The 55,471-nt window shown below is 67.3% G+C and carries 57 protein-coding genes and 1 tRNA gene (1 of these 58 cut by a window edge); 43 read left to right on the top strand and 15 right to left on the bottom strand.

The genetic code is table 11. The features are described 5' to 3' along the window. Window positions 1–377: the start of a leucyl aminopeptidase gene (locus ACFWZ4_RS13595; RefSeq protein WP_439705216.1), read on the bottom strand. Its footprint begins 1,117 nt before the window's first position; the window shows 377 of its 1,494 coding nt (coding positions 1–377); its start codon is at window positions 375–377; its stop codon lies off the left edge, out of view. Between the two features lie 91 nt (window positions 378–468). Here ACFWZ4_RS13595 and lptF point away from each other — a divergent pair, with 91 nt between their 5' ends. Genes lptF through ACFWZ4_RS13575 form a run of 4 tightly spaced genes read left to right on the top strand, consistent with a single transcriptional unit; the run spans window position 469 to window position 3,867 of the window. Then, on the top strand, window positions 469–1,581 hold the full coding sequence (gene lptF / locus ACFWZ4_RS13590; RefSeq protein WP_439705215.1) for an LPS export ABC transporter permease LptF: 1,113 nt from the start codon (window positions 469–471) through the stop codon (window positions 1,579–1,581). Beyond that, the gene (gene lptG, locus ACFWZ4_RS13585; RefSeq protein ID WP_439705214.1) at window positions 1,581–2,678 is read left to right on the top strand and encodes an LPS export ABC transporter permease LptG; all 1,098 of its coding nucleotides are present in this window, start codon (window positions 1,581–1,583) and stop codon (window positions 2,676–2,678) included. The genes lptF and lptG overlap by 1 nt, the downstream gene beginning before the upstream one ends. A gap of 56 nt (window positions 2,679–2,734) precedes the next feature. Next, a complete protein-coding gene (locus ACFWZ4_RS13580) occupies window positions 2,735–3,202 on the top strand; it encodes an OsmC family protein (RefSeq protein ID WP_439705213.1) in 468 nt (155 codons plus the stop codon). Then, window positions 3,199–3,867, top strand: a complete 669-nt coding sequence (locus ACFWZ4_RS13575) for an HAD family hydrolase (RefSeq protein ID WP_439705212.1) — start codon at window positions 3,199–3,201, stop codon at window positions 3,865–3,867. The genes ACFWZ4_RS13580 and ACFWZ4_RS13575 overlap by 4 nt, the downstream gene beginning before the upstream one ends. Window positions 3,868–3,910: 43 nt before the next feature. Here the strand turns inward: ACFWZ4_RS13575 and ACFWZ4_RS13570 are convergent, their stop codons facing one another. From ACFWZ4_RS13570 to ACFWZ4_RS13560, 3 genes are read right to left on the bottom strand one after another with little or no spacing between them, the layout of a single operon-like run. Next, window positions 3,911–4,618, bottom strand: coding sequence for a TVP38/TMEM64 family protein (locus ACFWZ4_RS13570; RefSeq protein ID WP_439705211.1), 708 nt, complete (start codon window positions 4,616–4,618; stop codon window positions 3,911–3,913). Further along, window positions 4,615–5,175: a nucleoside deaminase gene (locus ACFWZ4_RS13565; RefSeq protein WP_439705354.1), complete on the bottom strand. Its 561-nt coding sequence runs from the start codon at window positions 5,173–5,175 to the stop codon at window positions 4,615–4,617. The genes ACFWZ4_RS13570 and ACFWZ4_RS13565 overlap by 4 nt, the downstream gene beginning before the upstream one ends. 4 nt (window positions 5,176–5,179) lie before the next feature. After that, on the bottom strand, window positions 5,180–6,946 hold the full coding sequence (locus ACFWZ4_RS13560; RefSeq protein WP_439705210.1) for a glutamine--tRNA ligase/YqeY domain fusion protein: 1,767 nt from the start codon (window positions 6,944–6,946) through the stop codon (window positions 5,180–5,182). Between the two features lie 138 nt (window positions 6,947–7,084). Here ACFWZ4_RS13560 and ACFWZ4_RS13555 point away from each other — a divergent pair, with 138 nt between their 5' ends. From ACFWZ4_RS13555 to ACFWZ4_RS13540, 4 genes are read left to right on the top strand one after another with little or no spacing between them, the layout of a single operon-like run. After that, complete coding sequence (locus tag ACFWZ4_RS13555) at window positions 7,085–8,008, top strand: 2OG-Fe(II) oxygenase (protein WP_439705209.1); 924 nt, start codon at window positions 7,085–7,087, stop codon at window positions 8,006–8,008. Between the two features lie 53 nt (window positions 8,009–8,061). Continuing rightward, on the top strand, window positions 8,062–8,337 hold the full coding sequence (locus ACFWZ4_RS13550) for a putative signal transducing protein (RefSeq protein WP_439705208.1): 276 nt from the start codon (window positions 8,062–8,064) through the stop codon (window positions 8,335–8,337). Beyond that, window positions 8,334–9,245, top strand: a complete 912-nt coding sequence (locus tag ACFWZ4_RS13545) for a DMT family transporter (RefSeq protein ID WP_439705207.1) — start codon at window positions 8,334–8,336, stop codon at window positions 9,243–9,245. Before ACFWZ4_RS13550 ends, ACFWZ4_RS13545 begins: the two co-directional genes overlap by 4 nt. 22 nt (window positions 9,246–9,267) lie before the next feature. Then, window positions 9,268–9,786 carry an adenine phosphoribosyltransferase gene (locus ACFWZ4_RS13540; RefSeq protein ID WP_439705206.1) on the top strand — a complete coding sequence of 173 codons (519 nt, stop codon included), beginning with the start codon at window positions 9,268–9,270 and terminating at the stop codon, window positions 9,784–9,786. Here the strand turns inward: ACFWZ4_RS13540 and ACFWZ4_RS13535 are convergent. Beyond that, window positions 9,755–10,510: a lysophospholipid acyltransferase family protein gene (locus ACFWZ4_RS13535; RefSeq protein WP_439705205.1), complete on the bottom strand. Its 756-nt coding sequence runs from the start codon at window positions 10,508–10,510 to the stop codon at window positions 9,755–9,757. The genes ACFWZ4_RS13540 and ACFWZ4_RS13535 overlap by 32 nt on opposite strands. Window positions 10,511–10,685: 175 nt before the next feature. Here ACFWZ4_RS13535 and clpB point away from each other — a divergent pair, with 175 nt between their 5' ends. Further along, entirely contained in the window at window positions 10,686–13,277 is a 2,592-nt protein-coding gene (gene clpB, locus ACFWZ4_RS13530; protein ID WP_439705204.1) for an ATP-dependent chaperone ClpB, read from the top strand. Between the two features lie 194 nt (window positions 13,278–13,471). Here the strand turns inward: clpB and ACFWZ4_RS13525 are convergent, their stop codons facing one another. After that, complete coding sequence (locus ACFWZ4_RS13525) at window positions 13,472–15,892, bottom strand: TonB-dependent receptor plug domain-containing protein (RefSeq protein ID WP_439705203.1); 2,421 nt, start codon at window positions 15,890–15,892, stop codon at window positions 13,472–13,474. 245 nt (window positions 15,893–16,137) lie between these two features. Between ACFWZ4_RS13525 and ACFWZ4_RS13520 the strand changes: the two genes are divergently transcribed. From ACFWZ4_RS13520 to ACFWZ4_RS13425, 20 genes are all read left to right on the top strand, one after another. Beyond that, window positions 16,138–16,422 carry an FmdB family zinc ribbon protein gene (locus tag ACFWZ4_RS13520; RefSeq protein ID WP_439705202.1) on the top strand — a complete coding sequence of 95 codons (285 nt, stop codon included), beginning with the start codon at window positions 16,138–16,140 and terminating at the stop codon, window positions 16,420–16,422. A gap of 152 nt (window positions 16,423–16,574) precedes the next feature. Further along, on the top strand, window positions 16,575–18,329 hold the full coding sequence (gene aspS, locus ACFWZ4_RS13515) for an aspartate--tRNA ligase (protein WP_439705201.1): 1,755 nt from the start codon (window positions 16,575–16,577) through the stop codon (window positions 18,327–18,329). A 90-nt stretch (window positions 18,330–18,419) separates the two neighbouring features. Further along, the gene (locus tag ACFWZ4_RS13510; RefSeq protein WP_439705200.1) at window positions 18,420–19,046 is read left to right on the top strand and encodes an esterase/lipase family protein; all 627 of its coding nucleotides are present in this window, start codon (window positions 18,420–18,422) and stop codon (window positions 19,044–19,046) included. A gap of 109 nt (window positions 19,047–19,155) precedes the next feature. After that, window positions 19,156–19,878: a YebC/PmpR family DNA-binding transcriptional regulator gene (locus ACFWZ4_RS13505; protein ID WP_439705199.1), complete on the top strand. Its 723-nt coding sequence runs from the start codon at window positions 19,156–19,158 to the stop codon at window positions 19,876–19,878. 60 nt (window positions 19,879–19,938) lie between these two features. Then, entirely contained in the window at window positions 19,939–20,481 is a 543-nt protein-coding gene (gene ruvC, locus ACFWZ4_RS13500; RefSeq protein WP_439705198.1) for a crossover junction endodeoxyribonuclease RuvC, read from the top strand. Further along, window positions 20,478–21,077, top strand: coding sequence for a Holliday junction branch migration protein RuvA (ruvA, locus tag ACFWZ4_RS13495; RefSeq protein ID WP_439705197.1), 600 nt, complete (start codon window positions 20,478–20,480; stop codon window positions 21,075–21,077). Before ruvC ends, ruvA begins: the two co-directional genes overlap by 4 nt. A 24-nt stretch (window positions 21,078–21,101) precedes the next feature. Further along, a complete protein-coding gene (locus tag ACFWZ4_RS13490; RefSeq protein ID WP_439705196.1) occupies window positions 21,102–23,024 on the top strand; it encodes a potassium transporter Kup in 1,923 nt (640 codons plus the stop codon). 106 nt (window positions 23,025–23,130) lie between these two features. Continuing rightward, window positions 23,131–24,174 (top strand): Holliday junction branch migration DNA helicase RuvB, encoded by a 1,044-nt coding sequence (gene ruvB / locus ACFWZ4_RS13485; RefSeq protein ID WP_439705195.1) that lies wholly within the window; start codon window positions 23,131–23,133, stop codon window positions 24,172–24,174. A 93-nt stretch (window positions 24,175–24,267) separates the two neighbouring features. Next, the gene (ybgC, locus tag ACFWZ4_RS13480) at window positions 24,268–24,678 is read left to right on the top strand and encodes a tol-pal system-associated acyl-CoA thioesterase (RefSeq protein WP_439705353.1); all 411 of its coding nucleotides are present in this window, start codon (window positions 24,268–24,270) and stop codon (window positions 24,676–24,678) included. Between the two features lie 46 nt (window positions 24,679–24,724). Then, complete coding sequence (tolQ, locus tag ACFWZ4_RS13475) at window positions 24,725–25,411, top strand: protein TolQ (protein ID WP_231323741.1); 687 nt, start codon at window positions 24,725–24,727, stop codon at window positions 25,409–25,411. 19 nt (window positions 25,412–25,430) lie between these two features. Then, window positions 25,431–25,880 carry a protein TolR gene (gene tolR / locus ACFWZ4_RS13470; protein ID WP_231325863.1) on the top strand — a complete coding sequence of 150 codons (450 nt, stop codon included), beginning with the start codon at window positions 25,431–25,433 and terminating at the stop codon, window positions 25,878–25,880. Continuing rightward, the gene (gene tolA / locus ACFWZ4_RS13465; RefSeq protein ID WP_439705194.1) at window positions 25,867–26,808 is read left to right on the top strand and encodes a cell envelope integrity protein TolA; all 942 of its coding nucleotides are present in this window, start codon (window positions 25,867–25,869) and stop codon (window positions 26,806–26,808) included. Before tolR ends, tolA begins: the two co-directional genes overlap by 14 nt. A 16-nt stretch (window positions 26,809–26,824) precedes the next feature. Next, window positions 26,825–28,132 carry a Tol-Pal system beta propeller repeat protein TolB gene (gene tolB, locus ACFWZ4_RS13460; RefSeq protein ID WP_439705352.1) on the top strand — a complete coding sequence of 436 codons (1,308 nt, stop codon included), beginning with the start codon at window positions 26,825–26,827 and terminating at the stop codon, window positions 28,130–28,132. Between the two features lie 257 nt (window positions 28,133–28,389). Then, window positions 28,390–28,896 carry a peptidoglycan-associated lipoprotein Pal gene (gene pal, locus ACFWZ4_RS13455; protein ID WP_439665467.1) on the top strand — a complete coding sequence of 169 codons (507 nt, stop codon included), beginning with the start codon at window positions 28,390–28,392 and terminating at the stop codon, window positions 28,894–28,896. Next, on the top strand, window positions 28,896–29,756 hold the full coding sequence (gene ybgF, locus ACFWZ4_RS13450; RefSeq protein WP_439705193.1) for a tol-pal system protein YbgF: 861 nt from the start codon (window positions 28,896–28,898) through the stop codon (window positions 29,754–29,756). Before pal ends, ybgF begins: the two co-directional genes overlap by 1 nt. Window positions 29,757–29,766: 10 nt before the next feature. Further along, on the top strand, window positions 29,767–30,450 hold the full coding sequence (queE, locus tag ACFWZ4_RS13445) for a 7-carboxy-7-deazaguanine synthase QueE (RefSeq protein ID WP_439705192.1): 684 nt from the start codon (window positions 29,767–29,769) through the stop codon (window positions 30,448–30,450). Window positions 30,451–30,555: 105 nt separating this feature from the next. After that, window positions 30,556–31,236, top strand: a complete 681-nt coding sequence (gene queC / locus ACFWZ4_RS13440; RefSeq protein ID WP_439705191.1) for a 7-cyano-7-deazaguanine synthase QueC — start codon at window positions 30,556–30,558, stop codon at window positions 31,234–31,236. A gap of 137 nt (window positions 31,237–31,373) precedes the next feature. Continuing rightward, window positions 31,374–31,449 (top strand) — tRNA-Lys (locus ACFWZ4_RS13435). Between the two features lie 97 nt (window positions 31,450–31,546). Further along, window positions 31,547–32,575, top strand: coding sequence for a low-specificity L-threonine aldolase (ltaE, locus tag ACFWZ4_RS13430; protein ID WP_439705190.1), 1,029 nt, complete (start codon window positions 31,547–31,549; stop codon window positions 32,573–32,575). A gap of 5 nt (window positions 32,576–32,580) precedes the next feature. Then, window positions 32,581–33,591 carry a glycoside hydrolase family 43 protein gene (locus ACFWZ4_RS13425; protein ID WP_439705351.1) on the top strand — a complete coding sequence of 337 codons (1,011 nt, stop codon included), beginning with the start codon at window positions 32,581–32,583 and terminating at the stop codon, window positions 33,589–33,591. On the opposite strand, the gene ACFWZ4_RS13420 is transcribed toward ACFWZ4_RS13425, so the two are convergent. The 3 genes from ACFWZ4_RS13420 to ACFWZ4_RS13410 form a co-directional block, all read right to left on the bottom strand. Beyond that, on the bottom strand, window positions 33,576–34,853 hold the full coding sequence (locus ACFWZ4_RS13420; RefSeq protein WP_439705189.1) for a polyhydroxyalkanoate depolymerase: 1,278 nt from the start codon (window positions 34,851–34,853) through the stop codon (window positions 33,576–33,578). The genes ACFWZ4_RS13425 and ACFWZ4_RS13420 overlap by 16 nt on opposite strands. Before the next feature lie 165 nt (window positions 34,854–35,018). Next, the gene (locus tag ACFWZ4_RS13415; protein WP_439705188.1) at window positions 35,019–35,765 is read right to left on the bottom strand and encodes a class I SAM-dependent methyltransferase; all 747 of its coding nucleotides are present in this window, start codon (window positions 35,763–35,765) and stop codon (window positions 35,019–35,021) included. A 70-nt stretch (window positions 35,766–35,835) separates the two neighbouring features. Continuing rightward, on the bottom strand, window positions 35,836–36,336 hold the full coding sequence (locus ACFWZ4_RS13410) for an RDD family protein (protein WP_439705187.1): 501 nt from the start codon (window positions 36,334–36,336) through the stop codon (window positions 35,836–35,838). A gap of 46 nt (window positions 36,337–36,382) precedes the next feature. Between ACFWZ4_RS13410 and xerD the strand changes: the two genes are divergently transcribed. The 13 genes from xerD (at window position 36,383) to ACFWZ4_RS13345 (ending at window position 50,132) form a co-directional block, all read left to right on the top strand. Further along, window positions 36,383–37,294, top strand: a complete 912-nt coding sequence (xerD, locus tag ACFWZ4_RS13405) for a site-specific tyrosine recombinase XerD (protein WP_439705186.1) — start codon at window positions 36,383–36,385, stop codon at window positions 37,292–37,294. Between the two features lie 180 nt (window positions 37,295–37,474). Further along, on the top strand, window positions 37,475–38,248 hold the full coding sequence (locus ACFWZ4_RS13400) for a DsbC family protein (protein WP_439705185.1): 774 nt from the start codon (window positions 37,475–37,477) through the stop codon (window positions 38,246–38,248). 137 nt (window positions 38,249–38,385) lie between these two features. Further along, window positions 38,386–42,246, top strand: a complete 3,861-nt coding sequence (gene purL, locus ACFWZ4_RS13395) for a phosphoribosylformylglycinamidine synthase (RefSeq protein WP_439705184.1) — start codon at window positions 38,386–38,388, stop codon at window positions 42,244–42,246. A gap of 25 nt (window positions 42,247–42,271) precedes the next feature. Then, window positions 42,272–42,958: a hypothetical protein gene (locus ACFWZ4_RS13390; RefSeq protein ID WP_439705183.1), complete on the top strand. Its 687-nt coding sequence runs from the start codon at window positions 42,272–42,274 to the stop codon at window positions 42,956–42,958. Window positions 42,959–43,479: 521 nt separating this feature from the next. Next, on the top strand, window positions 43,480–44,343 hold the full coding sequence (locus ACFWZ4_RS13385) for a glycosyltransferase family 2 protein (protein ID WP_439705350.1): 864 nt from the start codon (window positions 43,480–43,482) through the stop codon (window positions 44,341–44,343). An 86-nt stretch (window positions 44,344–44,429) separates the two neighbouring features. Beyond that, window positions 44,430–45,326, top strand: a complete 897-nt coding sequence (locus ACFWZ4_RS13380) for a DMT family transporter (RefSeq protein ID WP_439705182.1) — start codon at window positions 44,430–44,432, stop codon at window positions 45,324–45,326. A 144-nt stretch (window positions 45,327–45,470) separates the two neighbouring features. Next, window positions 45,471–46,235 carry a DUF4197 domain-containing protein gene (locus tag ACFWZ4_RS13375; protein ID WP_439705181.1) on the top strand — a complete coding sequence of 255 codons (765 nt, stop codon included), beginning with the start codon at window positions 45,471–45,473 and terminating at the stop codon, window positions 46,233–46,235. Between the two features lie 78 nt (window positions 46,236–46,313). Beyond that, a complete protein-coding gene (gene def, locus ACFWZ4_RS13370; protein ID WP_439705180.1) occupies window positions 46,314–46,850 on the top strand; it encodes a peptide deformylase in 537 nt (178 codons plus the stop codon). A gap of 3 nt (window positions 46,851–46,853) precedes the next feature. After that, the gene (locus ACFWZ4_RS13365; RefSeq protein WP_439705179.1) at window positions 46,854–47,135 is read left to right on the top strand and encodes a DUF427 domain-containing protein; all 282 of its coding nucleotides are present in this window, start codon (window positions 46,854–46,856) and stop codon (window positions 47,133–47,135) included. Window positions 47,136–47,187: 52 nt separating this feature from the next. After that, window positions 47,188–47,940: a queuosine precursor transporter gene (locus ACFWZ4_RS13360; protein ID WP_439705178.1), complete on the top strand. Its 753-nt coding sequence runs from the start codon at window positions 47,188–47,190 to the stop codon at window positions 47,938–47,940. Next, window positions 47,933–49,096, top strand: a complete 1,164-nt coding sequence (locus ACFWZ4_RS13355; RefSeq protein ID WP_439705177.1) for an acyltransferase family protein — start codon at window positions 47,933–47,935, stop codon at window positions 49,094–49,096. Before ACFWZ4_RS13360 ends, ACFWZ4_RS13355 begins: the two co-directional genes overlap by 8 nt. A gap of 68 nt (window positions 49,097–49,164) precedes the next feature. Beyond that, window positions 49,165–49,446: a hypothetical protein gene (locus ACFWZ4_RS13350; protein ID WP_439705176.1), complete on the top strand. Its 282-nt coding sequence runs from the start codon at window positions 49,165–49,167 to the stop codon at window positions 49,444–49,446. An 80-nt stretch (window positions 49,447–49,526) separates the two neighbouring features. Further along, complete coding sequence (locus ACFWZ4_RS13345; protein ID WP_439705175.1) at window positions 49,527–50,132, top strand: flavodoxin family protein; 606 nt, start codon at window positions 49,527–49,529, stop codon at window positions 50,130–50,132. Between the two features lie 250 nt (window positions 50,133–50,382). Here the strand turns inward: ACFWZ4_RS13345 and ACFWZ4_RS13340 are convergent, their stop codons facing one another. From ACFWZ4_RS13340 to ACFWZ4_RS13325, 4 genes are all read right to left on the bottom strand, one after another. Continuing rightward, window positions 50,383–50,814 (bottom strand): hypothetical protein, encoded by a 432-nt coding sequence (locus ACFWZ4_RS13340; RefSeq protein WP_439705174.1) that lies wholly within the window; start codon window positions 50,812–50,814, stop codon window positions 50,383–50,385. 187 nt (window positions 50,815–51,001) lie between these two features. Next, window positions 51,002–51,364, bottom strand: a complete 363-nt coding sequence (locus ACFWZ4_RS13335) for a hypothetical protein (RefSeq protein WP_439705173.1) — start codon at window positions 51,362–51,364, stop codon at window positions 51,002–51,004. Between the two features lie 63 nt (window positions 51,365–51,427). Further along, window positions 51,428–51,730, bottom strand: coding sequence for a hypothetical protein (locus ACFWZ4_RS13330; RefSeq protein ID WP_439705172.1), 303 nt, complete (start codon window positions 51,728–51,730; stop codon window positions 51,428–51,430). Window positions 51,731–52,148: 418 nt separating this feature from the next. After that, window positions 52,149–52,742: a hypothetical protein gene (locus tag ACFWZ4_RS13325; RefSeq protein ID WP_439705171.1), complete on the bottom strand. Its 594-nt coding sequence runs from the start codon at window positions 52,740–52,742 to the stop codon at window positions 52,149–52,151. 202 nt (window positions 52,743–52,944) lie between these two features. Here ACFWZ4_RS13325 and ACFWZ4_RS13320 point away from each other — a divergent pair, with 202 nt between their 5' ends. Beyond that, window positions 52,945–53,088 (top strand): hypothetical protein, encoded by a 144-nt coding sequence (locus ACFWZ4_RS13320; protein WP_439705170.1) that lies wholly within the window; start codon window positions 52,945–52,947, stop codon window positions 53,086–53,088. 961 nt (window positions 53,089–54,049) lie between these two features. Here the strand turns inward: ACFWZ4_RS13320 and ACFWZ4_RS13315 are convergent. Continuing rightward, complete coding sequence (locus ACFWZ4_RS13315) at window positions 54,050–54,352, bottom strand: DUF6869 domain-containing protein (protein WP_439705169.1); 303 nt, start codon at window positions 54,350–54,352, stop codon at window positions 54,050–54,052. A gap of 557 nt (window positions 54,353–54,909) precedes the next feature. Then, complete coding sequence (locus ACFWZ4_RS13310; protein ID WP_439705168.1) at window positions 54,910–55,329, bottom strand: hypothetical protein; 420 nt, start codon at window positions 55,327–55,329, stop codon at window positions 54,910–54,912. Window positions 55,330–55,471 lie beyond the last annotated feature (142 nt).

The raw sequence follows: 55,471 nt of genomic DNA, 5'->3' as shown, positions 1-55,471 counted from the left end.
GCGTCGCAGCCGGGCACGTCGACCTCGGTCAGGAACGACACGGCCGAATCGACCGGGAGTTTGCCCAGCGCGCGGATCGCTTCGAGGTTCACCTTCTGGAAGCGCGCGGCGTCGAAACTCTTCTGCGCGCCCAGGCCCACCACCAGCACGCGACGGGCGGCCACGCCGGCGGGCGCGAACAGCACGCTGACGCTGCCGGCCTTGCCGTTGACGTCGCCGCTCTCGACCTGGCGCTTGATCGCGCCCTCGGCGGCACCGTCCACGCGGGCGGCGGCGCTGGTCAGCAAACCGTTCTCGTACACGCCCACCACCAGGCAGGGCGTATCGACGGTTTCGGGCGAGGTGCTGGCGGCGACCAGACTGAACTGAAGCGTCATGAAGTGGGTCCTGCAAGTCGGGAAAGGTACTAACCGGCTAGACTTGGCGCTTTAGCGCCGGCCTGCGGTGCGAGACATTCAATCCTATCGCATGCTGAGCATCCTCGACCGCTACTTCCTCCGCGAGCTGGCCCAGACGGTGGCGGCCACGGCCATCGTGCTGGTCGCCATCATCACCGGCACCACCTTCGCCAAGGTCCTGCAACAGGTGGCGGGCGGCAGCTTTCCCGCCAGCGTGATGTTCCCGGTGCTCGGCCTGCGCACGCTGGACGGCCTGACCAACCTCCTGCCGCTGGCCGGCTTCCTCGGCGTGATGATGGCGCTGGGCCGCATGTACCGCGAAAGCGAGATGCACGTGCTCGCTTCCTCCGGCATGGGTCCACGCGGGCTGCTCAAACCGGTGGCGATCCTGGCCGGCATCATCGTGCTGATCACCGGCGTGGTGTCGCTGTGGCTCGGGCCCTGGGCCGTGCGCACCGCCGACACGCTGGTGGCCGAGGCCAATCGTTCGGTGATCGCCGCCGGCCTGGACGCCGGCCGCTTCACCGAGCTGCCGGGCAAGGGCGGCATCATCTTCGTCGACCGCCTGAGCCGCGACGGCAGCGTGCTGGGCAAGACCTTCGTCGCCACCGAGAGCGAAGACAGCGATGGGGTCCGCCAGCTCAAGGTGGTCACCGCCGCGGGTGGGCAGCTGTACCAGGAGAGCAGCGGCGAAGGCCGCTTCATGGCGTTGCGCAACGGCTGGCAATACAAGATCCCGCTCGGTCGCGACGACTGGTGGCGCATGCAATACGCGCGCAACGACGTGGCGCTGTCCGACGTGAAGGCCGACGACGAGGAGGATCCCGCGCACTCGCAGGGAACCTGGGCGCTGGCCACCTCGCCTTCGCCTGACGCGCGCGCCGAGTTCGCCTGGCGCATCCATGCGCCGCCGATGGCGTTCGTGCTGCTGATGCTCGCCCTGCCGCTGTCGCGGCAGAGCCCGCGCGAGCCGCGATACGGGCGCATCCTGCTGGCGCTGCTGGGCTTCTACTTCTACTACCTGCTGCTGGCGTTGGGGCGCGCGCAGATCGGCAAGGGGCATTGGGCCAATTCGATGCCGTTGCTGCTGGTGCACCTGCTGGCGCTGGGGCTGGCGGGGTGGCTGTTCTGGAAGCAGCACGCTCCCGGCAAGCCGCGCGGCCCGCGCAAGGCGGTGGCGTGATGGGCTTGACGATCAAGCGGGTCGACCGGCTGGTCGGCCTTACGGTCCTTGGGTCGCTGCTGACCACCTGGCTGGTGTTGACCGGCTTCGACGTGGTGACCCAGTTGCTGCGCCAGCTCGGATTCGTGGGGCGCAACGGCTTCACCACGTTCGACGCGATCAGCTACGTGCTGGTCACCGTGCCGCGGCGCCTGTACGAGTACTTCATCTTCGCCGCGGTGATCGGCGGCCTGATGGGGCTGGGCAGCCTGGCCGGCAACGGCGAGCTGACCGCGCTGCGCGCCGCCGGCATGTCGCGACTGCGTATCGCCGCCTCGGCGGCGGGCGTGGTGGCCGTGCTGATCGTGGGCGTGACCATCCTGGGCGAGACCGCAGCGCCATGGGGCGACCAGAAGGCGCAGGCCATCCAGCTGCGCATGAAGGCCAACCACCTGGGCCTGTCCGGCAGCACCGGGCTGTGGGCCCGCGACGGCAAGCGCATCGTCAACGCCAAGGCCACGCTGATCAAGCAGGTGGAGGGTCACAACGTGGTGCAGCTGGCGGACGTGCGTGTCTTCACGCTGACGCCGGATGGCCAGATCGACCGTTTCGACTGGGCGCAATCGGCTGAGAACGACGGTCGGCAGTGGATCCTCAAGGGAGTGCGCACCACGACCCTCGGCGCGAACGGCACGCACACCACCGCCCGCGCCAGCGAGGGCTGGGACTCGCAACTCAACCCGCGCGTGCTGGAGCAGTCGGTGACCCAGCCGCAGTACCTGCCCATGCGCGACCTCTACCGCAACATGAGTTACCTCGAGCGCAACGGGCAGAGCCCGGGCGTCTATGCGGTGACTTTCTGGGGTCGCGTGCTGTACCCGTTCAACGTGCTGGTACTGGTGCTGTGCGCGATGCCGTTCGCCTTCGGCGCGCTGCGTTCGGGGGGCTTGGGCAAGCGCATCTTCGTGGGCATCCTGCTGGCGATCGGCTGGTACTTCCTGCAGAAGGCACTGGTGAACTTCGCCACCATCTACGGCGTACCGCCGCTGCCGGCCAACCTGCTGCCCGCGGGAGTGCTGGCGCTCGGGGCGTGGCTGTATTTCCGCAAGCGCAGCTGATGTCCCTTCAGGCGTGTTCCTGCAGGGTCCGGCCAGTCGAACCAGAGGGGCATGACATGAGCAAGCACACCGCCGAGCTGACCTGGACCCGCGAGGACCAGGGCTTCATCGACAACCGCTACAGCCGCAGGCACATGGCGCGCTTCGATGGCGGGGAGCAGTTGCTCATGTCTTCCTCGCCGGACGTGGTGCCGGCGCCGATGTCCGACCCGTCCGCGGTGGACCCGGAAGAGGCGTTCGTCGCCTCGCTGGCGAGCTGCCACATGTTGTGGTTTCTCAGCCTGGCGGCGCGCCAGGGCTTCCGCGTGGACAGCTACCGCGACGCGGCGACCGGCACCATGGGGCGTGACGATCACGGACGCACGGTCATGCGCGACGTGCTCTTGCGACCACGCGTGGATTTTTCCGGCAACGTCCTGCCCACCCGCGAACAGGTCGGGCAGCTGCACCACCAGGCGCACGACACCTGCTACCTGGCCCATTCCGTGCGCTGCGACGTGCGCTGCGAACCGGTCTTCGAGTGAGAGGCGTTCCGCCCGGCCTGGTGATTTTCGACTGCGACGGCGTGCTGGTCGACAGCGAGGCGATCGCCAACCGCGTGTTCGCGCGGATGCTGGCCGAGCAAGGGCTGGATATCGACGACCGACAAATGGACGAGCTGTTCCTCGGCCGCACGATGGCGCATTGCCTCGCGCTCGTCGTCGAGCGGCTGGGACGGCCCTTGCCGGACGATTTCGAGACCGAACACGACCGGCACCTGTTCGATGCGTTGGCGGCGGAACTCGCGCCAATTCCTGGAGTGGCGAAGGTGCTCGACGGACTCGCGCTGCCGTCCTGCGTCGCCTCCAACGGTAGTCCCGACAAGATGCGCTTAAGCCTGGACCGGGTCGGCTTGCTGCGGCGCTTCGAAGGCCGCCTGTTCAGCGCGGCCCACGTGGCGCGCGGCAAGCCGGCGCCGGACCTGTTCCTGCATGCCGCCGGCCGCATGGGCGTGGCGACTGCGGCCTGCGTGGTGGTCGAGGATTCGCCGGCCGGCGTCGCCGCGGGCGTGGCGGCGGGCATGCGCGTGCTCGGATTCGCCGCCCGGACACCGGCCATGCGCCTGCGCGAAGCCGGCGCGCATCGCGTGTTCACTTCGATGGACGCGTTGCCTGCCCTGCTGGAGGAGAGCGTCGCCAGCCCCGTGTAGCGGCGCCCTCGGGCGCGACCGCCATCGCTGATCGCGCTGGCGCTCAGCCTTCCGGCTGGCGCCAGTGGCGCGTGAGGCGGCCGATCAGCAACGGCACCAGTGCGAGCAGGGCGATCGCGCCCAGCGGCAGCAGCACGTCGCGATGCATGAACAGCCCGAAGCCGATCCGGTCGCTTTGCCTGAGCGCGTGGCCCAGGCCGGCGCCGATCGAGGTTTCGAAGATGAGCGCGACGGTTCCGCCCAGCCACGTGGCGCCGAGGAACAGCCACATCGGGCAGCGCAGCCACGCCAGGCAGACGGTGATCAGGCCGAACGGTGCGACCGGCACGAAGCGCAGGAACAAGGTGTAGCTCACGGGGTGCTGCTCGAAGCCACGGTGCAATCGCGCGACCAGCGCCGGCGGATGGCGGCTGCCCGCGCCGAAGGCGTAGCGGCTGGCCAGGAACAGGATCAGCGAACCGAGCGTCAGCCCGATCGACGACCAGGTAGTGCCCTCGACCACGCCAAAGGCGAAGCCGCCGGCGAAGATGATGATCACCGTGCCGGGAATGCCCGTCGCCATGGCCAGCGTCAGCAGGCCGATGTAGGCCAGCCGGCTGAGCCAGGGGTGGCTCGCGATCTGTACGTGCAGTTCACCCTGGTGCGCGACCAGTTGCTCGGGATTGAGCCGGTCCAGCGCCCCGGAAGCGAACAGCACCACGCCGGCGACCACCAGCAGCAGCAACGGCAACGCGGCGCGCAGCCGGCTCAATAGTGCGCTCCGCCCTGGCCGTACTCGGCGAGCACCGCGCGGGCCTGTTCGCGCAGGATGTCGCGGCGCACGGCGATGCCGCGGCGCTCGAGCTGGCTGATCCAGTCGGCCGGGAGCGGGCCTTCGTCGAAGGTGGTGAGCGACTCGACGTCCTCGCCGCGCGCGCCGATCAGCAGCTCGTCGATGCCCGCCCACACGGTGGCGCCATAGCACTGGCAGCAGGGCTGCGCGCTGGTGGCCAGGATGTAGCGGCCGTTGTCGCCCGCGTTGAGGCGGAAGCTCGACAGGCGCTGCTGGGCCAGCATGTAGGCCATCATCTCCGCGTGCGCCACCGAGCAGGTTTGCGGCACGACGCGATTGATGCCGGCGGAAACCAGGCGGCCGTCCTCGTGGAACACCGCCGCGCCGAAGGGACCCCCGTGGCTGCGCTTGATGTTCTGGCGCGCCAATTCGATCGCCAGGCCCACGCGCTCCTCGTCGGTGAGATAGCGCCGGCCCGTATCCGCGACTTCGCCGACCCAGGGCGGCAGGGTGAGGTGCAGTTGCAGCGGCAGCAGCACGTCAGGCCTGCTTGGCCCAGGTGTCGCGCAGCGTCACCGTGCGGTTGAACACCGGCGCCTCCGGGCGGTGGTCGATGCGGTCGGCGACGAAGTAGCCCAGCCGTTCGAACTGGAAGCGCTGTTCCGGTTCGGCGTTCGCCGCCGCCGGCTCGAGCCAGCCGCGACCGATGCGCTTGGCGTCCGGATTGATGTGCTCGATCCAGCTCTTGCCGTCGCTCTCGTCGTCCGGCGCGGGCGCGTCGAACAGGCGGTCGTACATGCGCACCTCGGCGGCGACCGCGTGGCGCGCGCTGACCCAGTGGATGGTGCCCTTGACCTTGCGGTCGGCGCCCGGCAGGCCGGCGCGCGACTCCGGATCGAGCGTGCAGCGCAGCTCGATCACGTCGCCGGCAGCGTCCTTGACGACCTCCTCGCACTTGACGATACCCACGCCGCGCAGGCGCACCTCGCCACCAGGGACGAGGCGCTTGAAACCCTTCGGCGGGACTTCGGCGAAGTCCTCGCGCTCGATCCACACGGTGCTGCCGAACGGCACCTCGCGCGTGCCGAAGCTCTCGTCCTTCGGATGGTTGGCGAACCGCAAGGTTTCCTCGTGGTTGCCCGGCAGGTTGGTGATGGTCAGTTTGAGCGGGTCGAGCACGGCCATGCGCCGGGGCGCGGTCGCGTCCAGGTCCTCGCGCACGCAGTTCTCGAGGATCGCGTAGTCGATCACGCTGTTCTGCTTGCTGATGCCGAGGCGCTCGATCAGCAGGCGCAGGCCGGCCGGCGTGAAACCGCGCCGGCGCAGGCCGCGCAGGGTGTTCATGCGCGGGTCGTCCCAGCCGTCGACCAGGCCCTCGTTCACCAACTGCGCGAGCTTGCGCTTGCTGGTGATGCAGTAGGACAGGTTCAGGCGCGAGAACTCGATCTGGCGCGGCTTGGCGGGCTTCGCCTCGAGCCCGGCATCGACGACCGACTGCCACAGCGCCGGATGCGCGGTCAGGTCGACGTTGTCCACGCACCAGTCATAGAGCGGGCGGTGGTCCTCGAACTCCAGCGTGCACAGCGAGTGGGTGATGCCTTCCATCGCGTCGGACAGCGCGTGCGCGAAGTCGTACATCGGATAGATCGGCCAGGCGTCGCCGGTGTTCTGGTGCGCGACCTTGCGGATGCGGTAGAGCGCCGGATCGCGCAGGTTGATGTTGCCCGAGGCCATGTCGATCTTCGCGCGCAGCGTCTTGCTGCCGTCGGCGAATTCGCCCGCGCGCATGCGCCGGAACAGATCGAGGTTTTCCTCGATCGAACGCTCGCGATACGGCGAGTTGCGGCCCGGCTCGGTCAAGGTGCCGCGGTACTCGCGCACCTCGTCGGCGGACAGGTCGTCGACATAGGCCTTGCCGTCCTCGATCAGCTTGAGCGCGGCGCGGTAGAACACGTCGAAATAGTCAGAGGCGTGGCGCAGGTCGTGCCACTCGTAGCCCAGCCAGCGCACGTCGTCCTTGATCCCGGCGACGAACTCGGGGTCTTCCTTGCCGGGGTTGGTGTCGTCCAGGCGCAGGTTGCACCAGCCGCCGAACTCGCGCGCGATGCCGAAGTTCAGGCAGATCGCCTTGGCGTGGCCGATGTGCAGGTAGCCGTTGGGTTCCGGCGGGAAGCGCGTGCGGATCGCGGTGTGCTTGCCGGTGGCGAGGTCCTCGCGAATGATCTGGCGCACGAAATCCCGCTGCACGTCGGCGCGCGGCATGTTCTCGTGGCTGGCGGCTTCGGCGGCGGTGTTCTCGCTGGACATCGGTGCGGCTCGGGCGGGTGCGGGCGGAAACAGGGGAGTTTACCCTGAGTTGCGCATCTGCCCGCGGATGGTGCGGCAGGGCGTCACGGCCGGGCCCGCCCGCTACAATCGGCCGATTCCCTTCCATCGAAACGCCCGATGCCTGCAGCCGGCCTGTCCATCCTCGATCCGCGCGTCCTCGAAACCGCGGCGGACCACCGTGCCAACTTCACCTCGGCGGTGCCCTTCCCGCACGTGGTGATCGAGAATTTCCTGGACCCGACCTTCGCCAGGGAACTGCTGGCATCGTTCCCCGCCTTCGAGCGCGGCAACAGCGTCGGCGACGACGGCACGCCCGGCGGCAAGTCGACACTCGATCGCATCCGCGGCGCCGGACCGGCCTACCAGCGCCTGGACGACGCGATCAAGAGCCCGGAATTCTTGAAGGCGGTCGGCGAAATCACGGGTATCCAGGGGCTGATCTATGACCCGTGGTACCTCGGCGGCGGCACCCACGAGAATCGCAACGGGATGGCGCTCGATCCGCACGTGGACTTCAACTTCCATCCCAGCGAGCGCTGGCACCGGCGGCTCAACCTGATCGTCTACCTCAACCCGGAATGGGAAGCGGAGTGGGGCGGTTGCCTGGAGCTGTTCCGCGATCCCCACGCCGATGCCAGGCCGACACGCTCGGTGGCGCCGCTGTTCAACCGCTGCGTGATTTTCGAAACCTCCGAGCGTTCCTGGCATGCGTTCGATCCGATCCGGCTGCCGCCGCAGCGAGCGGACCTGACGCGTCGCTCGATCGCGCTCTACTTCTACACGAAGGACCGGCCCGCGGAGGAAACCGCGCCGCGGCATACCACCTATTACGTCAACCGCCAGCTTCCCGGCCACATCGACGAAGGCCGCACGCTCTCGCGTGGCGACGTGGCCGAGATCAGGCAGTTGCTGGAGCTGCGCGACGCCCACATCCGCATGCTCTATGCGGAAAACACCGCGTTGCGCCAGGCGCAGGACCGCGGCTTGACCGGTCACCTGCTCTACCTGGCCAAGCGCGCCTACGTGCGGTTCCGCCGATAGCCCCGCAGGCAGCGGGGCTTGCCGCCCCACGGGGCGCGCAGTAGCGTGGCTGCATGCGCATCGCCTACCGAGCCGAAAGCCTGATCGACGCCCATCTGGTGAAGGATGCGCTGGAACGCGAGGAGATTCCCGCGTTCATTTCCGGCGAATACCTGACCGGCGCGGTGGGCCAGTTGCCGGCGCTCGACTATGTCGCGGTGATGGTGCCCGAGTCCTCCTCCGAGGCCGCCGACGTGGTGGTGCGCCGGATCGAAGCGCAACTGGCCGAGGCGCGCGCGTCGATCGACGATTGGGACGGCGACGCGCAGCTGGCGACCGACACGCCGTGACCGCACGGGCTCCCGCGATCGCGGCGCCAGCGGCGCCGCCGGCAGCGGTCGGCCGCATGGCGCTCGGCGCAATGCTGCTGTCCACCACCAGCATCTTCGTGGTGCTGGCGCAGGTGCCCCCGACCGTTTCGGCCTTCTACCGCATGCTGTTCGGTGGCGCGATGCTGCTGGGCTGGGTGGTGCTGACGCGGCGCTGGGTGCGCATCGGATGGCACGATCTCGGGCTGGCCCTGCTGCCGGCGCTGGGGTTTTCGCTGGACCTAATCTTCTGGCACCGCTCGATCCTCTGGGTGGGGCCCGGCGTAGCCACGTTGCTGACCAATTTCCAGGTGTTCCTGATGGCATTGGCCGGCTGGTGGGTCTACCGCGAGCGGCTGGGAACGTGGTTCGCGCCGGGCCTGGTGGTGGCGCTCGCGGGGCTGTGGTTGCTGGTCGGCGCGCATTGGGCGCTGTTCGACGCGCGGCACCGGCTCGGCGTGTGGTTCGGGCTGGCCAGCGGCGTGGCCTACACGCTGTACCTGCTCAGCTTCCGGCGGGCGTTGTCGGGGCACACGGCGCTGTCTGCGGCGCAATTCCTGGGCTTGATGAGCCTGCTGAGCGCGTTGTTGCTCCTGGCGTGGGGCGCGTTCGAGGGGGACACCTTCGCGCTGGTGACGGCGCGCAGCTGGAGCGCGTTGCTGGCGCTGGGCTTCTTTGGGCAGGTCGTGGCCTGGTTGCTGATGGTGCGCGCGATGCCGCTGCTGCCGGCCTCGATGGTGGGATTGTTGTTGCTGCTGCAACCGGCGCTGGCGTTCGTGCTGGACGTGCTGTTGTTCAGGCGCCCGACCGGCGCGGGCGATTGGTCGGGGTTGGCGCTGGCGTTGGCCGGCATCCTGCTGGGTACCTTGCGCGGCGCCCGGCAAAAATAGGATTTCCTCACAGGGCCACGTAATGCACGACTTCGAAACCCTCATCCGAGCTGTGCCCGACTTCCCGCAGCCGGGCGTCGTCTTCCGCGACGTCACGCCCCTGCTGGCCGATGCCGGCGCCTTCGCGCGCTGCGTCGATGCGCTGGCCGCGCGCTGGCTGGGCGAGGGCGTTCGCGCAGTGTGCGGGATCGAGTCGCGCGGCTTCATTTTCGGCGCCGCGCTGGCGCAGAAGCTCAATGCCGGCTTCGTGCCCTTGCGCAAGCCGGGCAAACTGCCACCGCCCGTGATGGGCGTCGATTACGCGCTCGAATACGGACACGACCGGCTGGAGGTGCGCGCCGACGCGCTGGCCCGCGGCGAGCGGGCGCTGCTGGTCGACGACGTGCTTGCCACCGGCGGCACGCTGGCGGCGGCGCAGGTGCTGCTGGATCGGCTCGGCGTCGAACTGGTGGGTGCCGGCGTGGTGATCGAACTGGAAGCGTTGGGGGGCAGGGCGCGTTGGAAGAGCGTTACGCCGCTGCACGCATTGCTGCGCTACTGAACGGTCGGCCTTCCAGCAAGGCGATCACCGCGTCGCGGGCCTGGCCGGCCAACGCGTTGCGCTCGTGCGGCGCCAGGCCCTGCGTGGTCAGCGGCTCGCCGAAGCGCACCACGATGCGTCCCGGCCGAACGTGAAACCCGGCGGCCGGCAACACGCTGCCGCTGCCTTCGATCGCCACCGGCACCACCTGTGCGCCCGCCTCGATCGCCAACTGGAAGGCGCCGCCCTTGAACGGACCCACGCGGCCACGACCGCGCGTGCCTTCGGGGAAGGCGCATAAGCTGGCGCCATCGCGCAGCAGGTCCACCGCCGCGCGCAGTCGCCGCGCCGAACTTCGCGCGCTGCCGCGCTCGATGAACACCATGCCCATCGCCCGCGCGTACCAGCCCACGAACGGCACCTTCGCAAGCTCCTGCTTGAGCACGAAGCGCACCGGCACCGGCAAGGCTCGGAACAGCGCGCAGATGTCGATCATCGACTGGTGGTTGGCCACGAACACGTGCGGTCGTGACCAGTCGATCCGCTCCATCCCGTGTACCTCCAGCCGCGCGCCGGCACCGCGCAGCAGACCCGGCGCCCAGCAGCGCGAGGCCATCCGCAGCGGCCAGTGACGCCCGCCGCTCAGCAGGCGCACCAGCAGCGCCAGGCAGATCCAGCCGGCGGTCCAGAGCAGGGTGAAAAGCAATTGCAGCGCATTGAAAAGCGCCCAGGCGAGGCGCTTCATACACGCGATCCGGAAAGTTTCATCACAAGGCGTCCCTGCAGGCTGAGCCGAAAATGATACGGGTCAACCCCCTGCGGCGAATAGGCCGCGACGGTCGTCTTGAAGGTGGCTGAGACGCCCCTATCTCCTGCGCATTGCGGCGGGGGCCGCCACGATTGCCGAGGAAACCCCGATCATGCGGATGGACAAACTCACCTCGCGTTTCCAGCAGGCGCTGGCCGACGCACAGTCGCTGGCCGTGGGTCGCGACAACAACATCCTGGAGCCGGCTCACGTGATGGCGGCGCTGCTCGACCAGCAGGGCGGCTCGACCGCGCCGCTGCTGACCCAGGCCCACGTCAACGTGCCGGTGCTGCGCGAGCGCGTCGGCGAGATCCTCGGCCGCCTGCCGCAGGTCAGCGGTCAGGAAGGCAACATCAGCGTCGGCAACGACCTGACCCGCCTGCTCAACCTCACCGACAAGCTGGCGCAGCAGCGTGGCGACCAGTTCATTGCCAGCGAGCTGTTCGTGCTGGCTGCGCTGGAGGACAAGGGCGAGGTCGGCGCGGCGCTGAAGGCCGCTGGCGCCACCAAGGCCAACCTGGAGGCGGCGATCGAGAAGGTTCGCGGCGGCGAGAAGGTGCAGAGCGAGAACGCCGAAGACCAGCGCCAGGCGCTGGAGAAATACTGCGTCGACCTGACCTCGCGCGCCGAGAGCGGCAAGCTCGACCCGGTGATCGGCCGCGACGAGGAGATCCGCCGCACCATCCAGGTGCTGCAGCGGCGCACCAAGAACAATCCCGTGCTGATCGGCGAGCCGGGCGTGGGCAAGACCGCCATCGTCGAGGGCCTGGCCCAGCGCATCGTCAAGGGCGAAGTGCCCGAGGGCCTGCGCGACCGCCGCGTGCTCGCGCTGGACATGGGTTCGCTGATCGCCGGCGCCAAGTTCCGCGGCGAGTTCGAGGAGCGCCTCAAAGCCGTGCTCAACGACCTGGCCAAGCAGGAAGGCCGGGTGATCCTGTTCATCGACGAGCTGCACACCATGGTCGGCGCCGGCAAGGCCGAGGGCGCGATGGACGCGGGCAACATGCTCAAGCCCGCACTGGCGCGCGGCGAGCTGCACTGCATCGGCGCGACCACGCTGGACGAATACCGCAAGTACATCGAGAAGGACGCCGCGCTGGAACGCCGCTTCCAGAAGGTGTTCGTCGGCGAGCCGAGCGTGGAGGACACCATCGCCATCCTGCGCGGCCTGAAGGAGCGCTACGCGGTACACCACGGCGTGGAGATCACCGACCCGGCGATCGTCGCCGCGGCGACGCTTTCGAACCGCTACATCACCGATCGCCAGCTGCCCGACAAGGCGATCGACCTGATGGACGAGGCGGCCTCGCGTATCCGCATGGAGATCGACTCCAAGCCGGAGGAACTCGACCGCCTGGAGCGCCGCCTCACGCAGCTGAAGATCCAGCGCGAGATGCTCAAGAAGGAGACCGACGAGGCATCCAAGAAGCGCCTTTCGGATCTCGAAAGCGACATCGAGAAGCTCGAGCGCGAGTTCTCGGACTTGAACGAGGTGTGGAAGTCCGAAAAGGCCGCGCTGCAGGGCGCGACCAAGATCAAGGAGCAGATCGAGGCCGCGCGCCTGGAGCTGGAAGCGGCCCAGCGTCGGCAGGATTACGCCCGGATGAGCGAGATCCAGTACGGCCAGCTTCCGGAACTGGAAAAGCAGCTCGCCGCCGCGCAGGCCGCCGAGAAGCAGGAATTCAAGCTGGTGCAGGACCGGGTGACGGATGAGGAGATCGCGGAAGTGGTCTCGCGCTGGACCGGCATTCCCGTGTCCAAGATGCTCGAGGGCGAGCGCGAGAAGCTGCTGCACATGGAGGAGGCGCTGCACAAGCGCGTGGTCGGTCAGGATGAGGCCGTGCGTGCCGTTTCCGATGCGATCCGCCGCGCCCGCGCGGGCCTGTCCGATCCCAACCGTCCGTACGGCTCGTTCCTGTTCCTGGGTCCCACCGGCGTGGGCAAGACGGAGCTTTGCAAGGCGCTGGCCGAGTTCCTGTTCGATACGTCCGAAGCGATGGTGCGCATCGACATGAGCGAGTTCATGGAGAAGCACTCCGTCGCCCGTCTGATCGGCGCGCCCCCGGGCTATGTCGGCTACGAAGAGGGCGGCTATCTCACCGAGGCGGTGCGTCGACGGCCGTACGCGGTGATTTTGCTGGATGAGGTGGAGAAGGCCCATCCGGACGTGTTCAATATCCTGCTGCAGGTGCTGGACGATGGACGCCTCACTGACGGCCAGGGCCGGACGGTGGACTTCCGCAACACCGTCATCGTGATGACCTCCAACCTCGGCTCGCAGATGATCCAGGACGCCGCCGACACCGGTGGCGATCCGGAAGAGCAGTACACCAAGATGAAGGCGGCGGTGATGGGGGTGGTGCAGGCGCACTTTCGTCCCGAGTTCATCAACCGCCTGGACGAGCTGGTGGTGTTCCGGCCGCTGGAGAAGGACCAGATCCGCGCGATCGCGAAGATCCAGCTGGCGTATCTGGAGAAGCGGCTGGCCGAGCGCGACCTCAAGCTGGAGATCGGCGACAACGCGCTGGCGTTGCTGGGCAATGTCGGGTTCGACCCGGTGTACGGCGCAAGGCCGCTCAAGCGGGCGATCCAGCAGCAGCTGGAGAATCCGCTGGCGAGGGAAATCCTGGAGGGCCGCTTCGCGCCGGGCACCACGATCCACGTGGATGCCGAGGGCGGGCACCTGACCTTCAAGGCCTCCTGACGCCGCCTTGCTCCCCCTCCCCTCCGGGGAGAGGGCTGGGGTGAGGGGACGATTGTCGCGAGTAGCGCTCGTCCAGCGCGTTCTGCTTTTCTCGTCTCAGGTGCGGCCTGATCGACCTTTGCCGCAAGAGTGGCCCCTCACCCCCGACCCTCTCCCCGGAGGGGAGAGGGTGCTGACGCATGGCTTGGTGCCAACTACCAGCTGTAGCGCACCTTCCCGTACACATATGCCCCGTTGAACCCGAACGGCGAGAACACGCTGTACGGCATCGCGCCGTTGTTGTCGCTGGCCTCGATCACCCGGTCCGGGTAGCTGTCGAACAGGTTGTCCGCGCCCACCGTGAACATCCAGCGGTCCATCGAATAGTTGAGCGCCAGGTCGAACAGCCACTTCGAGTCGAAGCGCTGGTCCAGCGTCGGGTCGGTCGAGTTGTACGAGGTGAAGCCACCGTAGCGGGTCAGCGTGCTGTCCAGGCTCCAGCGGCCGTTGGTGTAGAGCCAGTTGAAGATCAGCTTGCTGCGCGGCGTGGTGTCGGCCAGCAGTCCGTACTGGTCGCGCCGGTCGATGCGCCTGAAGCTCACGCCCAGGGCATCGAGCACCGCCGGGTTGGGCCGCACGTCGGTCACTTCGTTCTTGTTGTAGTTGAAGCTGACAGTGGTGTGCAGCGAGGCGCCGTCGCCCACGTCGAACAGGTAGCTGGCGACCAGGTCGATGCCGCGCGTGCGCGTGTCCACTGCATTGGTGAAGTAGGAAATGCCGCTGAAGTTGGTGTTGGTGATGCCGTTGGCGGCCAGGTAGTTACGTACCGCGGGCGAGGTGGTGGAGATCGTGCTGGAGAGCGTGACGCGGTCGCGGATCTTGATCTGGTAGATGTCCGCGCTGAGGTCCAGCCCGTCGGCGGGGCTCCACACGGCGCCAAAGGTCAGGTTGCGCGATTTCTCCGGCTTGAGCGGCTCGCCGCCCAGCAGCGTGGCGATGGCGCTGGTCGAGGACACCAGTCCGGTGTTGTAGATGCCAGCAGGCAGGCCCAGCGAATTGCCCTCGCCGAAGTAGAGCGAGGAGGTGTACGAGTAGTACTGCTGCGCCAGCGACGGCGCGCGGAAGCCGGTCGAGGCGCTGCCGCGCAGGGCGAAGCGGTCGGTGAAGTCGAATCGCCCGGCCAGCGCGCCGGACGTGGTGGTGCCGAAATCGGAATAGTCCTCGTGGCGCACTGCCAGCGAGGTACCCAGGCGGTCGGTGAGGTTGGTTTCCAGGCTCACGTACTCGGCCACGTCGTGCCGTTGGTGCGAGGCGGCGTTGGCCGGCTGGTAGCCGCCGAAGCCTTGCGCGCCGCCGGAGAAGCCGGAGGTCCCGGTGTAGTACGAGGACAGGTCGCCCGCGCGGATCTGATAGCTCTGGCGCAGGTACTCCGCGCCAAAGGCGAGCGTCACGTCATTGGGCAGCCAGCCGACCGACAGGTCCTTGGCGATGTCGACGTCCAGCGACTGCTGCGCGGCATCCAGGATGCCGTCGTGGAAGCGCGTCGGCGTGCTGCCGAAGTCATTGAGGTAGGCCCGGTTGAGCGTGTTGAAGGTGGCGTACGAAACCCGGTTGCCGCCGTAGTTGCCCGAGACGTCCCAGCGCCAGCCGCCACCGGTCTTGCCGCGGACGCCCACGACCAGCGAGCGATCGGTCGCCTGAGCGTTTTCCAGTGGCAGGTAGCCGTTGGGATAAAGCGAGGGCACGGCATTGGCGTTGTCCAGGTTGCGGAAGAACGCCGGCGACACGGAGTCGCGCTTGCCGTAGTGGCCGAATGCGTACACCTGCGCACCGCCGAAGTCGTACTGTCCGTTGAGCATCAGGTTGCGGTCGGTCACTTCCGGATCGCCGTAGCGCTGGGTGACGCCTTCCTGCGGGCGGGTGCGGTTGGGGCCGGCGCGGTTGGTGTAGTCCTGGTGGCCGGCCTGGGCGGTGAAGCGGATGAAGCCCGCGTCGGAGAGCGGGATGCCGGCGTTGGCCGAGCCCTGCCACTTGCGCCCGTCGCCGGCCGAATACTGGCCGCCCGACAGCGCCACGTCGCCGCCTTCGGCGCCCTTCTTCAGCACGATGTTGATCACGCCGGCGATCGCGTCGGAACCGTACTGCGCCGAGGCGCCGTCGCGCAGCACCTCGATATGGTCGATGGCGTCGATCGGGATGGTGTTGAGGTCCACCGCCTGCGAGCCGCGGCCCAGCACGCCGTTGGTCAGGATGATCGCGCCCGGGTGCCAGCGCTTGCCGTCGACCAGTACCAACACCTGGTCGGGCGAGAGGCCGCGCAGCTGCGCGGGGCGCTGCGAGTCGGCGGTGTCGGCAGCGGACGGGCGCGGGAAGGTGAGCGAGGGAATCACCCGCGCCAGCGCGGTGGATAGCTCGGTGGTGCCGGTCTGCTTGAGCAACTGGGCCGACACCACGTCGACCGGCGTGAGCGAACTGCTTTCGGTGCGGTTGTCGGCGCGCGTGCCGGTGACGATCACGGTGCCGAGGTTCTTGGCTTTCTGCGCCGCGTCGTTGGCATCCTGGGCGTGCGCGGAGCAGGCGAGCAACAGCGCCGCCGGGAGCAGCGCGAGTCGGGGAAAGAGGCGGGGACGGTTCACGGCAACTCCTGTAGCGGTGCGGGCGATGCGCGGCTCGATGCCGGCATCGGGATCGGCGGACGGGAAGCAACGTCCAGCGAAGATGCGCGCGCAGGCGTGGGTGTCGCGAAGGGCCGTGCGCGGCTGAGGGGCAGGCTACTCCCGGCGATGGGTCGCGCCAAGGCACGCGCCATTGAAATCGCGACCGGCGACTCGATAATGCGCACCAGCGTTTCACGGGGCCGCGTGCCCGGAGTTTGTCATCCATGCCCATCTACGAATTCGAGTGTGCCCAGTGCGGGCACCGTTTCGATCGCCTGCAGAAGCTGTCCGACCCGGACCCCTCGGCCTGCCCCTCGTGCGAGGCGCCGCGGGTGCAGCGCAAGGTAAGCGCACCTTCGTTCCGGCTGGCCGGCAGCGGCTGGTACGAGACCGATTTCAAGAAGGATGGCGACAAGAAGCGCAACCTGGCCGGTGAGGGCGAGGCCAAGCCGGCCGCGCCGGCCCCGGCCCCTGCCAGCGACAGCAAGCCGGCCGCCAGCGGCGACTGATTCGCTTTCGTACGCGTCCCTGGCAGGAGCGTGCCTGTGCTCGGTCGCGCACAGGTGCACTCCTGCGTGGGCATGCCTGTCGTTGGCGGCCGGATGCTAAAATCGCCCGTTCGCCCGCCTCATCGGCACCCAGTCCCGGAGTTTTCCTTCCTATGCGCACGCACTACTGCGGCCTCATCGACGAGTCGCTGGTCGGCCAGACCGTCACCCTGTGCGGCTGGCTCAACACGATCCGCCTGCAGAGCCACGTCGCCTTCATCGACCTGCGCGACCACGAAGGTATCGCGCAGGTGGTGGTCGAGCGCGAGAACGCCGATGCGTTCGCGGTGGCGGGCGAGGTTGGCAACGAGTATTGCCTGACGGTCACCGGCACGATCCGCAAGCGCTTGTCGGTCAACGACAAGCTCAAGACCGGCACGGTGGAGCTGGTGGCCGACACGGTCGAGGTGCTCAACGCGGCGAAGGACCTGCCCTTCGCGATGCACGAGAACCCCAACGAGGACCTGCGGATGACCTACCGCTACCTCGACCTGCGCCGCCCGGAAATGCAGACGATGATGCGCCGGCGCATCAAGCTGGTGCAGGCGTTGCGCCGCTACCTCGACGCGCGCGGCTTCCAGGACATCGAGACGCCGATCCTGACCAAGGCCACGCCCGAGGGCGCGCGCGACTACCTGGTGCCCAGCCGCGTGCATCCGGGCCAGTTCTATGCGCTGCCGCAGTCGCCGCAGCTGTTCAAGCAGATCCTGATGATGGCCGGCTTCGACCGCTACTACCAGATCGCCCGCTGCTTCCGCGACGAGGACCTGCGCGCCGACCGCCAGCCCGAATTCACCCAGCTCGACCTGGAGTTCGCGTTCGTCCAAGAGCAGGACGTGCAGGACTTCGTCGAGGGGCTGATCCGCCACGTCTTCAAGGAAGTGGTGGACGTCGAGCTGGATGCCGCCTTCCCGCGCATGACCTACGCCGAGGCCATGCGCCGCTTCGGTTCGGACAAGCCGGACCTGCGCATCGCGCTGGAGCTGGTCGACGTGGCCGACGCGCTCAGGGGCGTGGAGTTCAAGGTGTTTGCGGAGCCGGCGAACGACCCGGCCGGCCGCGTGGCCGCGCTGCGCGTGCCGGGTGGTGCCGCGTTCTCCCGCAAGGACATCGACGGCCTGACCGAATACGTCGCGCGCTACGGCGCCAAGGGCCTGGCCTGGATCAAGGTCGAGGACCGCAGCAAGGGCCGCGAGGGCGTCAGCTCGCCGGTCGCCAAGTTCCTGGACGACGCGGCGCTGGAGGCGGTGCTCACCGCCACGGGCGCGCAGACCGGCGACATCGTGTTCGTCGGCGCCGGCAAGTGGAAGGCCGTCACCGACTTCATGGGCGCGCTGCGCCTGAAGGTCGGCAAGGACCGCGGGCTGGTCGAGGCGGGCTGGAAGCCGCTGTGGGTCACCGATTTCCCGATGTTCGAGTACGACGAGGAGGAGCAGCGCTACGTCGCCCTGCATCATCCGTTCACCGCGCCGAAGGTCGACGACATCGCCGATCTCAAGGCGAATGCCGCCACCGCAGTGAGCCGTGGCTACGACATGGTCTTGAACGGCAATGAGATCGGTGGCGGTTCGATCCGCATCCACCGGCCGGAGATGCAGAGCGCGGTGTTCGAACTGCTCGGCATCGGCGCGGAGGAGGCCGAGGCCAAATTTGGCTTCCTGCTCAAAGCGCTCAAGTTCGGCGCGCCGCCGCACGGCGGCCTGGCCTTCGGCATCGACCGTATCGCAGCGCTGATGGCCGGCACCGAATCGATCCGTGACGTGATCGCCTTCCCCAAGACCACCAGTGCGCAGGACCTGATGACCGACGCCCCTTCGCCGGTGGCCGAGGCGCAGCTCAAGGAACTGCACGTCAAGGTCGCCGGCTGACCGCAACCCGTGGGGTGGGCTTGAGCCCACCTTGCCACCCCGCCGCACGCCCCAAGGTGGGCTGAAGCCCACCCTACGACAGGCAGCGCCATGCCCGACCAGATCATCCTGCTGCACGGCCTGTGGATGCGCGGATTTGCGCTGGGCTTGCTGCACAAGCGGATGGCCGACGCCGGCTTCGCGGTCGACCGCTTCGACTACATGAGCGTGGTGTCCTCGCAGGAGCGCATCGTCGAGCGCCTGCACCTGCGCATGCAGCGCCACGCGCCCGGACCCGTGCATCTGGTCGGCCACAGCCTGGGTGGCCTGCTGGCATTGCAGGCCTGCCGCGAAGCGGCCGACCTGCCGCCGGGGCGGATCGTTTGCCTGGGCTCCCCGCTGCAGGGCAGCGCCGCGGCCCGCGGCTTCGCCGGTTTCGGGCAGGGCGGCGAGGCCCTGCTGGGGCATAACCGCGAGCTGCTCGAACATGGCATGGAGCGCTGGGACGGCGAGCGCGAGGTCGGCGTGATCGCCGGCCGCGTGCCGATCGGCCTGGGCGCCATGCTCGCGCACATGGAAGGCGAGCACGATGGCACGGTCGCCGTCGCCGAAACGCGGCTGCCGGGCCTGACCGACCACTGCGTGGTCGAAACCAGCCACACCGGCCTGGTGCTGTCGGCCGACGCAGCCCAGCAAGTGGTGCACTTCCTGCAGAACGGGCGATTTGCTTCCTCGTAGGGACGCGACCATCTGCCGGTCGCGCCCAAGGGCGCCCTAAGGGGTTTGTCGGCGCGGGCACGGGTTGGAGTAAAATCGGCCGCTTGTCCATTGTTCAGGTTTTCCCGCCATGGGTAGAGGCCCGTCCATCGAAGGCCGCAAGAATGCCGAAGACGCCAAGCGCGCCAAGGTGTTCACCAAGCTGATCCGCGAAATCACCGTCGCCACCCGCGCCGGCGTGGCCGACCCGGCCGCCAACCCGCGCCTGCGCGCGGCGGTGGACAAGGCGCTGTCGGCCAACATGACCAAGGACACCATCGAGCGCGCGATCAAGCGCGGCTCGGGTGCCGAGGGCGCCGGCGAGGAGCTGCGCTACGAGGGCTACGGCCCCGGCGGCGTGGCAATGATCATCGAGTGCTTCACCGACAACCCCACCCGCACCGTCGCCGACGTGCGGCACGCGCTGACCAAGCACGGCGGCAACCTCGGTACCTCCGGTTCGGTGGCCTTCCAGTTCACCCGCTGCGGCGAGCTCACCTTCGCCACCGGCGGTGACGAGGCAGCCGAGGAAAAGGTGCTTGAGGCGGCGTTGGAAGCCGGCGCCGACGACGTGATCAACGAGCACGGCGAAAGCACCGTGATCTGCACACCGGAAAACTTCGAGTCGGTGCAGCAGGCGCTGTCCGATGCCGGCCTGGAGTCGCTGCACGCCGGCGTGGGCATGCGCGCGAACAACCGCGTGGCGGTGCCCGAGGACGTGCTCGAACCGCTGACCGACCTGCTCGAACGACTGGACGGGCTGGACGATGTCAGCGAGGTCTATCACAACGCCCTGCTGCCGGCCGATGGCTGACGGACCGGCCGGCCCGCGCCCACGCGGCCGGCCATGCCCGTGAACGCACCCGTGTCCAGCATGAACATCCGGTCCGGACCGTCGGCGTGCCGCATCCTCGGTATCGATCCGGGCAGCCAACGCACCGGCTTCGGGATCATCGACGTCGATGCGGCGGGCAAGCTCACGCACGTGCATCACGGCGCACTGGCTGTGGCCGACGAGGAAACCTTCCCGCTGCGCCTGAAACGCATCTTTGACGGCCTGGCCGCCATCATCGAGGCTCACCAGCCGGCCGAATGCGGCATCGAGCGGGTGTTCATGGCGCGCAATCCGGATTCGGCGCTGAAGCTCGGCCAGGCACGCGGCGCGGCGATCTGCGCGGTGGCGGCCAAGGGGCTGGCGGTGCACGAATACGCGCCCACCGAAATCAAGCAGGCCGTGGTCGGCAGCGGCCGCGGCGACAAGACCCAGGTGCAGCACATGGTTGGCATCCTGCTCGGCCTGAAGGGCCCGTTGCAGCCGGACGCGGCCGACGCGCTGGCGATCGCGGTGACCCATGCGCACACGCGCGCGAGCCTTGCGCGCGTGGGCATTCCCCGTACGGCATGGAGAAGGCGATGATCGGACGACTGCGCGGCACCCTGGTTTCCAAGCAGCCCCCGTGGTTGCTGGTGGAGGTCGGCGGCGTCGGCTACGAGCTGGAATCGCCGATGTCGACCATCTACGACCTGCCGCAGACGGGCAAGGAAGTGACTCTGCTTACCCATTACGCGGTGAAGGAGGACAGCGTCGCGCTGTACGGCTTCCTGCGCGAGGACGAGCGCGCCCTGTTCCGCAACTTGCAGAAGGTCTCGGGCATCGGCGCGAAGATATCGCTGGCGGTGCTGTCGGGCGTTTCCACCGCCGACTTCGCGCGGCTGGTGCAGGCCGGCGACGTGGTGGCGCTGACCAAGATCCCGGGTATCGGCAAGAAGACCGCCGAGCGCATCGTGGTCGAGCTGCGCGACCGGGTCGAAGGCCTGGGCGCGGCGTTGCCCGGTCTTGCGGGCAAGGGCGCCGGTGCTCCGCTGGATCCCGCCGGCGAGGCCACCGTGGCCTTGCAGCAGCTGGGCTACAAACCTGCCGAGGTCACACGTCTGGTACAGAAAGTTGCCGCCGAGGGCGACGACGCCGAGGCGATCATCCGCAAGGCGCTGCGCGCCGCGCTGGGTCAATGAGGCCCGGTGGCATGAGCGAAAAACATGAACGACGCAACCCGTAACACGCCGCCGCCGGCCGAGTCCGGCGGCGACGAAAAGCTGCACGGCACCAAGGCTGCGCTGATCCTGGGCGCTATCGGGGTGGTGTTCGGCGACATTGGCACCAGTCCGTTGTATACGCTGGCCGAAGTCTTCCGCCCCGAGTACGGCCTTCATCCGTCCGAAAGCACCGTGCTGGGCGTGCTCTCGCTGGTCACCTGGGCGCTGATCATCGTGGTGGCCATCAAGTACGTCACCCTGGTGATGCGCGCGGACAACCGTGGCGAAGGCGGCATCATGGCGCTGATGACGCTGGCCCAGCGCGCGGTCGGCGGCTCGCCGATGGCGCGCCGGATCGTGATGTTGATGGCGTTGCTCGGCGCGGCGCTGTTCTTCGGGGACGGCGTTATCACGCCGTCGATTTCGGTGCTCTCGGCGGTGGAAGGCCTCGAGGTCATGGCTCCCTCGCTGGAACACTGGGTCGTGCCACTGGCGGTGCTGGTGCTGTTGTTCCTGTTCTGGCTGCAGAAGCACGGCACGGCAAAGGTGGGCGCGTTGTTCGGGCCGGTGATGTGCGTATGGTTCCTCGCCCTGGCGGTGATCGGCGTGTGGAACATCCTGCAGGGGCCGGAGGTGCTCAAGGCACTCTCGCCCTGGTACGCGGTGCGCTTCTTCGCCTCGCACGGCACGATTTCCTTCGTGGCGCTCGGCGCCGTGGTGCTGTGCGTGACCGGTGCCGAGGCGTTGTACACCGACATGGGCCACTTCGGCCGGTTTCCGATCCGCGCGGCCTGGTTCTTCTTCGTGCTGCCGGCGCTGTTGCTCAACTACTACGGCCAGGGCTCGCTGCTGCTGCGCGAACCGCAGGCGGCGGTCAATCCCTTCTTCCACGCCGTGCCGGACTGGGCCGGCTATCCGATGATCGTGCTCGCCACCGCCGCGGCGGTGATCGCCTCGCAGGCGGTGATTTCCGGCGCGTTCTCGGTGACTCGCCAGGCGATCCAGCTCGGCTTCGTGCCGCGCATGCAGGTGGTGCAGACCTCGCGCGAAGCGATCGGCCATATCTTCCTGCCTTGGGTCAACCGCGCGCTGATGGTGATGGTGATCCTGACCGTGGTCGGGTTCGGCTCATCCAAGGCGCTCGGCGGCGCCTACGGCATCGCGGTGACCGGCACCATGGCGATCGACACGTTGCTGGTGATGCTGGTGGCCTGGCGCCGCTGGAATTGGAGCCTGGCCGCGGTGATCCCGTTGACCCTTGGCCTGTTGTGCGTTGATCTTTCCTTCTTCGGCGCCAACACGCTGAAGATTCCCGACGGCGGCTGGTTCCCATTGGTGCTGGGCCTGTTCCTGTTCGCGGTAATGACCACCTGGCGCCGCGGCCGCGAACTGGTCGTGCGCGAGATCAAGCAGGGCGGGCTGGCGCTTGCGCCGTTCATCGAGAACATGGCCGAACATCCGCCGCTGCGGGTGCCCGGCACGGCGGTGTTCCTCACCGCCAACCAATACGCGGTGCCGCACGCGCTCCTGCACAACCTCAAGCACAACAAGGTGCTGCACGAGCGCAACGTGATGCTTACCGTGCAGATCCTGGAGACGCCGGTGGCGGACGCGGACGAGCGCATCGAAATCACGCCGATGGAAGGCGGCTTCTTCGGGCTGGAGTTGCGCTTCGGTTTCGCCGAGGACCCGAACATTCCGCACGCGCTGTCGCTGTGCGGGCGGGAAGGGCTGACCTTCGACCTGATGGATACGACCTTCTTCCTCTCGCGCGAGACCATCGTCGCGGACGCGCGCCGCCCCGGCATGGCGTTGTGGCGCGACAAGCTGTTCGCCTTCCTCGCGCGCAACGCGTTGCCGGCCACGGCGTTCTTCCAGATTCCGGGCAATCGCCTGATCGAACTGGGTGCGCAGGTGGAGATTTAGCGGGAAGGCGCGCGGAGGGCTTCAGCCCACCGCCGGTTCCCGCGAGAGGGAAGGCGGGGCCGAAGCCCACCCTACGGGCCTTTTGCGGCCCTGCCATAATGGCTGCATGACCGAAGCCCGCATCATCACCTCCGCCGCCCAGCTCGACGACGAGGCGCTGGAAGCCTCGATCCGCCCCAGGCGCCTTGACGAATACCTCGGCCAGCAGGCGGTGCGCGAGCAGCTGTCGATCTACATCGAGGCGGCCAGGAAGCGCGGTGGGGCACTGGACCACGTGCTCATCTTCGGTCCCCCGGGCCTGGGCAAGACCACGCTCTCCCACGTGATCGCCAACGAACTGGGCGTCAATGTCCGCTCCACCTCCGGTCCGGTGCTCGAGCGCGCTGGCGACCTGGCGGCCTTGCTGACGAACCTGGAAAAGAACGACGTGCTGTTCGTCGACGAGATCCATCGTCTGTCGCCGGTGGTCGAGGAGGTGCTGTATCCGGCGATGGAGGACTTCCAGATCGACATCATGATCGGCGAGGGCCCGGCTGCGCGCTCGATCAAGCTGGACCTGCCGCCGTTCACCCTGATCGGCGCGACCACGCGTGCTGGGCTGCTCACGGCGCCCTTGCGCGACCGCTTCGGCATCGTGCAGCGGCTGGAGTTCTATTCGCCCGACGAGCTGACCGCAATCGTGCGCCGCTCGGCGCGGATCATGGCGATCGACTGCGAGATCGAGGGTGCGCAGGAGATCGCCCGCCGATCGCGCGGCACACCGCGCATCGCCAACCGCCTGCTGCGTCGTGTGCGCGACTACGCCGAAGTGCGCGCCGGCGGAAAGATCACGCTGGCCGCCGCGCAGGCGGCGATGACCATGCTCAAGGTCGATGCCGAAGGTTTCGACGACCTCGATCGGCGCCTGCTCGCCACCATCATCGAGAACTTCGATGGCGGCCCGGTCGGCGTCGAATCGCTGGCCGCCGCGTTGTCCGAAGACCGCGGCACGCTGGAAGACGTGGTCGAGCCGTACCTCATCCAGCAGGGCTTCCTCATCCGCACCGCGCGCGGTCGCATGGCCTCGCCCAGGGCCTGGCGCCACCTGGGGCGCAACCCGCCGCCGCGGCAGGCACTGGTGGGCGACATGTTCGATGGCGGCGAGTTCTGACCTGCCGAAGCATCCTCCTGGAATGGCGGTTTGAACCTGGCGGCGGCAACACGCATGCTCGGGGCTTTCCGCAAAACGCGAGCTGTTCCCATCATGCCCTCGATCGCCACCTTCACCTGGCCTGTCCGCGTCTACTGGGAAGACACCGACGCCGGCGGCGTGGTCTACCACGCCAGCTACCTGCGCTTCATGGAACGCGCCCGCAGCGAGTGGCTGCGCGCCCAAGGCGTGGACCAATCGGCCTTGCGCGAGGCGACCGGCCTGGCCTTCATGGTGCGTTCCATGCAACTGGACTTCCTGCGGCCGGCCCTGCTGGATGATGAATTGGCAGTGACGGTCGCCGTCAAAGAATGGCGTTCAGCCAGTATCCTGTTCAGTCAAGCGATCGGCCGGGCGGACGGCACGGAGCTAGTTCGCGCCCAGGTGCGGGTCGCCTGCGTGGACCTCAGCCGCATGCGTCCGGCGCCGATCCCGGCCGACCTCATTCCCGGCCTCGCCCCCTAAGACTTGCCCGCCTTTTAAAGCAGCACACCCGGAGACTCCCCAAGCCATGAACGGTGGATTGAACATTTTCAAGCTGGTCGCCGAGGCCAGCCTGCCCGTGCAGCTGGTGATGCTGCTGCTCCTGATGTTCTCCTTCCTGTCGTGGGTCATCATCCTCCGCAAGTATTCGCAGATGAAGGCGGCGATGGAGAACGCCGAGGCGTTCGAGGAGCGCTTCTGGTCCGGCGGCGACCTGGCCGGGTTGTTCCGCGAGGTCAGCGGCCGCAATGCCGACAACGGCGGCATGGAGACGATTTTCGAATCCGGCTTCCGCGAGTTCGCCCGCCAGCGCCAGCGCAAGACGCACGACATGCGCGTGGTGATGGAAGGCACCGAACGCGCCATGCGCGTGGCCGGAACCCGCGAGATCGGTGGCCTCGAACGCAACCTGGAGTTCCTCGCCAACGTCGGTTCGATCAGTCCGTACATCGGCCTGTTCGGCACCGTGTGGGGCATCATGGGCGCCTTCCAGGGCCTGGGCGAGGTCAAGGACGTCACCATCGCAGTGGTCGCCCCGCACATCTCCGAGGCGCTGATCGCCACCGCCATGGGCCTGTTCGCCGCGATCCCGGCGGTGTGGGCGTACAACCGCTACGCCAACAAGGTCGAGCGCGTGGCCTCGCGCTACGAAGTGTTCCAGGAAGAGTTCTCCTCGGTGCTGCAGCGGCAGATCCAGACCGACGAAGTGGCCTGACGAGGGCAAGCCCATGGCCATGCGAAACGCTGCGCGCCACAAGCGCATGAAGCTCAAGTCCGAGATCAACGTCGTCCCCTACATCGACGTGATGCTGGTGCTGCTGATCATTTTCATGGTCACCGCGCCGATGATGAACGCGAACGTCGACGTCAACCTGCCCCAGGCCAACGCCCGGTCGATGGCCGACAAGAAGAACCCGGTGATCGTCTCGGTCGATGCCGACGGCAGCCTGTACCTGACCCTGGAGGGGGCCAAGAAGGAGCCGGTCGACGTGGCGACCATGCAGGCCAAGGTCGGCGCCTTCGTCAAGGCCAACCCGGACATCAGCGTGCTGGTGGCCGGCGACCGCGAAGGCAAGTACGACGGCGTCTACCAGGTGCTGGCCGACCTGCAGCAGGCCGGCGTGAGCAAGGTCGGCCTGATGAGCCAGCCGCAGGGGTCGGGCGCGGGCAATGCGGGAAAATAAGGGCACTTCCACGGCGGTCCTGCTTTCCGCCGTCCTGCACCTTGGCATCGTCGGCTTTCTCGCGCTGGCGATCGTGCCGTGCTCGTTCTACGAAAGCCTGTTCAGCGCGCTGCACCTGCCGGCGGGCTGGAATCCGATCACCTGCGCCAAGCCGCTGGAGCTGCAAGGCCCGGTCATCGAGGCCACGCTGATCGGCCCCACCGGCGCGCCGCCGCCGAAGGCCGAAAAGAAGGCCAAGCCGGTGCCGACGATCCCGCCGCCGCCGACGGTTACGCCGCCGGACGTGAAAACGCCGCCGCCGGAGATCAAGACCCTACCGCCGCCGCCCGAGCATCCGGACACCGTCGACCAGGAAAAGATCGTGGCCGATGCGCTGGAGAAGGCCGAGGAGGCCAAGAAGGAACAGGAAGAGAAGCAGCGCCAGCGCCAGGCCGAACTGGACGCCCAGGCGGCCAAGAAGAAGGAAGAGCAGAAGAAGCAGCTGGACGAACTGTTTGCCAAGATGGACGCAGCTGCCGCGGCGCGCCAGAAGGCGGAAAACCGAGCCAAACAGGCCAAGCAGCAGATGGAGGACCTGAAGGACGCGCAGGACGCGGGCCTGCCCGACGTGCCACACGCGGCCCAGCGCCAGACCGGCAACAACGCCCAGAACAGCTCCCTGGCCGACCAGTATGCAGCGGCCATTCAGAATGCGGTCACGCCCAACTGGTTACGTCCGGATAACATGCCGGATGTTCCGTGCAAGGTGCATATCGTCCAGTTGGTAGGGGGCGATGTGATGAGTGCGAAGGTCGATCCGAGCTGCCCGTACGACGATGCGGGCAAGCGCTCGATCGAAAACGCCGTGCTCAGGACCAAGACTTTGCCGTACAAGGGATTCGAGAGCGTATTCAGCCGCGATCTGACCCTTACCTTCAGGCCGCAGTGAGATATTCATGTCCAGAATGAAAACGCTCTTCGCCCTTGCCGTGCTGTGTCTGGGCGCCCTCGTCGCCGGACCCGCGGGTGCGCAGGCGCTCAACGTGGACATCGTCGGCGGCGTCAAGACGGCTACCCCGATCGTCGTGGTGCCCTTCGCGCAGAGCGGCGGCGCACCGCTTCCGACCGACGTGGCGGACGTCATCCGCAACGATTTCAACCGCTCGGGCAAGTTCCGGGCGCTGGCCAAGAGCGAGATCGTCGAGTCGCCCTCGCGCGGCGCCGACATCAAGTTCCCGACCTGGCGGCTGCTCAAGCAGGACTACATCACGGTCGGTCGCATCAGCGACGCCGGCGGCGGCCTGCTGCGGGTCGAGTACGAGCTGTGGGACGTCAACAAGCAGCAGAGCCTGCTGGCGCAGGCGTTCACCGCGCCGGCCGGCGACTTGCGCGGCGTCGCCCATCAGATCGCCGACCAGATCTACGAGAAGATCACCGGCGTGCGCGGCGCCTTCTGGACCCGGGTCGCCTACGTCACCGCCGTGGGCCTGGGCAACAACACCACCTACTCGCTGATCGTGGCCGACTCGGACGGCTACAACCCGCAAGTGGTGGCCCGCTCGCGCGAGTCGCTGCTGTCGCCGGCCTGGTCGCCGGACGGCACCAAGATCGCCTACGTCTCCTTCGAGAGTGGCAACTCGCAGGTCTATGTGCAGGACATCACCACCGGCGCGCGCCAGCTCGTCGCGGCGCACAAGAAGGGCATCAATGGCGCCCCGGCTTGGTCGCCCGATGGCAGCAAGTTGGCGGTGTCGCTGTCCTACGTGGGCAACCCCGAGATCTTCGTGATCGACATGGCCTCGCGCCACGAAACGCGCCTGACCAACAGCCTGTCGATCGATACCGAGCCGACCTGGTCGGCCGATGGGCAGAGCCTCTACTTCACGTCCGACCGTTCCGGCCGGCCGCAGGTCTACCAGATGTCCGCCAGCGGTGGCTCGCCCACGCGCATCAGCTTCGAAGGGCAGAACAACGCCAACGCCGATGTCAGCTTCGACGGCAAGCTGATCGCGATGGTGCAGGGCAATGGGAACGTGTATCGTATTGCCATTATGGATCGCAATCTGGGTGGGCAGGTGCGCTTCATCTCCCCCGGCCCGATTGACGATTCCCCGAGTTTCGCACCGAACGCCAGCATGCTGTTGTACGCGGCCACGGAAGGTCGCCGTGGCGTGCTGTATGCCGTTTCGGCCGATGGCCAGGTCCGCCAGCGCCTCGTGCTGTCCGACGGGGACGTCCGCGAACCGGCCTGGGGTCCGTACCGGAAGCGTTGAGTTTTTTGTCCGTTGGGGCGCGCGAGCGCTCCGGCGGAATGCCCATGGAATGGGCCGAAACGGCGCCTTGGCGCCATTTCGCTTAGGGCGGGGCGCAGCCAAAGGCGTCCAGCCAACGGTTGCCGGGCGCGAGGAGCGACTGGCCCGCGGTAACACCAAGCGTCACACAACAAGCCGGACCACCGGCGATCACTGTCCCAACACCGCAATCGTCATTGACTGTCGGAACTCAAACCCGTTTTGAAGGAACGTCACCCATGAATAAGACCGCTCGCGTCGCCCTGGTCGCCCTGCTCTGCATCGGCGCAGCCGCTTGCTCGAAGAAGCAGGAAGTCAAGCCGCAGCCGCAGCCGGAGCCGCAGCCGACCACCCAGCCGGCCCCGGAAAGCAACAAGTACACCCCGGCCGACCTCGATACCGACGCCTGCCTGCGCCAGCGCGTCGTGTATTTCGATTTCGACAAGACCGAGATCAAGCCGGAGTTCCAGCAGATCATGGCGTGCCACGCCAAGTACATGCAGGACCGCCCGGAGTCGCACATCCGCCTGGAAGGCAACACCGACGAGCGCGGCACCCGCGAGTACAACCTGGGCCTGGGCGAGCGCCGCGGCAATGCCGTGTCCGACGCCCTGCAGGCCAACGGTGGCTCGGCCAGCCAGGTCGAAGTGATCTCCTACGGCAAGGAAAAGCCGGTGTGCCGTGAGCACAACGAGGACTGCTGGAGCAAGAACCGTCGCGTCGAGATCGTCTACACGGCGAAGTAATGAAGAGCGCACTGGCTAAGCGTTTTTCGGCCAGGCTCGGCATGGCGGGCGCGTTTGCGTCCGCCATGCTCATTGCCGCTCCGGCCTTCGCGCAGAATTCCCGCCTGAGTCTCGCCGACCGCGTGGCGCGACTGGAGCAACAGGCGCAGGCCCAGAATCAGGGCGGCACCAGTCTGGTCAACCAGGTGCAGCAGCTGCAGTCGCAAGTGCAGCAGTTGCAGGGCCAGGTCGAGGAACTGCAGCACACCGTGCAGCAGCTCGAAGAGAAGAACAAGGCGCAGTACATCGACCTCGATTCGCGGCTGGGCCGCCTCGAGGGCAACGGCGCCGGTACGAATTCCACACCCGCGGGCAATGCCCCGGCATCCACCGGTTCGGCCGCTGCTGCGGCGACCCCTGCCAATCCGGCACAGGCGCCGGCCGCCGGGCCGCCCAACGGCAGCAGCGCGCCTGCCGCCGCACCCGACGCCAACGCACAGGCCGCCTACGACACCGCCTTCCAGGCGCTGCGTGGTGGTGACTACGCGCAGGCCTCGCGCGGCTTCCGCAGCTTCATCCAGCAGTATCCGGACACCTCGCTGACGCCCAACGCCTGGTATTGGCTGGGCGAGTCCTACTACGTGACCATGAACTATCCGGTGGCTCTGGAAGCCTTCCAGCGGCTGCTGAGCCAGTTCCCGCAGAGCGAGAAGGCGCCCGACGCGCTGCTCAAGGTTGGCTACAGCCAGCTCGAGCTCAAGCAGGCCGACGCGGGCAAGGCCACGCTGGAACAGGTCACCAGCAAGTACCCCAACTCCCGCGCCGCCAGCCTGGCGCAGGAACGTCTGCGCCGACTGCAGCTGCAATCGGCGATCCGCTGAGGGTCGTGTGATGGGCAGTGACGCGGGCGAGACGCCCGTCGCGCCGGTGCCGGCCGAACGCCTGCGCATCACCGAGATATTCCATTCGATCCAGGGCGAGGCCGACGCGATCGGCTGGCGCACCGTGTTCGTTCGGCTCACCGGTTGCCCACTGCGCTGCGTCTGGTGCGACACCGAATATTCCTTCCACGGCGGACAGTGGCACGCCATCGACGACATCCTCGCCGAGGTCGCCCGCCATGGTGCACGCCACGTCTGCGTAACCGGCGGCGAGCCGCTGGCCCAGAAGCGCTGCCTGGTCCTGTTGCGCCGCCTGTGCGATGCCGGCTACGACGTTTCGCTGGAGACTTCCGGCGCGCTCGATGTGTCGTCCGTCGATCCGCGCGTGCGCAAGGTCATGGACCTCAAGGCGCCCGACTCGGGCGAGAGCGCGCGCAACCTGTGGGGCAACCTCGACCACTTGCTGCCGCACGACCAGGTCAAGATCGTCATCGCCAGCCGCCTCGACTACGAATGGGCGCGCTCCGTCGTGGCGGAGCACGCGCTCGACCGCCGGTGCATGGTGCTGTTCTCGCCGGTGCATGGCGCGGTGCAGCCGCGCGAGCTGGCCGAGTGGATCATCGAGGACCGCCTGCCGGTGCGCTTCCAGTTGCAGTTGCACAAGCTGCTCTGGAACGACGCGGCCGGGCACTGACGCTGCTCCCCTGACCAGCTTCAGGGGTGGAGTAAACGCGCCGTGGCCTGTGGCGCCGCGAGCGCCATCCGGCCGGTGACCGGCCGTACGCAAGGATCCCGTTCCATGTCAGACATCACTCTCCGCAAGGCCGTCGTGCTCGTCTCCGGCGGCATGGACTCGGCGGTCACCTTGGCCATCGCTCGCGAACACGGCTTCGCGGTGCACGCGTTGAGCGTCGCTTACGGCCAGCGCCACAGCTCCGAGCTGGAGGCGGCTGAACGGGTGGCGCATGCGATGGGCGCGCTCGCGCACAAGACCGTCCAGGTCGACCTGCGCAGCATCGGTGGTTCCGCACTCACCGCCGATATCGATGTGCCCGAGCAGGGGGGCGAAGGCATTCCCGTCACCTACGTCCCGGCGCGCAACACGATCATGCTATCGATCGCACTGGGTTGGGCCGAAGTGCTCGGCGCCAACGACATCTTCTGCGGCGTCAACGCGGTCGACTACTCCGGCTACCCGGACTGCCGCCCCGCCTTCATCGATGCCTTCGAGCAACTGGCCAACGTCGCCACCAAGGCCGGCGTCGAAGGTGCGGGGTTGCGCATCCACGCGCCGCTCATGCGCATGAGCAAAGCCGACATCGCGCGTGAGGGCCAGCGCCTGGATGTCGACTTCGCCCAGACGGTCAGCTGCTACCGGGCCGATGCCCAGGGCCGCGCCTGCGGGCACTGCGACGCCTGCCACCTGCGCGCCGAAGGCTTCCGCACCGCTGGCCTCGCCGATCCCACACGCTATGCCTGATTCCGCAGGGTGAGGTTCAGCCCCCACCGCTCTTCCTTCAGCCGCAGTGGGCTAAGTCCTATCCTTCGGGAGCCGCGCGACTGGCGCTTTGCTTGTGCGGGCCGCACGCAAACCCTAAAATCGCCCGTTCGCTTGATGGGTCGTTAGCTCAGTTGGTAGAGCAGTAGACTTTTAATCTATTGGTCCCGGGTTCGAGTCCCGGACGACCCACCATCCTGCCCGCGCCCGTCGCGGGTTTTTTGTGCCCGCTTGCCTCGCGCAGGGCCGCGCGCGAAGCTGCCCCTCTTTGCCGCGATGAATGAGGTGCAACGTGGACTGGGTCGACCTGCGCAGCGATACGGTAACCAGGCCCACGCCCGCCATGCGTGCGGCGATGCTGGACGCGCCGGTGGGCGACGACGTCTACGGCGAGGATCCGACCGTCAACCAGCTGCAGCAGCGCCTCGCCGGCGAACTCGGCTTCGAGGCGGCGCTGTTCGTGCCCAGCGGCACGCAGTCCAACCTGCTGGCGTTGATGTCGCACTGCGAGCGCGGCGACGAGTACCTCGTGGGCATGGACGCGCACACCTACAAGTTCGAAGGCGGCGGCGCGGCAGTGCTCGGTTCCATCCAGCCTCAACCGATCGTGCAGGATGCGGACGGTTCGCTGCCGCTGGACCGGGTAGGCGCGGCGATCAAGCCGGTCGATCCCCATTTCGCCCGCACGCGCCTGCTCGCGCTGGAAAATACCTGGCACGGCCGCGTGCTGCCGATGGATTACCTGCGCGCCGCGCATGACTTCGCCCGCGAGCGCGGCCTTGCCTTTCATTTGGACGGCGCCCGCCTGTACAACGCCGCGGTGGCCTCCGGCGTGGCGGCGCGCGAAATCGCCGGGCTCTTCGACAGCGTCTCGGTGTGTCTTTCCAAGGGCCTGGGCGCGCCGATCGGATCGGTGCTGGTCGGCTCGTCGGTACTGATCGACAAGGCGCGGCGCTGGCGCAAGGTCACCGGCGGCGGTTGGCGCCAGGCCGGCATGCTGGCGGCGGCCGGCCTGCATGCGCTGGATCATCATGTCGCGCGGCTGGCCGACGACCACGCCCGCGCCGCCACGCTGGCACGGCGGCTCGAAGCCGTGCCCGGCCTGCGCCTGTTGGGCCAGCACACCAACATGGTGTTCGTCGAAGTGCCGACCGAACGCCTGCGCGAACTGGATGCACACCTGCGCGACGCCAACGTCCGCATCAGCATCGGCTACCTGCCGACGCTGCGGCTAGTCACGCACCTCGACGTGGACGAGGCCGGCATCGCCCGCACGGTCGAGGCATTCGCCACGTTCTTCGCCCGGGAGCGGGCGGCTTGAGCGCCATGGCGGACGCCGAACGCTCCTGCGGCGCGCCGTTGCTGCGAACGATTGCGCTGGCGCTCGCGCTGGCCGCGCCGGCGGCGTGGTGTGGGGAGGCCAGCAACGCAAGGCATGCGGGCAATCCGGTCATACCGGGCTGGTACGCCGATCCGGAGGCGGCGATTTTTGGCAGCACCTACTGGATCTATCCGACCTGGTCCGACGCCTACGATCGCCAGCTCTTCTTCGACGCCTTTTCCTCGCCGGATCTGGTCGCGTGGACGCGCCATCCTCGCGTGCTGGACGTGCATGCGGTCAGCTGGGCCAGGCGCGCCATGTGGGCGCCGGCCGTGGTCGCGAAGGATGGGCGTTATTACCTGTTCTTCGCCGCCAACGACATCCAGAGCGACCGCGAGTCAGGTGGCATCGGCGTGGCCGTGGCCGACCGCCCGGACGGCCCGTTCCACGACCTGCTCGACAAACCCCTGGTGGGCGCTTTCCACAACGGCGCGCAGCCTATCGACCAATCGGTGTTCCGTGATGACGACGGGCAGTACTACCTGATCTTCGGCGGCTGGAAGCACGCGAACATCGCCCGGCTGAAGAGCGACTTCACCGGGTTTGTGCCCTTCGACGACGGCAGGATTTTCAAGGAGATCACGCCCGAGCACTACGTCGAAGGGCCGATGATGTTCAAGCGCGATGACCGCTATTACCTGATGTGGTCCGAGGGCGGATGGACCGGGCCGGACTACTCGGTGGCCTACGCGATCGGTGACACGCCGCTGGGTCCGTTCCGGCGCATCGGCAAAATCCTCGAGCAGGATTCGTCGATCGCCACCGGTGCCGGCCATCACTCGCTGTTCCACACGCCCGACGGCCGCTGGTACATCGTCTACCACCGGCGACCCAAGGGCGAGACGGCGGCCAACCACCGCGTGATCTGCATCGACCGGCTGGAGTTCGACGCCCGTGGCCGCATCCTGCCGGTGCGGATGACGCGGCAGGGCGTCGCGGCTCACCCCTTGCGTTGAGGCGTGCGCCGCGGCGGTTGCGCAGCGTGATCGGCGATGAAGTCACGCACCTGTGGATAGACCGTTTCGCGCCAGCGCCGGCCGCTGAAAATGCCGTAGTGGCCCGCGCCCTCGATGACGCGATGCGCATGGCGTTTTGCTGGAATGCCCGTGCATAGCGCGTGCGCCGCCTCGGTCTGGCCCAGGCCCGAGATGTCGTCCAGCTCGCCTTCGACAGTGAGCAGCGCACTGCGCGAAATCGCGGCGGGGTTCACGCGCTCGCCCGCCACATCCCACAGCCCGCGCGGCAGCAGGCATTGCTGGAATACGGTGCTGATGGTGTCCAGGTAATAGCCCGCCGGCATGTCCAGCACGGCGTTGTACTCGTCGTAGAAGCGCCGGTGCGCCTCGGCGTCGTCCAGGTCGCCACGCAGCAGGTCGAGGTAGAAATCCCAGTGCGAGGACAGGTGCCGGCCCGGGTTCATCGCGACGAAGCCGGCATGTTGCAGGAAGCCCGGGTAGACCTTGCGCCCGCGTCCGGGATAGTTCGCCGGAACCGTGTGGATCAGGTTGGCTTCGAACCACGACAGCGGCTGCGTCGTGGCCAGGTCGTTGACGCTGGTGGGGCTGCGGCGCGGGTCGATCGGGCCGCCCATCATCACCAGGCTGCGCGGGGTTTCCTCGCCGCGCGCGGCCATCAGCGACACTGCGGCCAGCACCGGCACGGTCGGCTGGCACACCGAAACGACATGGAGTTCGCTTGCGCCGATGTGGCGGATGAAACGCTCCACGTAGGCGACGTAGTCGTCCAGCCGGAACATGCCCGCCTCGGCCGGCACCATGCGCGCGTCGACCCAGTCGGTGACATAGACCTTGTGGTCGCGCAGCAGCGTGCGGACGGTGTCGCGCAGCAGCGTGGCGTGGTGGCCCGAGAGCGGCGCCACCACCAACACCACCGGCTGGCGGCGCATCGCCCCGACGACCGCCGGATCGTCGCTGTAGCGCTTGAAGCGCTTGAGCTGGCAGAACGGCAACGCCAGCGCGGTCTGCTCGACCACCGCAAGGGTATGCCCGCCGGCCTGGATCTCGTGGATGCCGAAGGCGGGTTTCTCGTAGTCCTTGCCCAGGCGGTACATCAACTCGCAACCGGCCGCCCAGCGCGCCGCGCCAGGCCACTGCGCGAGCAGGCTGCCCGGCTCGCTGAACATTTTCGCGCTGGCCTGCGCGAAGTAGCTCATCGGGCCCATGAAGGCGCGCTGCCATTCGTGGAGTTGGTAGAGCATGGGCAACCGGCTACCTAGGGCAAAGCGCCATTCTAGTGGCTTTGCGTGTCGGATGTTGCACTGCGACAAGGCAGTCCTTCGACGTCGGCGCTGTGCTTGCGCTCAGGGAGAACGGCTACCTGTCCGCATCCGGCGTCGCCCGAAGGCGCAGTCCAGACGCCTGCCTCAGCCTGCCATGCGCCGACAGATCAGCAAGACCTCGTCGACCCCTTCCACTCCGTACAACCCATCGCGCCACTGCAGCGGTTTCTGGAACTTCAGCCCCAGCGGCATGAACACGTGGTTGTACCACCACATCGCGCGCTCGCGCCGATGGGTGAGGAACCATTGCCCCAAATCCAGCAACCGCGAGGACTTGGGCTGCATGCCGTAGATCGCGCTGCGTTCCAGCGCGAATCCGTGCGCGGCCAGCTTGGCCTCGATGGTCTCCGGCTCGTACCGCCGGCAATGGCCCACGAACTCGTCGAACGCCGTCCAGGCATCGGCGTGCAGGGGCACCGACAGCAGCAGCGTCGCGCCGGGCGCCGTCACGCGCGCGAGTTCACGCAAGGCGCCCTCGTCGTCGGCGACGTGTTCGAGGATGTCGAACGCGCACACCAGGTCGAACTGCGCATCGGCGCAGGGCAGGGCGCCGATCATGCCGTGCATGGCGCTGGCGCCGCGTGCGCGCAACTGGCGCAGGGCCGCGTGGCTGAGATCCACAAAGCAGGTGCCGTCCAGCGGAAGGCGAGGGCGCAGGCCTGGCGCGACTTCCAGCCGGCGTGGGGCTTCCGCCGCCAACCGGCTCAGGAGCGGCCAGGTGTTGAAGCGCCCGGGATCAACCAGTCGCGCCTGCGCCCAGAGCGCTTCGTAGAAGCCGCGATTGACGCGGAGCAGTTCGGCATCGGTGCGGGCGGGTGCGGAGGCGGCCATGCGTCCTTTTACAGCAAGCGCAGCCGCCGCGGATGTGAAGCGCCGAACCGCTTTTCAATCCAAGGTGCGATCAGATCTGGCGCACCTCGGTACCGGCCGCCAGGTCGTGGACAGCTCGCCGCCGGCGATCGACCAGCCCCGGCGCAAACCACAATGCCCACCCGACCAAAACAGCCCACACTGCAACACGAAGACCGAGCCACGGCGCCAGCCCGAGCAACAGCAGCGGCAACGCGGCCACGATGACCCGCCGCAACGCCTGACCAGCCAGCACCTTGCCGCCATCGGTACCGACCACCCGGATACGCCAGGGGCGCATGCCAAGCGTCTGGCCGCCGCGCATCCACGAAACCACGAAGTACGCGGCCACCACCAGGCCCTGCAGCGGTTGGTACCACCAGGCGACCGTGGCATGCGCGCCGCCCGCCACCACCTGGCCGCCGGTGGCGAGCTGGCACAGCAGGCCGACCACCATCACGATCGCCACCACCGCGAGCAGGTCATAGACCAACGCGGTCAGGCGGCGCCACAGCGGGCAGGGGAGGGAGGCGGCGTCGTGCGATCGGTTCATCGGCGTTTCGCTTGCGCCCGCCGCGACTCGCGGCGAGCATCTGCGCATGCAGGAAAAGAGCGCAAGTATCGCCGAAGCCGACAAGCTCAGCATCGGCGCGTTCCTCGAACGGGTCTGGTCGGAGGACGGCCTGGCCGATCGCACCCTCGAAGCGTACCGGCAGGACCTGGAGGCGCTGGCGCGCTGGCTCGCCTCGCGCGGGCGCAGCCTGCAGACGGCGCGGCGCGAGGATCTGTCGGCCTTCCATGGCAGCCAGGGCGCGGCGGTGCGCTCGATGGCGCGGCGCCAGTCGGCGTTCCGGCGGTATTACGGCCAGCTCGCGCGCGACACGCCGGGTTTCGAGGACCCGACCCTGCTGATCGAACGCCCGCGCATGCCGCGCAGCCTGCCCAAGGCGCTCGCCGAACGCGAGATCGAGGCGCTGCTGGCCGCGCCGGACCTGGCGTCGACGCTAGGTCTGCGCGACCGCGCGATGCTGGAACTGATGTACGCCTCCGGCCTGCGCGTCTCCGAACTCGTGGAGCTGCCGCTGGCCGCGCTCAACACCCGCCAGGGCGTACTGCGCGTCACCGGCAAAGGTGGGAAGGATCGCCTCGTGCCGGTCGGCGAAGTCGCGCTGGAGCGCATCGAGGCCTACCTTGCCGACGCGAGGCCGCAGCTCGCCAAGGGCCGCCAGCCGGCGGCGCTGTTCCTGAGCCAGCGGGGCGAAGGCATGACGCGGCAGATGTTCTGGACGCTGGTCAAGCGCCACGCGCTGGCGGTCGGCATCGAGGGCAAGCGTATTTCCCCCCACGTGCTGCGCCACTCCTTCGCCACGCACCTGTTGAACCACGGCGCCGACCTGCGCGCGCTGCAACTGTTGCTGGGCCACGCCTCGCTCAGCACCACGCAGATCTACACGCTGGTGGCGAAGGAGGGCCTGAAGCGCCTGCACGCGCAACACCACCCCCGCGGCTGAGTAGCTTCTCTCCCCGAAAGTTGGGGCGAGGGGCCACTCTTGCAGTCCGGCAACGGAGCGCAAACCTGCCTGCAAACCATCGCCGCGCAATGGCCTCTACCTGCTCACACTTGCCGCTAACGCCGCTGTGCCAGAATCGGCCCAATCGCCGCTTTCCCCACGCGGCCATGAGGTTTCCCGATGTTCAAGAAGCTTTCCGCCGCGCTGCTCGCCAGCGCCTTCGCGCTCGCCGCCTGCGCCGCCGACCGGCAGGACGCCGCGGCCCCCGGCGACGCGACCGATCCGGCCGCCGAGCAGGCGGTGCGCGCCGCTCTGACGAAGCTCGCCCCTGGCGTGAAGGTGGACCAGATCGCTCTCTCGCCGCTGCCAGGCTTCTACCAGGTGATCGCCTCGGGACAACTGGTCTACGTCAGCACCGACGGCAAGTACATGCTCAACGGCGACGTGGTCGACCTCGGCGCCAAGGAAAACCTGAGCGAGCGCGCCTGGGCGGATTTTCGCAAGGCCGAACTGGCCAAGGTGCCGGCGTCCCAGCGCATAGTGTTCGCGCCGCCGAACCCGAAGTACACGGTGACCGTGTTCTCCGATGTCAACTGCGGCTACTGCCGCATGTTCCATTCGCACATCAAGCAGTTCAACGACGAAGGGATCGCGGTCGAATACCTGGCATGGCCGCGCGAGGGCGTGACCGATACCGCCGGCGCCCCCACCGATACCTACAAGGAAATGGTCTCGGTCTGGTGCGCTGCCGACCGCAAGGCGGCGTTCACCGCGGCCAAGCAGGGCAAGGCGCCCAAGTCCGCCGACTGCCCCAACCCGGTCAAGGAAGAGTTCGACCTCGGCGTCAAGCTGGGCGTGACCGGTACGCCGATGGTGCTGGGGCCCGACGGCATGGTCCTGGGCGGCTACGTCACGCCGGACAAGCTTTTGAAGATGCTCGAAAAAGGCGGCTGACACGCGTTGAACCCCCTCCCTCCGGGGAGAGGATTGGGTGAGCGGCCGGGGCTCGCGGGGAAATCCTGGCCTGGATGGGCCGTCCGGCCGCATCGGGTAGAATAGGGAGCTTCCCTTTCAGCGCCGAATCCCCCCGCATGATCGCTTTCGACGGGCAGAGCGCCCTTTCGCCGTTTCGCCTGGATCGCCTCAACGCCCGCCTCGACGCGGTGCACCGCGGTGCGCGCGTGCAGGCTGCCTGGCTCGTTTACGTGCTGGAGGCCGACCACGTTCCCGAGGGCGCCGAGCGCAAGCGCCTGCTCGAAGTGCTGGAAGCCAAGGACGCCACGCCCGAGTCTGCCACCCTGTGGACGGTGCCGCGGCTGGGCACCATCTCGCCGTGGTCGAGCAAGGCCACCGACATCCTGCACGGCGCCGGCTTCGACGCACGCCGCGTCGAGCGCGGCGTGGCCTGGCAGGTGGCTGGCCTGCCGGCTGCCGGCACGCCCGATCACGCGGCGGTCCTGGCCGTGCTGCACGATCCGATGACCGAATCGGTGCTCACCGACCTGGCCGAGGCGCAGGGCCTGTTCCTGGCCGGCACGCCGGGCGACCTGGTGCACATCGAACTGGGCGGCAATCCGGGCGGGGCGCTTGCCGCCGCCAACGCGCGCCTGGGCCTGGCGCTGGCCGACGACGAGATCGAGTACCTGGCGGCGCGCTATGCCGAGCTCGGCCGCGACCCGACCGACGCCGAACTTTTCATGTTCGCGCAGGCCAACTCCGAGCATTGCCGCCACAAGGTGTTCAACGCCAGCTGGACGATCGATGGTGAGGCGCAGGACAAGAGCCTGTTCGCCATGATCAAGCACACCCACCAGTGCTCGCCCACGCACACGCTCTCGGCGTACAAGGACAACGCAGCGGTGATCGAGGGCCACACGGCCCACCGCTTCTTTACCGACGGCGAAGGCAACTGGCGCAAGCACGACGAACAGGTCGACTACGCGATCAAGGTCGAGACGCACAACCACCCGACCGCGATCGCGCCGTGGCCTGGCGCAGCCACCGGCGCCGGCGGCGAGATCCGCGACGAGGGCGCCACCGGCCGCGGCGCCAAGCCGAAGGCCGGCCTGACCGGCTTCTCCGTTTCCGACCTGCGCATCCCGGGCGCGCCGCAGCCGTGGGAGATCGATCGCCCGCTGCCGCCGCGCATGGCGAGCGCCTTCGAAATCATGCGCGATGGCCCGCTCGGCGCCGCCGCGTTCAACAACGAGTTCGGCCGGCCGTGCCTGGGCGGCTACTTCCGCACGTACGAGCACGAAACCGGCGAAGCCGGCGTGCGCCGCGGCTACGACAAGCCGATCATGATCGCCGGCGGCCTGGCCAATATCCGCCACGACCACGTGCAGAAGCGCGACATCCAGCCGGGCCACGCGGTGATCGTGCTGGGCGGCCCGGCGATGCTGATCGGCCTGGGCGGCGGCGCGGCTTCTTCGGTCGCCTCCGGCGCCTCCAGCGCGGAACTGGACTTTGCCTCGGTGCAGCGCGACAACGCCGAAATGGAGCGCCGCTGCCAGCAGGTGATCGACAGCTGCTGGATGCGCGGCGCGGAAAACCCGATCGTCAGCATCCATGACGTCGGCGCCGGTGGCCTGTCCAACGCGATTCCCGAGCTGCTCAACGACGCCGGCGTGGGCGGCGAGATCGACCTGTCCAAAGTGCCCTGCGACGACCCGTCGCTCTCGCCCATGCAGGTGTGGAGCAACGAATCGCAGGAGCGCTACGTGCTGGGCATCGCGCAGGAGGATCTCGCCGAGTTCGAGGCCTATTGCAGGCGCGAGCGCTGCCCCTACGCGGTGGTCGGCACCGCCACCGCCGAGCGCGCGCTGCGCGTGACCGACCCGCGCCGCAACCTCACCGTGATCGACCTGCCGATGGACGTGCTGTTCGGCAAGGCGCCGCGCATGCACCGCGACGCGCAGCGCATCAAGCCGCGCGTGGACCTGCTGCCGGACCTGTCCGGCATCGGCATGGACGAGGCGGTCCAGCGCGTGTTGCGGCTTCCCACCGTGGGCAGCAAGAACTTCCTGATCACCATTGGCGACCGCACCGTGGGCGGGCTCAACCATCGCGATCCGATGGTCGGCCCGTGGCAGGTGCCGGTGGCCGACTGCGCCGTCACGCTCACCGACTTCGACGGCTACCAGGGCGAGGCGATGGCGATGGCCGAGCGCGCGCCGGTGGCACTGCTCAACAGCGCCGATGCCGCGCGGCTGGCGGTGGGCGAGGCGATCACCAACCTGGCCGCCGCCCCGATCGGCTCGCTGGGCGAGATCCGCCTGTCCGCCAACTGGATGGCCGCGGTCAACCACCCGGGCGAGGACGCCGCGCTGTTCGACGCGGTCAAGGCGGTCGGCATGGAGCTGTGCCCCGCGCTCGACATCGCCATCCCGGTCGGCAAGGACTCGCTCTCCATGCAGACCGTGTGGCAGGCCGGCGAGCAGCCGCAGCGCACGGTCGCGCCGGTGTCGCTGGTCATCACCGGCTTCGCCCGCGTCGACGACGTGCGCCGCACGCTCACCCCGCAGCTCAAGCTCGACCGCGGCGATTCGGAGCTGTGGCTGATCGATCTGGGCGCCGGCCGCGACCGCCTCGGCGGTTCCGTGCTGATGCAGGTGTTCAACCGCGCCGGCGGCGTGCCGCCGGACCTGGATGACACCAAGCGCCTGCGCGCGCTGTTCGAGCTGGTGCAGGAAGCCAATCGCGCCGGCCTGGTGCTGGCCTACCACGACCGATCCGACGGCGGCGTCCTGGTCACCCTGCTGGAGATGGCGTTCGCCGGCCACTGCGGCCTGCAGATCCACCTCGATGGTTGGGCAGAGGCGACCTTGCGCGCGCTCTTCAACGAGGAACTCGGCGCCGTGCTGCAGGTGGCCAGCGCCAACCGCGAGGCGTTCGAGGCGCTGCTGGTCAAGCACGGCCTGGCCGGCATGAGCCATCGCATCGGCCGGCCGAAGGACAAGCTCGGCATCAAGCTCTACCTGGGCGACGATGCGGTGTTCAAGTGGAACTGGACGCAGCTGTTCGGCGCCTGGAACCACACCAGCCACGCGATGCAGCGCCTGCGCGACAACCCGGCCAGCGCCGACGCCGAGTGCGAATGGCGGCTGGACGATGCCGATCCGGGCGTGAGCCCCAAGCTCGGCTTCAATCCCGCCGACGACATCGCCGCGCCGTACATCGCCAAGGGCGCGCGTCCGCGCGTGGCGATCCTGCGCGAGCAGGGCGTCAACGGCCAGGTCGAGATGGCCGCGGCGTTCACCCGCGCCGGCTTCGACGCGGTGGACGTGCACATGTCCGACCTCGCCGCCGGCCGCCACAAGCTGGCCGACTTCCGCGGTTTCGCCGCGTGCGGCGGTTTCTCCTACGGCGACGTACTCGGCGCTGGCCGCGGCTGGGCCACCTCGATCCTCTACAACGAGGCGATGCGCGCGCAGTTCGAGGCGTTCTTCAACGATCCGTCGAAGTTCGCGCTGGGCGCCTGCAATGGTTGCCAGATGTTGTCGCAGTTGAAGGACATCATCCCGGGTGCGAAGCACTGGCCAAAGTTCGTGCGCAACGCTTCCGAGCAGTACGAGGCGCGCCTGGCCACGCTGGAGGTGCTCGACTCGCCCAGCCTGTTCTTCAAGGGCATGGCCGGTTCGCGCATCCCGGTGGCGGTGGCGCACGGCGAAGGCCGCGTGAGCTTCCCCTATGCCTGCAGCCCGTCCAAGGCACAGGCGGCGGTGCGCTTCGTCGACAACCGCGGCAAGCCGACCGAGAACTACCCGCTCAACCCGAACGGCTCGCCCGGCGGCCTGGCCGGGTTCACCGCCGCCGACGGGCGCGTCACGATCCTGATGCCGCATCCGGAGCGCGTGTTCCGCAGCGTGCAGTTGAGCTGGCATCCGGACAGCTGGGGCGAGGATTCCCCGTGGATGCGCATGTTCCGCAACGCGCGGGTGTGGTGCGGCTGATCTCCGATAGCCGGGGAGGGCGCGCGTGAGCGCCCGCTGGTTCTACGCGCCGGCCTGGCTGCTGGCGCTGGCGGTGCTGCCGTGGTGGCTGGGGCTGCCGTTGTTGCTGGCGATCGCGACGGTGCTGCTGTTCGCCGCCGAACGGTTGGAAGGTCACGCGCCACTGTTGCGCCTGGCGTTGCGCTGGGGGCTTCCAGGCGTGCTGTTCGCGTTGCAGCGGGCGCTGGGAGGCGATGCCTTTGCGTGGGCGATGGCGTTGCTGGGCGCGCTGGCCGGTTTCACGCTGCTGGCTGGGCTGGAGGCGTGGCTCGATCGCGGGCGGCGCGAGAAGGTTGCGCAGCCGGAACTGCGCGACTGGCCGAGCCTGGCGCTGGCGCCGATCGGGCCTGGGGCGGTGGTGGTCGAACTGGTGCCGCCGCAGTGGTCGGAGGGCACCTGTCCGGACCCGCGCGGAGGTGAGGCTCGCTGGGAGGCGGGGCGGTTCGTGCTGGCCGACGCGACGGTGGAACGCGTGCAGGCGCGTGCGTCGTTCAGCCCGGACGGTCGATGGTTCGTTGCATGTACATCGCGTGGGCTCGTGCTGCTCGATCGTGACCATGGGCGACGGTATCGCCTGCGTGGCTGGGAATTGTGTGGCTGGCACGAGGGTCCATGGCTGACTCGTGGGACCGGACCGGCGATGGCTTGGCGTGAGGTTCTGGGCCGCCGCTGACCTCGCCTCGATCGGTATCCAGCGCGAGCAAGAGCTTTCGGACGCCTGTCGGCGCCCGAGTTACTTCTCTTTGCTTGCCCAAAGAGAAGTAACCAAGAGAAAGGGCACCCCGATGGCGCGCCCTTCGGGTACGCGTGCGGGCGGCGGGGTTTTTCGACGGGACTCCTGTCCCGACGAAAAACTGGCCGGCGTCCTGCCGGCCACCCTGCGGGCTGATCCGCCACCCGCCCGCCGCGCCATAGGGGACCCGGAAAAGCAGCGCGCTTCCTGCGCGCACGTTTCAGAGGAGCCAAGCCAGAGCGGAAGGCCAGAGCGGAAGGCCAGAGCGGAAGGCCAGAGCGGAAGGCCAGAGCGGAAGGCCAGAGCGGGAGGTGTGGGCGTGCCGCGAGCCGGCTCCCTCTCCCCTCCGGGGAGAGGGTTGGGGTGAGGGGTGGGGCTCGCGGGAAACCTGCAGGCAGTTCTCCCAAGCCCCGCACCTCCCGCATACTTGCAGGGTGTCCACTCCCATTCCCCTCGCACGGATGCTGCCGGTCAGCGTGATCGTGGTGTGCGCCGACAGCGGCCCCTCGTTGCGCGATTGCGCAAAGCGGGCGCTCGACAGCGCGGTGCCGCTGGAGCTGATCCTGATCGACAACGGCTCGGCCGATGGCATGCCGCAATCGATCGAACGCGCGCACGCGGACGATTCGCGTCTGAAAGTGATCTACAACCACGCCAACCTCGGCTTCGGCCCGGCCGTGAATCGCGCCGCGGCCGCGGCGAAAGGCGAGCACCTGCTCGTGCTCAACCCCGACTGCCTGCTCGAGCCCGATACCCTCACGCGCATGCTCGACACCCTCGACGAGTACCCGAAGGCTGGCATCGTCGGCGCGGTGGTGTGCGCGGCCGATGGCACGCCGGATCCGGCCTCGTACCGGCGCGATCCGCTCTTGCGCCAGGCGTTGGCGACCTTGCTTGGCGCGCGTGGCGGGATGAACATCGAAGGCGAGATCCCGACGGGCGTAGTCACCGCCGAAGCGGTTTCCGGCGCGCTCATGCTGCTGCCGCGAAAAGTGTTCGAGCAACTGGGCGGTTTCGACGAAACCTACTTCCTGCACTGCGAGGACCTGGACCTGTGCCGGCGCGCCCGTGATGCCGGCTACACGGTGCTGCTCGCTGGCGACGTGCGCGTGCTGCACGGCAAGGGCGGCTCCAGCCGGCACCGGCCGGTATTCGTCAGCCGGCACAAGCACCGCGGCATGTGGCGCTGGTTCCGCAAGTTCGATCCGGCCGCGCGCAACCCGCTGGTGGCGGGCGCCGTGTGGCTCGGCATCTGGACGCACTTCGCCATGCAGGTGCCCGGCCAGCTCTGGCGGTTGGCCAAGGCCTCGCGTCGCCCTGGATAGGCGCCCGCTCGTGCGCGATGCACTTTCCCCCATCGCAACAAAAGCATTGCCCGCAAGCGGCCTCCTTCGAAAAGCGTTTGCCTGACATGACGACCCGTCCCCGCACCTTCGCCGCTACCCTCGGGCTGCTCGCACTCACCGCCGTGTGGGGCTCGACTTTCGTGCTGATCAAGGACGTGGTCGGGCGCATGCGTGTCGTGGACTTTCTCGCCGTGCGCTTCGCCATCGCCGCGCTGGCGATGCTGGTGCTGTTCGCGCGTCCGCTGTGGCGGTTGCCACGCGGCCAGATCGGCCGCGCGTTGCTGCTGGGGATCGTCTACGGCGCCGCCCAGTTGCTGCAGACCTGGGGTCTGAAGCTGATCGCACCCAGCGTCAGCGGCTTCGTCACCGGCATGTATGTGGTGTTCACGCCGATCCTCGCCTGGCTGCTTCTTCGCGAGCGCATCGCGGGCGTGGTGTGGCTGGCGGTGGCGCTGGCGACCGGTGGGCTGGCTCTGCTGTCGCTGCACGGCGTGTCCGTGGACCTGGGCGTGTGGCTGACGCTGGCTTCGGCGGCGCTCTATGCGCTGCACATCGTGGGCCTGGGTCGCTGGTCGCGCGAGCAGGACGCGTTGGGCATGTCGACGGTGCAGGTAGTGGCGATCGCGGTCATCTGCCTGCTCGCCACCGCGCCGCAGGGTCCGGCGCTGCCGCCCGACGGTTCGGCCTGGCTGGCGGTGCTGTACATGGCGCTGGTGGCCGGCGCCGGCGCGATGCTGATGCAGACCTGGGCGCAGGTCCACCTGCCGCCCGCGCGCGCAGCGATCGTGATGACCACCGAACCGGTGTTCGCCGCCGGGTTCGCGGTGGCGCTGGGCGTGGACGCATTGAGCTGGCGGATGCTGGCCGGCGGCGCGCTGGTGCTGGGCGCGATGTATCTGGTGGAGCTGGCGCCCAGGCGCGGTACGGCGCTGGACGCCGAAGCCCTCCACCACGAAATCTGACGTCAAACGAACCGGGCACTAGCGGCAGGTTCTTTTCCGCAGGTGAGGCGTGCAAGGCGGTCCGGCAAGTGGCGCACGATTGCCATCACGGCCCGCGCGGCACGGCCCGCGTACACTCCACCGGCGTCCCCAAGGAGCACCGTCATGCGCCTGCGATCCCTTTCCCTCGGCCTGCTGCTGGCGGCGACCGCACTGCCAGCGGCCTCGACCGGCCAGTTCGACGACCTGCTCAAGCAGCTCAAGCAGGGCACCCACGCCAGCCAGGCCGCGAACCTTCCCACCAGCGACATCGCCGCCGGCCTCAAGGAAGCCCTCGCCAAGGGCACCACCCACGCGATCAATTCGCTGGGTCGCACCGATGGTTTCTGGGGCAATGCCAAGGTGCGCATTCCGCTACCGGGCAAGCTCAAGCAAGTGGGTGACCTCGCCCGCCAACTCGGCCAGGGCGAAAAGGTGGATGCCTTCCAGCTGAGCATGAACCGCGCCGCCGAGAAGGCGGTGCCGCAAGTTGCCGACATCTTCGGCGACGCCATCCGCAAGATGACGTTGCAGGACGCGCGCGGCATCCTCACCGGCGGCGACCATGCCGCCACCGACTTCTTCCGCCGCGTCGCCGGCGACGCGCTGACCGCACGCATCCGTCCGATCGTCGCCCAGGCGACCGACCGCGTCGGCGTCACGCAGAAGTACAAGGCATTCACCTCCGCCAGCGGCGGCGGTCTGGGCAATGTGCTCGGCGCGCTGGGCGGCAACGACGACAAGCGCAACCCGCTGGACCTGGACGATTACGTCACCGCCCAGACACTCAATGGCTTGTTCACCGTGATCGGGGAGCAGGAGCAGTCCATCCGCAAGAATCCGGCCGCGCGCACCACCGATCTGCTGAAGAAGGTCTTCGGCAGCCGCTGACGGCTTGCGTAGAAGGGGCTTTCCACCCGTCGCTCTGCCGCGCCGCAAAACCATCCGGCACCCACCGCGAGGCCCAAGATGATCCGCGACATCCTCAAAATGGGCGATCCCCGCCTGACGCGCGTCGCCCCCGCCGTGCCGCCCGGCATGATCGGCAGCACCGAGCTGGACGCTCTGATCCAGGACATGTTCGACACCATGGAAGACGCCGGGGGCGTCGGCCTGGCCGCGCCGCAGATCGGCGTTGACCTGCAGCTGGTGATCTTCGGCTTCGACCATGCCGAGCGCTATCCCGACGCCCCGCCCGTGCCACGCACGATCCTGCTCAATCCGCTGGTGACGCCGGCTTCGCACGACATGGAAGAAGGCTGGGAAGGCTGCCTGTCGGTGCCGGGCCTGCGCGGTGCGGTGAGCCGCTTCACGCTGATCCGCTACCAGGGCATCGACCCCAGGGGCCAGCCGATCGATCGCACCGCCGAGGGCTTCCATGCCCGCGTGGTGCAGCACGAATGCGACCACCTGATCGGCCGGCTGTACCCCTCGCGCATCACCGATTTCTCCAAGTTTGGTTTCACCGATGTGCTGTTTCCCGGCCAGACAGTGCAGGAGGACTGATCGATGCGCGCAATCTGGCACGACAGCGTATTGGCGGAAAGCGACGACATCGTGGTTGTCGAGGGCAACCACTACTTTCCTGCAGACGCCCTGCACAGGGAGTACTTCCGCACCAGCGACCGCCACAGCACCTGCCCGTGGAAAGGCGAGGCGAGCTACTACGACGTCGTCGTCGGAACGGCCGTCAATCCGGGTGCTGCCTGGTATTACCCGGCCCCCAAACCCGCTGCCGCGGAGATCGCCGGTCGCGTAGCGTTCTGGCAAGGTGTCGAAGTCCGCACGTAGCACGCGCGGCGAGCCGGGCCGTATGCTTGGCGCTTCACTGCCAGGGGGCCGCATGCAGCCGTCCGCACCTGCCGCGCCGATGCGCGGCTTCCGCTACTACGACCTGCTGGTGGGCGGCATGGTCGCCGTGCTGCTGTGTTCCAACCTGATCGGACCGGCCAAGGTCTGCACCATCACGTTGCCGGTGCTGGGCGCGCTGTCCTTCGGCGCCGGCAACCTGTTCTTTCCGGTCAGCTACATCTTCGGCGACGTGCTTACCGAGGTGTACGGCTACGCCCGGGCACGACGCGCGATCTGGGCGGGCTTCGGCGCCATGCTGTTCGCCACGGCGATGTCACAGGCGATCATCCACATGCCGCCGAGTCCGAGCGAGCCGTTCAATGCGCAACTGCAGCCGGCGCTGGAAATCGTCTTCGGTGGCACCTGGCGCATCGCGCTGGCATCCATCGTTGCCTACTGGCTGGGCGACTTCGCCAACTCCTTCGTGCTGGCGCGCATGAAGCTGTGGACGCGCGGACGCATGCTGTGGACGCGCACCATCGGCTCGACGCTGGTGGGACAAGGCCTGGACAGCTTGACCTTCTACCCGATCGCCTTCATCGGCATCTGGGAGGGACAGACGATCTTCAAGGTGATCGCATTCAACTGGGCGATGAAGGTGATGGTCGAGGTCGTGTTCACGCCGGTCACCTACGCGGTGGTCGGCTTCCTGAAGTCGCGCGAGGGTGTCGACACCTACGACGAGCACACGCACTTCACCCCGTTCAGCCTCAAGGACGAGGGTGAGCTCAAGCGCTATGGCTGAGCCTCGCCATGCGGCCGCACCGCGCAATCCAGGCATCGACCTGCTGCGCGGGCTGGCGATCGCGTTCGTGCTGCTCAATCACCTGGGCCTGCCGATGCGCCTTCCACTGAAGGCCTCCGCGCTGGCGGACGTGCTGCCGGTGCGGCTGCTGCAGGCGCTCAACTACAACGGCTACGAAGCGGTCTTCGTGTTCTTCGTGATCTCCGGCTTCCTGATCGCCGGCAACGCGCTTGAGCGCTGGGGCAGCCTGGCGCGGATCGAGCCGGGCGCCTTCTACGCCCGCCGCTTCGCCCGCATCGTGCCCTGCCTGGTCGCGCTGCTGGCGGTGCTTGGGGCGCTGCACGGCCTGGGCGTGGCGGACTACACCATCCATCGCCCCGGACAGTCGCTGGGCGGCGCGCTGATCGCCGCGCTCGGCCTGCACCTGAACTGGTACGAAGGCCGGACCGGCTATCTGCCGGGCAGCTGGGACGTGCTCTGGTCGCTGTCGATCGAGGAGGCTTTCTACCTGGGCTTTCCGATGGCCTGTCTGCTGATCAGGCGCATCCGGTTTCTGGCGCCGCTGCTGCTCGCGCTGGCGCTGTCGCTGCCATGGACACGCGGCGCGCTGGACGGCAACGAGATCTGGCAGGAGAAGGCCTATCTCCCGGGCATGGCGGCAATCGCCACGGGCGTGCTCGGTGCGCTGTGGTTCGCCCGCGGCAAGCGCGCGTCGCCGCGGGCCGTCCGCCTGCTGCGTTGGGGCGGCGCGCTCGGCCTGCTCGGCGCCACGCTGGGCGGCCATTGGCTGTGGCCGTTGCTGCACGAGGGCGTGATGCTGCTGCTCACCGGCTCGACGCTGGCGTTGCTGCTCGCCTTCCGCAGCGAGCCGCCACGCGTGCCGCGCGGCCTGCGCTGGTTGTGCAGTTGGGGCCGGCTCAGTTATGAGATCTACCTCAGTCACATGTTCGTGGTGTTCGCGCTGATGCGGCTGTATCGCTGGACCGGCGCCGACGCGCGTACCGGTTTCCTGTGGTATTTGCCGGCGTTCGCCGCATGCTGGGTGCTGGGCATGCTGGTTGCGCGGTGCTGGTCGATGCCGTGCGAGCGCTGGCTGCGTGGTCGCTGGTTGCGTCCGGCGAAGAACCCCGTCGAGGCCGTTTCGCCGGCGGGGTGACCCGGTTTCCACGCAGGCAGGTGCAGGCTTGCGTGCAGGCCCGCCGATTGATCTGCCCGAGACCATCCATGCCAAGCATCCTCATCGACAAGGCCATACGCGAGCGGCGACCGTTGCGCTTCGTCTACCACGGCAGCCTGCGCGTCGTGGAACCGCAATGCCACGGCAGGGGGCATCGCGGCACCGAGCTTCTGCGCGGTCGGCAGGTCAACGGCGGCGAGCCATCCGAGCGACTCTTCGACGTGGCCGGGATCGCCGACCTGGCGCTGCTGGAAGGACACTTCGACGGTCCCAGTCCGCACTACAGGCGCCACGACGCGGCGATGGCCGAAATCTTCTGCCAATTGTGAAAGGGCCGGGCCCGCTGCGCCGACCCCGACTAGACACCCTCACGCGCAGACTCGAGGACCCGCTCGCTCAAGGAGCCGCCATGCTCTCCGCCTTCGGCCTCAATTGCACGCTCAAGCGCGACAACCAGCCGTCCTCGACCCAGAAACTGCTGGACCAGGTGCTGCGCGCACTCGACGGCTACGGCGTGAGTACTGCCTACGAACGCGCGGTCGACCACGACATCAAGCCCGGCGTGAAAACCGACGAAGGCCCGGGCGATGCCTGGCCGTCGATCCGCAAGCGCATCGACGAGGCGGACATCTTCGTCCTCGCCACCCCGATCTGGATGGGCCAGCCCTCCAGCATCGCCAAGCGCGTGCTGGAGCGGCTCGACGCCGTCTTCGGTGAGATCGACAAGCACGGAATCTATCCGACCTTCGGCAAGGTCGCCATCGTCAGCGTCGTCGGCAACGAGGACGGCGCCCACCACGTCACCGCCGAGCTCTACCAGGCGTTGGCCGACGTCGGCTTCAGCATCCCGGGCGGCAGTTCCACCTATTGGGTGGGCGAAGCCATGAGCAAGAAAAACTACATCGACCTCGACCAGACGCCCAAGGCGCTGGCGGGAGCCATCCAGACGCAGGCGTGCAACGCTGCGCACCTGGCGGCGCTGTTGCGGGACAAGCCGTATCCGCCCACGAGGTAGGGCAGTGCGTGGGTGAACGGGAGTCCGGCTATCGGAGCCTTCGCATATCAGGACTCAAGAGCTGGCAGGCAACGGCGGCGTAAGGCAGAACTTTCAGGTAGGACGCCAGCAACCCGGCGAGCGCCTGGAGCAAGCGATCCTTGGGCGCCATGCAACGTTGCTGGAACGCAAAGGCCGGGCTGGCGAACGCGCACAGGCGTGGTCAGGCGGCCACAAGAATTGCGGCCTTGCTTCGCCGCGGATCAAAAGCTCAAGCGGTGTCAGGCGCCGGCATGGGTGTGGGCGAAGCGTCCGGCGGCAAGCGGCGCATCTGGCGCAACAGCCACAGCGCAATCAAAAGAGCAAAGACGTTTATGCCCGCGCCCAGCGGTTTGTCCGCCTGCAACAGCGAGCAGGTGAAGGTGCTGCCAAGCAGGAAATTGGCGTTCAACTTCAATGGCGACCACTGCAGGGTAACCGTCAGATGAAAGCCGCTGGCGAAGAAATACCCGATCACCGACGACGAAAACGCAGGTACCTGCAACAGCCAAAACCGGAAATTGGCGCGCACGGCGCCGGGCGACCCCTCGAGCATGCGCAGCCCGCTCCAGACGCCCCACGCGTAGAGACCCATGAACAGCAGGGAGAAAAGCCAGACCATGACATTCGCCTGATGGACCAGCGAGGACATGATCACGAACACGCCCACCGACCCGCCCCCGACCCCCAGGAGTCCAATCCCCCGCCGCTGCCAAGGCTTCATATCGTTTCCCCCCTGAAAACTGGATCTGATCGGAACGGCCGACCGTATTGAAGGCAACAGGCGCCGTCGACTGCGCGCCCATCAGCGCCGCGTCCTTCCCCCGGTCGGATGCGGATGCGTTTACGCCTCAGGGCTTGTCGAACGACAGCTCGAACGATGTGTAGAAAGGCGTGGGCCAGCGGCCCGCAAGCCCGGCACCAGCCAGTTCCGATTGCACGCACTTTGCGAGCGCTGTCGTCCCTTGGAGCCAGCTTGCTTCCGTCGAACCGTCAGCGTTCAACGACAAGACCACCGTGAACTTCGAAACATCCGCATCGGGGCGGGCGCAAGCTGCCATTGCCGCCTCCAGCGCCTTGCCCTGCGCCCCAAGCAGCCGCGAACTCATATCGCGATCCAGAGACGCTTCGTTTTTGTCCGCGAGCGCCTTGGCCTGATCAAAGCCGAGCTGCGGCACAGCTGACATGGCAAAAAACACGAGCATCGCAATCATTCGAAACTCTCCACAAACAGATCCAGTCGACGTCGCGAAGCGGCGTTGCCCTCGGACGAATGTTCAGCGCCGGGCAGCATTGGCATTACGCGCGCTGCGTGCGATTCGCAGGAACTTCAAGCCGCCAACCGCGACGGCGGTGCCCAGCGCCAGCGAAAGCATAGTGGCGATCCAGTACGAAGGCTCCGGAGCGCAGTGCAAGATGCCCGGGCCGTGCCGCCCGCGCAGCAGGCGAACGCACCCGGTGGCGAGCGCGTTTGCGCCAAGCAGCACGCCGGCTGCCGCGATCAACAGCAAGACGCCGCCGACAACGCTTGCGGTGAGCGGATCGGTAAATGGTTTTGACGGGCGGGATGCCGAGTTCACAGGCAATGCCTCCACTAGCCGCCACTTGGGCCTTGCCCACTTCGAGTTGCATCGCGACCCGCCATGTCTCGGCCGAGAGAGTAGCCGGTGCCAAACAGCAGGATCAGGCAAAAGGCCAACGCGCCAACAAGGTACAAGAGATTGCCCAGAAGGCGCTTGTTGGGAAGAGTACGTAGATAAAGCCCCAGGAAAACGGCCACGGCGCACACGATGCCTAAAAGAGCGTGATGCGAAGCAGCCCCGGCAAGCAGCAGCCCAGCTGCGCCCATTGCCGGGAGAGCTGCTTCTTGCTTATTTAAGTCCGACATACATCTCCTGTGAGGCCTAACGCCCGAAATCAGCGGCGCGGGAACCGCGTCCGCTGCATCGAGCTGTTAGCGGCAAACGCGAACTTTGGGTGCTTGGCCACTGATAGCTGCTATTTGCCACGCTCTTCCGCCTTCTTTCGATGATCGTGCGGGATTTTACGTGGCGATGTATTAGTAATCGGGAGGGCATCTGGTAGAGATAGATATTCAAAAAAACCGTCCATTTCAGGCGTTCCGCGAAGCATGTTGAGGTTATGGATTTGTATGGCACAAACCATGCCCACCAACGCGACATCGCGGATGGTGCACTGATGAGTCTCTTTGCTTAATTTGTCTTTTTTTCCGTGTATGTCGACGAACACGAACTCATTGGAGCCAGGTGCAGCCTTGTACCAATACGCGTGCAGATAGCGATTCCTGTCGGTGAGCACGACTTCGAATCTGTCGCAAAGACTCGAGTAGAGACGAGAGATCTCATCTGACTTGCCAGCCACGAAGCTTCTCAACCTCTTCAACTTCTCTGACGGCGGAAGCGTCAGTACTTCGCGGTACAGCGTGGGCTTGTCGAGGCGCTCGGCGAAGGCCACAAGATGACTGAAGACAAACTCATAATTGGCAAACTGGATTGCAATGTTGCCGAGCTCTTCGGCGAGCTCCCTTGGCCAATCAGGGTTCCGGTTCCAATTTGGATTTCCGTGGAGCATGTTTGCCTACACCCCTGTGAGACCTCATCGGCCGCTAACGCTGGAGTTAAGCGGCGGCGTAGCCGTCCGCCTTGAACGAGTTGTTAGCGGCCACCCGAAAGCAACGCCACTTTGACCCAAGGATGATCTTGATCTTGCCTCTCGGCAACGTAGCCATCTTGCATGTCTGCACAGGCATTGATTGAGGATCGCGGCTGGTCAAATGCCCAACACCGACATTATGGAAATCCTCGGCTCCAACGTGGTCGTGCTGCCCACAGGAAAAATTCCAGTAACCCTCTTCGTGCGCCACGAGCAAGATTGGCCTCGACTTGTCAAAGACGTGGCAGCAGACGATGACCCCTAGGTTCGATGGTGAAAAGTTCATGACCGCTAACGCTGGAGTTAAGCGGCGCGCGGTACGCGCGTCCGCTTGAATGAGTGGTTAGGCCCCAAAGCGCTGGGCCACGTTCTTGACGGCGGGCATGGCAAGAGGCGAGGCCCAGTGTGAAAGTGACTCTAGCTGGGGCGCAAGTCGTTTCAAGGCGGCAGGTGACCAAAGCGGGCGCTGGGGACCGACTGGCAACCCGTCTAGCTCGGAGCACACCAGGCCGATCGCCTTTGCGTCTGGGTCTCCAAGCTCAAGCTCAGCCTGGGCGAGCAGGGGGCCCAGCAGCCAGCACCCATCCAGCAAGCTCATGCTTCCAGAGAGCACCATTGAAGCGATTTGACCGGCCTCTTCTCGCAATCCGGTGATGTACTCGGCGTGCGTCATCTTTTCCATGAAGGCCTAACGCCTGAGTTAAGCGGCGGCGCAGCCGTCCGCTTGGACGAGTGGTTAGAGGGCGCCTGCCGCAACGAATCACGTTCGGCCTTTAGGGACAAAGGCACGTACTCCTCTGCCGTTGCACCGTCGAGAACCGCCCTGAACTCGGGGCTCGCAAAAAGTTTGCGAGCGTCGGGTTGCTTAAGTTTTGAAAGCAACCGAACGTAGTCCTCGAACGCAGCATCGTTTGCCAGCCAGATTGCAGGAACCGGCGCAGTGTCAAAAGAACGCTGGCAATCAAACTTGGGAAGAAGCTGGGTGAACGTGTGGACAAATTTTCTGCAGCTTCCATTCTGGAAACCATGGCTGCACTCGTGGTAGCTCGAATCGAGCCCTGGTAGCAACTGGCTCGCAGGACAGGTCACGTTGGCAGCATGGGCGACCGATGCGGACAGCGCCGTAGCGAGAATAAGTTGCGCTGCACGAGACTTCACGTAGTGCCCTCTAACGCTGGAGTTAAGCGGCGCGCGAACGCGCGTCCGCCTTGAACGAGTTGTTAGGCTCACCACCGCTGGTCACGGTACTTGGCCAATTTGGAGAGCACTTGCGGCTTGATGCTGCTGCCCCAGACACCGTTGAGTAATAAACGAAAGTGCGGGTTGCGTCTCGCAAGCATCTCCACTCGATCCACGACGACGCCCCCATTCTTAGCTAGGAGGTCTTCTAGCGGGCCAGCGGCTAACGCTGCAAGAAGAGGGTTTGGGGAAGAGCAATCGATACGGCCGAGTATTTTTGACGATCGATTCGAGACATAGCTCCGGGTCTTCTCGCGGAAGTTCCCTATCCAAGCGGGGTGCGACGACATTTGCTCCAGCGGTTGGCGGCTCGGTGCCGGACCAAGCCTGAATCCATTCTTGTGCGACGTCGTCGGCTGGTTGAATGCGCATGATGCCTAACGCTTGAGTTAAGCGGCGGCGAAGCCGTCCGCCTTGAACGATGTGTTAGACCCCGTCGTGCGGGTATCTGAGCACCGGATGGGTGTTGCTTGTGCACTTGTAGTGCGTAACTGAGCCCCCGTCCTTTAGCTTCAACCTGATCTCCGTCGGGCTGATGACCTCGTACATGGGGTCTCCATCTATTGGAGTATCTGGAAGATAGGTGCCAGTTTTGAAGCAACCTCCTGGGCCGCAAAACGAGACAGAAAACAAGTGATTTTGAGACCGCAGAATTTGGAGGCCAAACGCATTACCGCAGTTCGTTTTCCAGAAGCCGCTGTAGTCGCGTTCGCCCGTTGGCTTCGCCGATGAAGCGGATGTGGCCATGAGGGCAAGCGCGAAGAAGACATTTGCTGCATGCATGAATGGCGAGCTCGTCTAACGCTGGAGTTAAGCGGCGCGCGGCCGCGTCCGCTTGGACGAGTGGTTAGGCACTTGGCGCGCCGTCCCTACGGACAAAAGCTAACACCGACCGGATGTGCACGCTAACGAACAGTGCTGCCGCTAAACATGCGATGGCGAAGCTGCCTGCGGCGACCGGTGAAATGAGCCAGACAAGAGAGCCAAGAGCGATGAAGAGCGACGACATGCCAGCGAGGCCAAGAAGGCCGGCGGTGGTTGCCTTGTAGTGAGGATAGGAACCGCTGCCCTGGATGATGTACGGCTGCAGATACTGCCAAGCTGCCAGCCACACCGGCGTGCCAATAGAGGCTGCCCATAGTGCGACGAGGTGGGGCTGCGACCGGGTGCTTGCCTGGACGACCACCAGGATGATCGCGGCGCATAGACCCGCGCCTCCAATAGCGACCGAGCGCATTTGCAGAAGCATTGTCTCTGAAAGCGACATGGTTCCCCTGAAGCCTAACGCTGGAGTTAAGCGGCGGCGGTACGCCGTCCGCTTGGACGAGTGGTTAGGCCAGCACCAACGTGGCCACGTAAGCAAGGGGTGCGACCAACGTAGAGCCGGCCCACACTGATAGTAAATGCTT

Origin of the sequence: Frateuria sp. GZRe12, assembly GCF_051900535.1 — a bacterium.
Lineage (GTDB): Bacteria > Pseudomonadota > Gammaproteobacteria > Xanthomonadales > Rhodanobacteraceae > Frateuria_A.
This window is presented reverse-complemented; position numbering and strand designations above follow the sequence as displayed.

Coding starts and splice junctions, on each gene's coding strand:
- lptF (WP_439705215.1), top strand. CDS start 469: ATGCTGAGCATCCTCGACCGCTACTTCCTCCGCGAGCTGGCCCAGACG.
- lptG (WP_439705214.1), top strand. CDS start 1,581: ATGGGCTTGACGATCAAGCGGGTCGACCGGCTGGTCGGCCTTACGGTC.
- ACFWZ4_RS13580 (WP_439705213.1), top strand. CDS start 2,735: ATGAGCAAGCACACCGCCGAGCTGACCTGGACCCGCGAGGACCAGGGC.
- ACFWZ4_RS13560 (WP_439705210.1), bottom strand. CDS start 6,946: ATGTCCAGCGAGAACACCGCCGCCGAAGCCGCCAGCCACGAGAACATG.
- ACFWZ4_RS13555 (WP_439705209.1), top strand. CDS start 7,085: ATGCCTGCAGCCGGCCTGTCCATCCTCGATCCGCGCGTCCTCGAAACC.
- ACFWZ4_RS13550 (WP_439705208.1), top strand. CDS start 8,062: ATGCGCATCGCCTACCGAGCCGAAAGCCTGATCGACGCCCATCTGGTG.
- ACFWZ4_RS13540 (WP_439705206.1), top strand. CDS start 9,268: ATGCACGACTTCGAAACCCTCATCCGAGCTGTGCCCGACTTCCCGCAG.
- ACFWZ4_RS13535 (WP_439705205.1), bottom strand. CDS start 10,510: ATGAAGCGCCTCGCCTGGGCGCTTTTCAATGCGCTGCAATTGCTTTTC.
- clpB (WP_439705204.1), top strand. CDS start 10,686: ATGCGGATGGACAAACTCACCTCGCGTTTCCAGCAGGCGCTGGCCGAC.
- ACFWZ4_RS13520 (WP_439705202.1), top strand. CDS start 16,138: ATGCCCATCTACGAATTCGAGTGTGCCCAGTGCGGGCACCGTTTCGAT.
- aspS (WP_439705201.1), top strand. CDS start 16,575: ATGCGCACGCACTACTGCGGCCTCATCGACGAGTCGCTGGTCGGCCAG.
- ACFWZ4_RS13510 (WP_439705200.1), top strand. CDS start 18,420: ATGCCCGACCAGATCATCCTGCTGCACGGCCTGTGGATGCGCGGATTT.
- ACFWZ4_RS13505 (WP_439705199.1), top strand. CDS start 19,156: ATGGGTAGAGGCCCGTCCATCGAAGGCCGCAAGAATGCCGAAGACGCC.
- ruvC (WP_439705198.1), top strand. CDS start 19,939: ATGAACATCCGGTCCGGACCGTCGGCGTGCCGCATCCTCGGTATCGAT.
- ruvA (WP_439705197.1), top strand. CDS start 20,478: ATGATCGGACGACTGCGCGGCACCCTGGTTTCCAAGCAGCCCCCGTGG.
- ACFWZ4_RS13490 (WP_439705196.1), top strand. CDS start 21,102: ATGAACGACGCAACCCGTAACACGCCGCCGCCGGCCGAGTCCGGCGGC.
- ruvB (WP_439705195.1), top strand. CDS start 23,131: ATGACCGAAGCCCGCATCATCACCTCCGCCGCCCAGCTCGACGACGAG.
- ybgC (WP_439705353.1), top strand. CDS start 24,268: ATGCCCTCGATCGCCACCTTCACCTGGCCTGTCCGCGTCTACTGGGAA.
- tolQ (WP_231323741.1), top strand. CDS start 24,725: ATGAACGGTGGATTGAACATTTTCAAGCTGGTCGCCGAGGCCAGCCTG.
- tolR (WP_231325863.1), top strand. CDS start 25,431: ATGCGAAACGCTGCGCGCCACAAGCGCATGAAGCTCAAGTCCGAGATC.
- tolA (WP_439705194.1), top strand. CDS start 25,867: ATGCGGGAAAATAAGGGCACTTCCACGGCGGTCCTGCTTTCCGCCGTC.
- tolB (WP_439705352.1), top strand. CDS start 26,825: ATGAAAACGCTCTTCGCCCTTGCCGTGCTGTGTCTGGGCGCCCTCGTC.
- pal (WP_439665467.1), top strand. CDS start 28,390: ATGAATAAGACCGCTCGCGTCGCCCTGGTCGCCCTGCTCTGCATCGGC.
- ybgF (WP_439705193.1), top strand. CDS start 28,896: ATGAAGAGCGCACTGGCTAAGCGTTTTTCGGCCAGGCTCGGCATGGCG.
- queE (WP_439705192.1), top strand. CDS start 29,767: ATGGGCAGTGACGCGGGCGAGACGCCCGTCGCGCCGGTGCCGGCCGAA.
- queC (WP_439705191.1), top strand. CDS start 30,556: ATGTCAGACATCACTCTCCGCAAGGCCGTCGTGCTCGTCTCCGGCGGC.
- ACFWZ4_RS13425 (WP_439705351.1), top strand. CDS start 32,581: ATGGCGGACGCCGAACGCTCCTGCGGCGCGCCGTTGCTGCGAACGATT.
- ACFWZ4_RS13420 (WP_439705189.1), bottom strand. CDS start 34,853: ATGCTCTACCAACTCCACGAATGGCAGCGCGCCTTCATGGGCCCGATG.
- ACFWZ4_RS13415 (WP_439705188.1), bottom strand. CDS start 35,765: ATGGCCGCCTCCGCACCCGCCCGCACCGATGCCGAACTGCTCCGCGTC.
- ACFWZ4_RS13410 (WP_439705187.1), bottom strand. CDS start 36,336: ATGAACCGATCGCACGACGCCGCCTCCCTCCCCTGCCCGCTGTGGCGC.
- xerD (WP_439705186.1), top strand. CDS start 36,383: ATGCAGGAAAAGAGCGCAAGTATCGCCGAAGCCGACAAGCTCAGCATC.
- ACFWZ4_RS13400 (WP_439705185.1), top strand. CDS start 37,475: ATGTTCAAGAAGCTTTCCGCCGCGCTGCTCGCCAGCGCCTTCGCGCTC.
- purL (WP_439705184.1), top strand. CDS start 38,386: ATGATCGCTTTCGACGGGCAGAGCGCCCTTTCGCCGTTTCGCCTGGAT.
- ACFWZ4_RS13385 (WP_439705350.1), top strand. CDS start 43,480: ATGCTGCCGGTCAGCGTGATCGTGGTGTGCGCCGACAGCGGCCCCTCG.
- ACFWZ4_RS13380 (WP_439705182.1), top strand. CDS start 44,430: ATGACGACCCGTCCCCGCACCTTCGCCGCTACCCTCGGGCTGCTCGCA.
- ACFWZ4_RS13375 (WP_439705181.1), top strand. CDS start 45,471: ATGCGCCTGCGATCCCTTTCCCTCGGCCTGCTGCTGGCGGCGACCGCA.
- def (WP_439705180.1), top strand. CDS start 46,314: ATGATCCGCGACATCCTCAAAATGGGCGATCCCCGCCTGACGCGCGTC.
- ACFWZ4_RS13365 (WP_439705179.1), top strand. CDS start 46,854: ATGCGCGCAATCTGGCACGACAGCGTATTGGCGGAAAGCGACGACATC.
- ACFWZ4_RS13360 (WP_439705178.1), top strand. CDS start 47,188: ATGCAGCCGTCCGCACCTGCCGCGCCGATGCGCGGCTTCCGCTACTAC.
- ACFWZ4_RS13355 (WP_439705177.1), top strand. CDS start 47,933: ATGGCTGAGCCTCGCCATGCGGCCGCACCGCGCAATCCAGGCATCGAC.
- ACFWZ4_RS13350 (WP_439705176.1), top strand. CDS start 49,165: ATGCCAAGCATCCTCATCGACAAGGCCATACGCGAGCGGCGACCGTTG.
- ACFWZ4_RS13345 (WP_439705175.1), top strand. CDS start 49,527: ATGCTCTCCGCCTTCGGCCTCAATTGCACGCTCAAGCGCGACAACCAG.
- ACFWZ4_RS13335 (WP_439705173.1), bottom strand. CDS start 51,364: ATGATTGCGATGCTCGTGTTTTTTGCCATGTCAGCTGTGCCGCAGCTC.
- ACFWZ4_RS13325 (WP_439705171.1), bottom strand. CDS start 52,742: ATGCTCCACGGAAATCCAAATTGGAACCGGAACCCTGATTGGCCAAGG.
- ACFWZ4_RS13320 (WP_439705170.1), top strand. CDS start 52,945: ATGCCCAACACCGACATTATGGAAATCCTCGGCTCCAACGTGGTCGTG.
- ACFWZ4_RS13315 (WP_439705169.1), bottom strand. CDS start 54,352: ATGTCGTCGCACCCCGCTTGGATAGGGAACTTCCGCGAGAAGACCCGG.
- ACFWZ4_RS13310 (WP_439705168.1), bottom strand. CDS start 55,329: ATGTCGCTTTCAGAGACAATGCTTCTGCAAATGCGCTCGGTCGCTATT.